The 55,171-nt window shown below is 70.0% G+C and carries 53 protein-coding genes; 26 read left to right on the top strand and 27 right to left on the bottom strand.

What is annotated here, in order from left to right; all coding sequences use genetic code 11:
• Positions 1–453 precede the first annotated feature (453 nt).
• Entirely contained in the window at positions 454–1,350 is an 897-nt protein-coding gene (locus Q9R47_RS19530) for a LysR substrate-binding domain-containing protein (protein WP_311234773.1), read from the bottom strand.
• A 116-nt stretch (positions 1,351–1,466) separates the two neighbouring features.
• On the opposite strand from Q9R47_RS19530, the gene Q9R47_RS19525 reads away from it, so the two are divergent.
• On the top strand, positions 1,467–2,669 hold the full coding sequence (locus Q9R47_RS19525) for an MFS transporter (RefSeq protein ID WP_311234772.1): 1,203 nt from the start codon (positions 1,467–1,469) through the stop codon (positions 2,667–2,669).
• A gap of 101 nt (positions 2,670–2,770) precedes the next feature.
• Entirely contained in the window at positions 2,771–3,613 is an 843-nt protein-coding gene (gene dkgB / locus Q9R47_RS19520; protein WP_311234771.1) for a 2,5-didehydrogluconate reductase DkgB, read from the top strand.
• Between the two features lie 25 nt (positions 3,614–3,638).
• Here dkgB and Q9R47_RS19515 read toward each other — a convergent pair whose 3' ends face one another.
• A complete protein-coding gene (locus Q9R47_RS19515) occupies positions 3,639–4,454 on the bottom strand; it encodes an exodeoxyribonuclease III (protein WP_311234770.1) in 816 nt (271 codons plus the stop codon).
• Here Q9R47_RS19515 and pyrE point away from each other — a divergent pair.
• Positions 4,453–5,172 carry an orotate phosphoribosyltransferase gene (gene pyrE / locus Q9R47_RS19510; protein ID WP_404977177.1) on the top strand — a complete coding sequence of 240 codons (720 nt, stop codon included), beginning with the start codon at positions 4,453–4,455 and terminating at the stop codon, positions 5,170–5,172. The two genes, Q9R47_RS19515 and pyrE, sit on opposite strands and share 2 nt — an antisense overlap.
• Positions 5,173–5,212: 40 nt before the next feature.
• Positions 5,213–5,908 (top strand): DUF4124 domain-containing protein, encoded by a 696-nt coding sequence (locus Q9R47_RS19505; RefSeq protein WP_311234769.1) that lies wholly within the window; start codon positions 5,213–5,215, stop codon positions 5,906–5,908.
• A 48-nt stretch (positions 5,909–5,956) separates the two neighbouring features.
• Here Q9R47_RS19505 and gatB read toward each other — a convergent pair whose 3' ends face one another.
• From gatB to gatC, 3 genes are read right to left on the bottom strand one after another with little or no spacing between them, the layout of a single operon-like run.
• Positions 5,957–7,408: an Asp-tRNA(Asn)/Glu-tRNA(Gln) amidotransferase subunit GatB gene (gene gatB / locus Q9R47_RS19500; protein WP_311234768.1), complete on the bottom strand. Its 1,452-nt coding sequence runs from the start codon at positions 7,406–7,408 to the stop codon at positions 5,957–5,959.
• A gap of 1 nt (position 7,409) precedes the next feature.
• A complete protein-coding gene (gatA, locus tag Q9R47_RS19495; protein WP_311234767.1) occupies positions 7,410–8,933 on the bottom strand; it encodes an Asp-tRNA(Asn)/Glu-tRNA(Gln) amidotransferase subunit GatA in 1,524 nt (507 codons plus the stop codon).
• Positions 8,934–8,963: 30 nt separating this feature from the next.
• The gene (gene gatC, locus Q9R47_RS19490) at positions 8,964–9,263 is read right to left on the bottom strand and encodes an Asp-tRNA(Asn)/Glu-tRNA(Gln) amidotransferase subunit GatC (protein ID WP_311234766.1); all 300 of its coding nucleotides are present in this window, start codon (positions 9,261–9,263) and stop codon (positions 8,964–8,966) included.
• 205 nt (positions 9,264–9,468) lie between these two features.
• Between gatC and Q9R47_RS19485 the strand changes: the two genes are divergently transcribed.
• The 4 genes from Q9R47_RS19485 to mrdA all read left to right on the top strand — a co-directional run bounded on the left by Q9R47_RS19485 (position 9,469) and on the right by mrdA (position 14,021).
• Entirely contained in the window at positions 9,469–10,512 is a 1,044-nt protein-coding gene (locus Q9R47_RS19485) for a rod shape-determining protein (protein ID WP_092835531.1), read from the top strand.
• A 95-nt stretch (positions 10,513–10,607) separates the two neighbouring features.
• Positions 10,608–11,528 (top strand): rod shape-determining protein MreC, encoded by a 921-nt coding sequence (mreC, locus tag Q9R47_RS19480; protein WP_311234765.1) that lies wholly within the window; start codon positions 10,608–10,610, stop codon positions 11,526–11,528.
• Complete coding sequence (mreD, locus tag Q9R47_RS19475; protein WP_311234764.1) at positions 11,525–12,043, top strand: rod shape-determining protein MreD; 519 nt, start codon at positions 11,525–11,527, stop codon at positions 12,041–12,043. The genes mreC and mreD overlap by 4 nt, the downstream gene beginning before the upstream one ends.
• Positions 12,044–12,074: 31 nt before the next feature.
• Entirely contained in the window at positions 12,075–14,021 is a 1,947-nt protein-coding gene (gene mrdA, locus Q9R47_RS19470; protein WP_311234763.1) for a penicillin-binding protein 2, read from the top strand.
• Positions 14,022–14,041: 20 nt separating this feature from the next.
• Here the strand turns inward: mrdA and Q9R47_RS19465 are convergent, their stop codons facing one another.
• From Q9R47_RS19465 to Q9R47_RS19445, 5 genes are all read right to left on the bottom strand, one after another.
• Positions 14,042–14,935 carry a DMT family transporter gene (locus Q9R47_RS19465; protein ID WP_311234762.1) on the bottom strand — a complete coding sequence of 298 codons (894 nt, stop codon included), beginning with the start codon at positions 14,933–14,935 and terminating at the stop codon, positions 14,042–14,044.
• A gap of 38 nt (positions 14,936–14,973) precedes the next feature.
• Positions 14,974–15,744 carry an amino acid ABC transporter ATP-binding protein gene (locus Q9R47_RS19460; RefSeq protein ID WP_311234761.1) on the bottom strand — a complete coding sequence of 257 codons (771 nt, stop codon included), beginning with the start codon at positions 15,742–15,744 and terminating at the stop codon, positions 14,974–14,976.
• Positions 15,741–16,523 carry an amino acid ABC transporter permease gene (locus Q9R47_RS19455; protein ID WP_311234760.1) on the bottom strand — a complete coding sequence of 261 codons (783 nt, stop codon included), beginning with the start codon at positions 16,521–16,523 and terminating at the stop codon, positions 15,741–15,743. The genes Q9R47_RS19460 and Q9R47_RS19455 overlap by 4 nt, the downstream gene beginning before the upstream one ends.
• Before the next feature lie 62 nt (positions 16,524–16,585).
• Entirely contained in the window at positions 16,586–17,353 is a 768-nt protein-coding gene (locus Q9R47_RS19450; protein ID WP_311234759.1) for an ABC transporter substrate-binding protein, read from the bottom strand.
• A 159-nt stretch (positions 17,354–17,512) separates the two neighbouring features.
• The gene (locus Q9R47_RS19445) at positions 17,513–18,901 is read right to left on the bottom strand and encodes an L-serine ammonia-lyase (RefSeq protein ID WP_311234758.1); all 1,389 of its coding nucleotides are present in this window, start codon (positions 18,899–18,901) and stop codon (positions 17,513–17,515) included.
• 171 nt (positions 18,902–19,072) lie between these two features.
• Between Q9R47_RS19445 and Q9R47_RS19440 the strand changes: the two genes are divergently transcribed.
• Entirely contained in the window at positions 19,073–19,987 is a 915-nt protein-coding gene (locus Q9R47_RS19440; RefSeq protein WP_311234757.1) for a LysR substrate-binding domain-containing protein, read from the top strand.
• Positions 19,988–20,022: 35 nt separating this feature from the next.
• Here Q9R47_RS19440 and Q9R47_RS19435 read toward each other — a convergent pair whose 3' ends face one another.
• Both Q9R47_RS19435 and Q9R47_RS19430 read right to left on the bottom strand, forming a co-directional pair.
• Complete coding sequence (locus tag Q9R47_RS19435) at positions 20,023–20,781, bottom strand: TSUP family transporter (protein ID WP_311234756.1); 759 nt, start codon at positions 20,779–20,781, stop codon at positions 20,023–20,025.
• 369 nt (positions 20,782–21,150) lie between these two features.
• Positions 21,151–22,860, bottom strand: a complete 1,710-nt coding sequence (locus Q9R47_RS19430; RefSeq protein WP_311234755.1) for a GMC family oxidoreductase N-terminal domain-containing protein — start codon at positions 22,858–22,860, stop codon at positions 21,151–21,153.
• A 319-nt stretch (positions 22,861–23,179) separates the two neighbouring features.
• On the opposite strand from Q9R47_RS19430, the gene Q9R47_RS19425 reads away from it, so the two are divergent.
• The 4 genes from Q9R47_RS19425 (at position 23,180) to Q9R47_RS19410 (ending at position 26,941) form a co-directional block, all read left to right on the top strand.
• On the top strand, positions 23,180–24,307 hold the full coding sequence (locus tag Q9R47_RS19425; RefSeq protein WP_311234754.1) for an ABC transporter permease: 1,128 nt from the start codon (positions 23,180–23,182) through the stop codon (positions 24,305–24,307).
• 2 nt (positions 24,308–24,309) lie between these two features.
• A complete protein-coding gene (locus Q9R47_RS19420; protein WP_311234753.1) occupies positions 24,310–25,197 on the top strand; it encodes an ATP-binding cassette domain-containing protein in 888 nt (295 codons plus the stop codon).
• On the top strand, positions 25,197–26,180 hold the full coding sequence (locus Q9R47_RS19415) for an MlaD family protein (protein ID WP_311234752.1): 984 nt from the start codon (positions 25,197–25,199) through the stop codon (positions 26,178–26,180). The genes Q9R47_RS19420 and Q9R47_RS19415 overlap by 1 nt, the downstream gene beginning before the upstream one ends.
• A 77-nt stretch (positions 26,181–26,257) precedes the next feature.
• Positions 26,258–26,941: an ABC-type transport auxiliary lipoprotein family protein gene (locus tag Q9R47_RS19410; protein WP_311234751.1), complete on the top strand. Its 684-nt coding sequence runs from the start codon at positions 26,258–26,260 to the stop codon at positions 26,939–26,941.
• A gap of 1 nt (position 26,942) precedes the next feature.
• Here Q9R47_RS19410 and Q9R47_RS19405 read toward each other — a convergent pair whose 3' ends face one another.
• From Q9R47_RS19405 to Q9R47_RS19395, 3 genes are all read right to left on the bottom strand, one after another.
• Positions 26,943–27,623: a hypothetical protein gene (locus Q9R47_RS19405; RefSeq protein WP_311234750.1), complete on the bottom strand. Its 681-nt coding sequence runs from the start codon at positions 27,621–27,623 to the stop codon at positions 26,943–26,945.
• 20 nt (positions 27,624–27,643) lie between these two features.
• Positions 27,644–28,306: a hypothetical protein gene (locus tag Q9R47_RS19400; RefSeq protein WP_311234749.1), complete on the bottom strand. Its 663-nt coding sequence runs from the start codon at positions 28,304–28,306 to the stop codon at positions 27,644–27,646.
• A 304-nt stretch (positions 28,307–28,610) separates the two neighbouring features.
• A complete protein-coding gene (locus Q9R47_RS19395; protein WP_404977176.1) occupies positions 28,611–30,242 on the bottom strand; it encodes an S-layer protein in 1,632 nt (543 codons plus the stop codon).
• A gap of 254 nt (positions 30,243–30,496) precedes the next feature.
• Between Q9R47_RS19395 and Q9R47_RS19390 the strand changes: the two genes are divergently transcribed.
• From Q9R47_RS19390 to Q9R47_RS19375, 4 genes are all read left to right on the top strand, one after another.
• Positions 30,497–31,120, top strand: a complete 624-nt coding sequence (locus Q9R47_RS19390; protein ID WP_311234747.1) for a phosphoadenosine phosphosulfate reductase family protein — start codon at positions 30,497–30,499, stop codon at positions 31,118–31,120.
• Positions 31,121–31,344: 224 nt separating this feature from the next.
• Positions 31,345–31,563 carry a CsbD family protein gene (locus tag Q9R47_RS19385; protein ID WP_311234746.1) on the top strand — a complete coding sequence of 73 codons (219 nt, stop codon included), beginning with the start codon at positions 31,345–31,347 and terminating at the stop codon, positions 31,561–31,563.
• 107 nt (positions 31,564–31,670) lie between these two features.
• Positions 31,671–32,249, top strand: a complete 579-nt coding sequence (locus Q9R47_RS19380) for a hypothetical protein (protein WP_311234745.1) — start codon at positions 31,671–31,673, stop codon at positions 32,247–32,249.
• Positions 32,250–32,479: 230 nt separating this feature from the next.
• Complete coding sequence (locus Q9R47_RS19375) at positions 32,480–32,995, top strand: hemerythrin domain-containing protein (RefSeq protein WP_311234744.1); 516 nt, start codon at positions 32,480–32,482, stop codon at positions 32,993–32,995.
• Positions 32,996–33,052: 57 nt separating this feature from the next.
• Here Q9R47_RS19375 and Q9R47_RS19370 read toward each other — a convergent pair whose 3' ends face one another.
• The 6 genes from Q9R47_RS19370 to Q9R47_RS19345 form a co-directional block, all read right to left on the bottom strand.
• A complete protein-coding gene (locus tag Q9R47_RS19370) occupies positions 33,053–33,388 on the bottom strand; it encodes a hypothetical protein (protein WP_311234743.1) in 336 nt (111 codons plus the stop codon).
• The gene (gene creD, locus Q9R47_RS19365) at positions 33,385–34,794 is read right to left on the bottom strand and encodes a cell envelope integrity protein CreD (RefSeq protein ID WP_311234742.1); all 1,410 of its coding nucleotides are present in this window, start codon (positions 34,792–34,794) and stop codon (positions 33,385–33,387) included. The genes Q9R47_RS19370 and creD overlap by 4 nt, the downstream gene beginning before the upstream one ends.
• Positions 34,795–34,951: 157 nt before the next feature.
• Positions 34,952–36,400, bottom strand: coding sequence for a two-component system sensor histidine kinase CreC (creC, locus tag Q9R47_RS19360; protein ID WP_311234741.1), 1,449 nt, complete (start codon positions 36,398–36,400; stop codon positions 34,952–34,954).
• A gap of 199 nt (positions 36,401–36,599) precedes the next feature.
• Positions 36,600–37,295: a response regulator gene (locus Q9R47_RS19355; RefSeq protein WP_311234740.1), complete on the bottom strand. Its 696-nt coding sequence runs from the start codon at positions 37,293–37,295 to the stop codon at positions 36,600–36,602.
• 2 nt (positions 37,296–37,297) lie between these two features.
• A complete protein-coding gene (locus tag Q9R47_RS19350; RefSeq protein ID WP_311234739.1) occupies positions 37,298–37,933 on the bottom strand; it encodes a MarC family protein in 636 nt (211 codons plus the stop codon).
• Between the two features lie 14 nt (positions 37,934–37,947).
• The gene (locus tag Q9R47_RS19345) at positions 37,948–38,697 is read right to left on the bottom strand and encodes an SDR family oxidoreductase (RefSeq protein WP_311234738.1); all 750 of its coding nucleotides are present in this window, start codon (positions 38,695–38,697) and stop codon (positions 37,948–37,950) included.
• A gap of 136 nt (positions 38,698–38,833) precedes the next feature.
• Here Q9R47_RS19345 and Q9R47_RS19340 point away from each other — a divergent pair, with 136 nt between their 5' ends.
• On the top strand, positions 38,834–39,523 hold the full coding sequence (locus Q9R47_RS19340; RefSeq protein ID WP_311234737.1) for a dienelactone hydrolase family protein: 690 nt from the start codon (positions 38,834–38,836) through the stop codon (positions 39,521–39,523).
• A gap of 358 nt (positions 39,524–39,881) precedes the next feature.
• Here the strand turns inward: Q9R47_RS19340 and Q9R47_RS19335 are convergent, their stop codons facing one another.
• The 6 genes from Q9R47_RS19335 to hemB form a co-directional block, all read right to left on the bottom strand.
• Positions 39,882–41,450 (bottom strand): DHA2 family efflux MFS transporter permease subunit, encoded by a 1,569-nt coding sequence (locus tag Q9R47_RS19335; protein ID WP_311234736.1) that lies wholly within the window; start codon positions 41,448–41,450, stop codon positions 39,882–39,884.
• Between the two features lie 34 nt (positions 41,451–41,484).
• Positions 41,485–42,831: an efflux RND transporter periplasmic adaptor subunit gene (locus Q9R47_RS19330; RefSeq protein WP_311234735.1), complete on the bottom strand. Its 1,347-nt coding sequence runs from the start codon at positions 42,829–42,831 to the stop codon at positions 41,485–41,487.
• Positions 42,832–42,920: 89 nt separating this feature from the next.
• Complete coding sequence (locus Q9R47_RS19325) at positions 42,921–44,480, bottom strand: efflux transporter outer membrane subunit (RefSeq protein WP_311234734.1); 1,560 nt, start codon at positions 44,478–44,480, stop codon at positions 42,921–42,923.
• Positions 44,481–44,517: 37 nt separating this feature from the next.
• Complete coding sequence (locus tag Q9R47_RS19320; RefSeq protein ID WP_311234733.1) at positions 44,518–45,006, bottom strand: MarR family transcriptional regulator; 489 nt, start codon at positions 45,004–45,006, stop codon at positions 44,518–44,520.
• 186 nt (positions 45,007–45,192) lie between these two features.
• Positions 45,193–46,410, bottom strand: a complete 1,218-nt coding sequence (locus Q9R47_RS19315; RefSeq protein ID WP_404977175.1) for a magnesium transporter CorA family protein — start codon at positions 46,408–46,410, stop codon at positions 45,193–45,195.
• Positions 46,411–46,475: 65 nt separating this feature from the next.
• Positions 46,476–47,483: a porphobilinogen synthase gene (gene hemB, locus Q9R47_RS19310; protein ID WP_311234732.1), complete on the bottom strand. Its 1,008-nt coding sequence runs from the start codon at positions 47,481–47,483 to the stop codon at positions 46,476–46,478.
• Between the two features lie 72 nt (positions 47,484–47,555).
• On the opposite strand from hemB, the gene Q9R47_RS19305 reads away from it, so the two are divergent.
• The 8 genes from Q9R47_RS19305 (at position 47,556) to fusA (ending at position 54,922) form a co-directional block, all read left to right on the top strand.
• A complete protein-coding gene (locus Q9R47_RS19305; RefSeq protein ID WP_311234731.1) occupies positions 47,556–47,984 on the top strand; it encodes a CopD family protein in 429 nt (142 codons plus the stop codon).
• Between the two features lie 17 nt (positions 47,985–48,001).
• On the top strand, positions 48,002–49,147 hold the full coding sequence (locus Q9R47_RS19300; protein ID WP_311234730.1) for a VanZ family protein: 1,146 nt from the start codon (positions 48,002–48,004) through the stop codon (positions 49,145–49,147).
• 9 nt (positions 49,148–49,156) lie between these two features.
• Complete coding sequence (locus Q9R47_RS19295; protein WP_311234729.1) at positions 49,157–49,507, top strand: NAD(P)H-dependent oxidoreductase subunit E; 351 nt, start codon at positions 49,157–49,159, stop codon at positions 49,505–49,507.
• Between the two features lie 114 nt (positions 49,508–49,621).
• On the top strand, positions 49,622–50,263 hold the full coding sequence (locus Q9R47_RS19290) for a serine aminopeptidase domain-containing protein (RefSeq protein WP_311234728.1): 642 nt from the start codon (positions 49,622–49,624) through the stop codon (positions 50,261–50,263).
• 102 nt (positions 50,264–50,365) lie between these two features.
• Positions 50,366–51,547: a D-alanyl-D-alanine carboxypeptidase family protein gene (locus Q9R47_RS19285; protein ID WP_311234727.1), complete on the top strand. Its 1,182-nt coding sequence runs from the start codon at positions 50,366–50,368 to the stop codon at positions 51,545–51,547.
• A gap of 155 nt (positions 51,548–51,702) precedes the next feature.
• Positions 51,703–52,080 carry a 30S ribosomal protein S12 gene (gene rpsL, locus Q9R47_RS19280; RefSeq protein WP_026432380.1) on the top strand — a complete coding sequence of 126 codons (378 nt, stop codon included), beginning with the start codon at positions 51,703–51,705 and terminating at the stop codon, positions 52,078–52,080.
• A gap of 170 nt (positions 52,081–52,250) precedes the next feature.
• Positions 52,251–52,724, top strand: a complete 474-nt coding sequence (rpsG, locus tag Q9R47_RS19275; protein WP_311234726.1) for a 30S ribosomal protein S7 — start codon at positions 52,251–52,253, stop codon at positions 52,722–52,724.
• Positions 52,725–52,819: 95 nt separating this feature from the next.
• Positions 52,820–54,922 (top strand): elongation factor G, encoded by a 2,103-nt coding sequence (gene fusA, locus Q9R47_RS19270; protein ID WP_311234725.1) that lies wholly within the window; start codon positions 52,820–52,822, stop codon positions 54,920–54,922.
• Positions 54,923–55,171 lie beyond the last annotated feature (249 nt).

Here is a 55,171-nt window from a genome sequence, read left to right as displayed (position 1 = left end):
CATCATGGGCTCGGCGCCGATCTTCCCTGCGGCCGATGGATTTGCCATCCAGTCTCTGTGGGGTTTTCGTCAAGAGACGCCTGCGCTGCGTGCGCGGGACGGCGGGCCCGTCGCCAGATCCCCGGGCGCGGCCACTTGCCGAAACGCCGCTCGATCCACCCTCGACGCTTTCCCCACAGTTCGTGGAGGAAGCGCCCGCATCGATGCTCCCGGTTCCGTCGTCCTTCCTCCGCCGCCGCTGGTGGTCTATCCGGCCGCTCCCGTCTACGTGATTCCCCCGCCCGGCTATCCGCTGGCCTCTCTGCCGTCGTGCTCCCGGCGATCCAGCCGCCCCCGGTGGCACTGCGCATCGAGCACGGCCACGGCCGCTACGACCCCCGCGACGATGATTGCGACGACGACTGGAATCGGCCGCATGGATGAACCGCGGCCGGTGCCGGTGCCCGCACGTGCTCAGGAGGGCGCGGTGGCCATGCGGGCGGCCAGGAAATCCAGGAAGCAGGCGATGCGCGATGCCAGCTGCGTGTTGCGGTAGTACACGGCGCTGATGGGCTGGCGCACGTCGGCCGTGTGGCGGGCGAGCACCTGCACGAGGTCGCCGCGCTCCCGGTCGCGCTCCGTCATGAAGTCCGCCAGGCAGGCGATGCCCGCGGCCCGCAGCGCGAGCTGGCGCAGGGTCTCGCCGCTCGATGCCGCGATGTCCGGCGTGGCCGCCCACGCGTCGCCGTGCGGGCCGCGCAGGGGCCAGAGGTTGAGCGCCTCGGGCTGGGTGAACCCCAGCAGGGTGTGCTGCGCCAGGGCCGCCACCGACTTGGGCCGTCCGTGCGCCGCGAGGTATGCAGGGTTCGCCAGCACCCGCAGGCGGCTGGAGCCCAGCGGGCGCGCATGCAGCGTGGAGTCGCGCAGCGCGCCGATGCGGATCGCGACGTCCGTGCGCCGCTCCAGCAGGTCGATGTTGCGCTCGTCGGTGTCCAGCTCCAGCGCGATCTGCGGATGGGCGCGGCGGAACGCCGGCACCAGCGGCGCCACCACGTGCAGCATGAAGGGCGTGGCCGCGTTCACGCGCAGGCGCCCCGCGGGCTGCCCCCTGCGCGCGGCCATGTGCTCTTCCGCTTCGTCGAGCGCCGCCAGGATGGCGCGGGCGCGCGTGAGGAAGGCCTGGCCCTCTTCCGTGAGTTCGATGCGGCGCGTGGTGCGGCGCAGCAGCGTGGTGTCGAGCTTCTTTTCCAGCCGCGCGAGCGCCCGGCTGATGCCCGATGCCGTCTGCCCCAGCTGCGCGGCGGCGGCGGTGACGGAGCCCGCGTCCACCACGGCGGCGAAGGCCTGCAGTTCTTCCAGGGTGGTTTTCATGGAGCTTGGATTGTTGACTCTGGGGCAAATATATTCTGCCGATCATGGGCTTTTTCCGCAAAGGTGAAGCGCCCACACTCCTGCCATCGATCTGTGATCCCAAGGAGTGTTTCCCCATGCCCATCGCCCTGTTCGCGCTGACGCTCGGCGCGTTCGCCATCGGCACGACCGAGTTCGTCATCGTCGGCCTGCTGCCCACCGTGGCGGCGGACCTCGGCATCGGCCTGCCGCCGGCCGGCCTGCTCGTCAGCCTGTATGCGCTCGGCGTGGCCGTCGGCGCGCCGGTGCTCACCGCGCTCACCGGCCGGCTGCCGCGCAAGGCCCTGCTGCTGGCGCTCATGGCGCTGTTCACCGCCGGCAACCTGCTGGCCTGGCAGGCCCCGGGCTACGGCACGCTGGTGGCCGCGCGCGTGCTCACCGGCCTCGCGCACGGCGTGTTCTTCTCGATCGGCTCGACCATCGCCACCGGCCTGGTGCCGCGCGAGAAGGCCGCCAGCGCGATCGCCACGCTGTTCTCGGGGCTCACGGTGGCGCTGGTCACCGGCGTGCCGCTGGGCACCTTCATCGGCCAGCACTTCGGCTGGCGCGACACCTTCCTCGCCGTGGCGGGGCTCGGCATGCTGGCCTTCGCGGGCAGCGCGCTTTTCGTGCCGCGGCGCATCGCGCACGTGCCGCCGGCCTCGCTCCTGCAGCAGGCCCGCGTGCTGGCCGAGCCGCGGCTGCTGCTGGTGTATGCCAAGACGGCCGTCGGCTACGGCGGCACCTTCATCCCGTTCACCTTTCTCGCGCCCATCCTCACCGGCGTGTCGGGTTTCAGCGAAGGCGCGGTGGGCTGGGTGATGCTGGTGTACGGTGTCTCGGTGGCCGTGGGCAACTTCTGGGGCGGCCGGCTGGCCGACCGCCTGGGGCCGATCGCCGCGCTGCGCATCCTCTTCGCGCTGCTGGCCGCCGTGCTGCTGCTCCTGCAGTTCACCGCGCCGCACCCCTGGCTGGCCGTGGCGACCGTGCTGCTCTGGGGCGCCGTGGCCTTCGGCAACGTGCCGGGCCTGCAGCTGTACGTGGTGCGCCAGGCCGAGCGCGTCGCGCCGCAGGCCGTGGACGTGGCCTCGGGCCTGAACATCGCCGCGTTCAACCTCGGCATCGCGGGCGCCGCCTGGGCCGGGGGGCTGATCGTGACGCACATGGGCCTGATGCACACCCCGTGGATCGGCGCGGTGGTGGTGCTGGTCGCGCTGGCGCTCACCCAGGTGAGCGGTGTGCTCGATGCCCGCGGCGGGGCTGCCGTGCGCGGGGGCCGTCCGGCTGCCGCCGGGCACTGAGGTGCTGCAGCGATCCGAGCGCGCTTTCCCTTTTCCACCATCCATCCATTCACCCGTCCATCCGCCCATCCGTCCATCCGTCCATCGACGAGGAGCTTTCCATGCAGACATCCGCTTCCCCTTCTTCCCTCTCTTCCCATGCACCCGTGCCGCCGTTCGGGCTGGGCACCTTCCGCCTGAAGGGCCAGGCCGCCATCGATTCGGTGGCGAACGCGCTCGACCTGGGCTACCGCCACGTGGACACCGCGCAGATCTACGGCAACGAAGCCGAGGTGGGCCAGGCCGTCGCCGCCAGCGGCGTGGCGCGCGGCGATCTCTACCTCACCACCAAGATCTGGACCGACCACCTTTCCGCCGGCCGGCTCGTCCCGAGCCTGCAGGAGAGCCTGGAAAAGCTGCGCACGGATTACGTGGATCTGGTGCTGATCCACTGGCCCTCCCCCGGCGGCGCTGTGCCGCTGGCCGAAAGCCTGGAGGCGCTGGCCGATGCGCAATCCCGCGGGCTTGCGCGGCGCATCGGCGTGTCGAACTTCACGGTGGCGCTCCTGCGCGAGGCCGTGGCCGCCGTGGGGGCGGACATGATCGCCACGAACCAGATCGAACTGCATCCGTACCTGCAGAACCGGGCGGTGGTGGATTTCGCGCGCGGCCAGGGCGTCCACGTCACCTCGTACATGACGCTGGGCTACGGCCAGATGCTGCAGGATGCGGAGATCCAGGCGATCGCGCAGGAATGCGATGCCACGCCGGCCCAGGTCGCGCTGGCCTGGGCGATGCAGTCGGGCTTCGCCGTGATCCCTTCGTCCACGCGCCGCGAGCACCTCGAATCGAACCTGCGCGCCACGCAACTGCGGCTGGACGATGCCCACATGCGGCGCATCGCCGCGCTCGACCGCGGCGGCCGGCTGGTGGACCCGGAAGGGCTGGCCCCGGCCTGGGACTGATCCGCCGGGCGCCTGGAGCCTGGGATCAGATCGCCAGTTCGTAGCCCACGGTGATCGGCGCGTGGTCCGAGAACTTCTGTTGCTTGTAGATGGCCTCGGCGCGCGCCAGCGCCGCGATCGCCGGCGTGGCGAGGTGGTAGTCGAGCCGCCACCCCACGTTGTTCGCATACGCCTGTCCGCGGTTGCTCCACCAGGTGTAGGCGGCCTCGGTGGTGCCCGGCTGCAGCAGGCGGTACACGTCCACCAGGCCGCCGCCCAGGTCGGTGGGGTGCAGCAGCTTCGTCATCCACTCGCGTTCCTCGGGCAGGAAGCCGCTGTTCTTCTGGTTGCTGCGCCAGTTCTTCAGGTCGATCTGCTGGTGGGCGATGTTGACGTCGCCGCAGAGGATGAATTCGCGCTCTTCCTTCACGCGCATCAGGTGCACGTGGAACTCCGCCAGGAAGCGGAACTTCGCCAACTGGCGCTCGGGGCCGGATGAGCCGCTCGGGAAATACGCGCTGATGATCGAGAGCTTGCGCGCGGGCGTGTCGAAGCGCGCCTCCACGTAGCGGCCCTCGGCGTCGAATTCGCTGGAGCCGTAGCCCACGCGCACGTCGGTCGGCTCGTGGCGGGTGTAGATGCCCACGCCCGAATAGCCCTTCTTCACCGCGTAGTGGAAGTGCCCCTTGAGGCCCGCCAGGCTCTCGAAGCGGCCTTCCATGTCGGCGGACTGGGCCTTGATCTCCTGCACGCAAATACAATCCGGCCGCGTCTCGGCGATCCAGGCTTCCACCCCTTTCGAGGTGGCGGAACGGATGCCGTTGAGGTTCAGGCTGGTCAATTTGAAAAGGGAAGCATCCATGGTGGCAGACGGCGCGCAGCGGCAGGCGGGAACGGAAATGGCGGGAGAGGGCGGTTCGCCGGACCGCCTGGCGCAGGAATTCGTGCACTTCGCCGTGGAGGCGGGCGTGCTGCGGTTCGGTGAATTCAAGACCAAGGCGGGCCGCATGAGCCCGTATTTCTTCAACGCGGGGCTCTTCGACGACGGCGCCAAGATGGGCCGGCTCGCGGAATTCTATGCAAAAGCCCTGATCGCCAGCGGCATCGAATTCGACATGGTCTTCGGGCCCGCCTACAAGGGCATCCCACTCGCCGCCACGGTGGCGGTGGAGCTGGCCCGCCAGGGCCGCAACGTGCCCTTCGCCTACAACCGCAAGGAGGCCAAGGACCACGGCGAGGGCGGCACGCTGGTGGGCGCGCCGCTGCAGGGCCGTGTGCTGATCGTGGACGACGTGATGTCCGCCGGCACGGCCGCGCGCGAATCCATCGCCCTCATCCGGGCCGCCGGGGCCGTGCCCCATGCGATGGCGATCGCCCTCGACCGCCAGGAAAAGGCCACCGAGAACGGCCGGGACGTGGACCACAGCGCCGTGCAGTACGTGCGCGGCCAGTTGGGCATGCAGGTGTGCACCATCGCCAAGCTGGCCGATTTGCTGCACTATCTGCAGGAGCGCGGGGGTTCCGACATGGGCGCCCACCACGAGCGCGTGCTGGCCTACCGCCAGCGCTACGGCGTCTGACCCGGGCCGCGCGCGGCCCATCTTCCGCACCTCGAACCCCATGGCAGTCCTTCCGCTGAAGCCACCGACCCTCTGGCGCCTGGGCGCCGGGGCGGCGCTGGCCGCCCTGTGCGGGCCGGCCGCACAGGCGCAGCAGCCGGGCCAGCCCGGGGCCGGCGGCATCTACACCTGCGTGGACGCCAAGGGCCGGCGCCTCACGGCGGACCGCCCGATCCCCGAATGCACCGACCGCGAGCAGCGCGTGCTCGGGCCGTCCGGCACCGAGCGCGGCCGCGTCGGTCCGCTGCTCTCCGACCAGGAGCGCTCGGCCCAGGACGCCCAGCGCCGCAAGGAAGCCGAAGACCGGGCCCGCGCCGCCGAGGAGCGCCGCCGGGAGCGCGTGCTGGTCGCGCGCTATCCGGACCAGGCCGCGCACGATGCCGAGCGCGCGGCGGCGATCGCGAAGGTGGACGAGGTGACGGCCGTGGCCGCGGCGCGCGTGGCCGAACTGCGCAGCCAGCGCAGGAAGCTCGATGCGGAGATGGAGTTCTACCGCCGCGATTCTTCCAAGGCCCCCATGGCCCTGCGCCGCCAGATCGCCGAGCAGGACGATGCGATCGCGCTGCAGCAGCGCTTCATCGCTTCGCAGGAAGACGAGAAGCGCCGCGTGCACCAGCGCTTCGATGCCGAACTGGCCCAGCTGCGCCCGCTCTGGGCCGCGCAGCACTCCGCGCCGGCGGTGCCGGCGCCGCAGTAGCGCGGGAACCGGCCGGGCGTCCGGCACAGCCCGGCTGCCGCTGCGCGGTCAGGACGCCGCGAGCCGCGCGCGCAGCAGGTCGTTCACCTGCTGCGGGTTCGCCTTGCCGCGGCTCGCCTTCATCGCCTGGCCGACCAGCGCGTTGAACGCCTTGTCCTTGCCGGCCTTGAACTGGGCCACGTTGTCGGGGTTGGCGGCGATCACCTCGTCGATGATCTTCTCCAGCGCGCCGGTGTCGTTCATCTGCTTGAGGCCCTTGGCCTCGATGACCGCGTCCACGTCGCTGCCCTCGCCGCTCCAGAGCGCCTCGAACACCTGGCGGCCGGCGGCGTTGGAGATGGTGCCGTCGGCGATGCGCGCGATCAGCTTCGCCAGCAGCGCGGCCGTGACCGGCGCGGCGGCGATGTCGGTCTCGCCCGCATTCACGCGGCGCGACACTTCGCCCATGATCCAGTTGCTCGCGAGCTTCGGTTGCCCGCTGGCCTTCGCGGCCTCTTCGAAGTAGGCCGCCATGGCCTTCGACTGCGTGAGCGTGGTGGCGTCGTACTCGGGCAGGCCGTAGTCGGCCACGAAGCGCGCCGCCATCGCGCGCGGCAGCTCGGGCATGCGGCTGCGTTCCTGGTCGATCCATTCCTGCGACACCCGCAGCGGCGGCAGGTCCGGGTCGGGGAAGTAGCGGTAGTCGGCCGCGTCTTCCTTGGTGCGCATCGCGCGCGTCTCGCCCGTGTCGGGGTTGAACAGCACGGTCGCCTGCTGGATCGCGTGGCCGTCCTCGATCTGCTCGATCTGCCAGCGGATCTCGTAGTCGATCGCCTGCTGCATGAACTTGAAGCTGTTCAGGTTCTTGATCTCGCGGCGCGTGCCCAGCGGCGCCCCGGGCTTGCGCACCGAGACGTTGGCGTCGCAGCGGAACGAGCCTTCCTGCATATTGCCGTCGCAGATGCCGATCCAGGTGACGATCTTGTGCAGCTCGCGCGCATACGCCACGGCCTCTTCGCTGCTGCGGATGTCGGGCTCGGTCACGATCTCCAGGAGCGGCGTGCCGGCGCGGTTCAGGTCGATGCCGGACTGGCCGATGAAGTCCTCGTGCAGCGACTTGCCCGCGTCCTCTTCGAGGTGGGCGCGCACCAGGCGCACGGTCTTCTTCTCTTCGCCCAGGTAGAACGACACCTCGCCGCCCTGCACCACCGGGATCTCGAACTGGCTGATCTGGTAGCCCTTGGGCAGGTCGGGGTAGAAGTAATTCTTGCGCGCGAAGATGCTCTCCGGCGCGACGGTGGAGCCCAGCGCCAGGCCCAGGCGGATGGCGCAGGCCACGGCCTCGCGGTTCATCACCGGCAGCGTGCCGGGCAGGGCCAGGTCCACCGCGCAGGCCTGCGTGTTGGGCTCGGCGCCGAACGCCGTCGAGGCGCGGCTGAAGATCTTGCTGTGCGTGGCGAGCTGGGTATGGGTCTCGAAGCCGATGACGACTTCGTAGCCGTGGATGAGTTTCGCGGTCATGTCAGAAGCTCCCCCCGGACTGTGCAGACAGCCCCGTGGGCGTGCGGAGGTGGAAGTCGGTCGCCTGCTGCAGGCGGTGCGCGGCGTTCAGCAGCCGGCCTTCCTGGAAGTAGTTGCCGATGAGCTGCAGTCCCACGGGCATGCCGCCTTCGCCGAAGCCCGCGGGCACGCTCATGCCGGGCAGGCCGGCGAGCGAAGCGGGCAGCGTGAAGATGTCGGCCAGGTAGTCGGCCAGCGGGTCGTTGCCGTGCTCGCCGAGCTTCCAGGCCACCGTGGGCGCCACGGGGCCGGCGATCACGTCGCATGCCTTGAAGGCGTTCTGGAAATCATCCGCGATCATGCGGCGGATCTTCTGCGCCTGCAGGTAGTAGGCGTCGTAGTAGCCGTGCGAGAGCACGTAGGTGCCGATCATGATGCGGCGCTTGACCTCGTCGCCGAAACCCTCGGCGCGGGTCTTCTTGTACATGTCCACCAGATCGGTGTAGTCCTTGGCGCGGTGGCCGAACTTCACGCCGTCGAAGCGGCTCAGGTTGGACGAGGCCTCTGCCGGCGCGATCACGTAGTACACCGGGATCGACAGCTCCGTGCGCGGCAGCGTGATCGGCACGAGCTTCGCGCCGAGCTTCTCGTATTCCTTGAGCGCGCCGTCCACCGCGGCGCGCACGTCGGGCGCCAGGCCCTCGCCGAAGAACTCGGCGGGGATGCCGATGCGCAGGCCGCCGATCGATTCATTCAGCTGCGTGCTGAAGTCCTCGGCCGGCACGTCCAGGCTGGTGGAGTCGCGGTCCGGGTCGGGGCCGCAGATCGCCGAGAGCAGCAGGGCACAGTCTTCGGCGCTGCGGGCCATCGGGCCGGCCTGGTCGAGGCTGGAGGCGAAGGCGATCATGCCGTAGCGGCTGGCGCGGCCATAGGTGGGCTTGATGCCGGTGATGCCGCAGAACGAGGCCGGCTGGCGGATGGAGCCGCCGGTGTCGGTGCCGGTCACGGCCGGTGCCAGGCGCGCGGCCACGGCCACGGCGCTGCCGCCGGAGGAGCCGCCCGGCACGCGGTCGGCGGCCCAGGGGTTGCGCACCGGCGCGGGAGCCTCGCAGCCCAGCGGGGGCACGGCCGAGTTCTCGTTGGCCGAACCCATGGCGAACTCGTCGCAGTTGAGCTTGCCGAGCGTCACCGCGCCGGCCTCGGCCAGGCGCGCGACCACGGTCGCGTCGAAAGGCGACCGGTAGCCGGCCAGCATCTTCGAGCCGGCCGTGCTGGGGAAGTCGCGCGTGACGAAGATGTCCTTGTGGGCGATGGGCACGCCCGCCAGCGGGCCGGCGGTGCCGGCGGCGATGGCGTCGTCCTGGGCGCGGGCCTGGGCCAGGGTGGCGTCCTCGTCGACGGCCACGAAGGCGCCGAGGCCGGTGTGCTGCCGGATGCGGCCGAGGAAGTGCTGGGCCGCCTCGACGGCGGAGACGCGCTTGCCGCGCAGCGCCGCGGCCAGTTCGGCCACGCCCAGGGTGTGCAGGGAAGGGGAGGTGTCGCTCATGGAATGACGTGGCTCGCGTGTTCTATTTATTTATTCGATCACCTTGGGCACGAGGAACAGGCCCCGTTCCACGGCCGGCGCGCTGCGCTGGTTGGCCTCGCGCTGGTCGGGCTCGCCCACGGCGTCCTCGCGCAGGCGCAGGGCGATGTCCTGGATCGCCGCGACCGGGTGCGACAGGGGCTGCACGCCGGTGGTATCCACAGCCCGCATCTTCTCCACCGTGCCAAAGAAATCGTTGAGTTGAGTGAGCATGCGCTCACTTTCGGCGGGGCTCAGGTCGAGCCGCGCCAGGTTGGCGATGCGGCCAATGTCCTGGGGTGTCAGTGCCATGGGAAAAACGGGTGCGGAAACGGGATGTAAAGCTGCGCCGGCGAAGGGCCGGGCAGAAGTTATTCACAGGGGATGCGGTATTATCCCGGCTTTGCCGCAATACCCTCCCAACCGCCGGTCATTGTGCGAAAAAAGCCCACAAACACCCCCTAACACCCGGCGACGGCAGGCCGACGCGCATGCCGTGCCCCAGAGGAATTCCTGAATGTTCGGAGCTTTCCGTCGGTACTTTTCCACCGACCTTGCCATCGATCTTGGCACAGCCAACACCCTGATCTTCGCCCGCGACAAGGGCATCGTGCTCGACGAACCCTCCGTCGTCGCCATCCGCCACGAAGGCGGACCCCACGGCAAGAAAGTCATCCAGGCGGTCGGCCACGAGGCCAAGGCCATGCTCGGCAAGGTGCCCGGCAACATCGAAGCCATCCGCCCGATGAAGGATGGCGTGATCGCCGATTTCGTGATCACCGAGCAGATGATCAAGCAGTTCATCAAGATGGTGCACCCGCGCACGCTGCTCACGCCGAGCCCGCGCATCATCATCTGCGTGCCCTGCGGCTCCACCCAGGTCGAGCGCCGCGCCATCAAGGACGCGGCCGAGGCCGCCGGCGCCACCGCCGTCTACCTCATCGAGGAACCCATGGCCGCCGGCATCGGCGCGGGCCTGCCGGTCTCCGAAGCCTCCGGCTCCATGGTCGTCGACATCGGCGGCGGCACGACGGAAGTCGGCGTGATCTCGCTGGGCGGCATGGTCTACAAGGGCAGCGTCCGCGTGGGCGGCGACAAGTTCGACGAGGCCATCATCAGCTACATCCGCCGCAACTACGGCATGCTGATCGGCGAGCCCACGGCCGAATCCATCAAGAAGCACATCGGCTCGGCCTTCCCGGGCTCCGAAGTGCGCGAGATGGAGGTCAAGGGCCGCAACCTCTCCGAAGGCGTGCCGCGCAGCTTCACCATCTCCAGCAACGAAGTGCTGGAAGCCCTGACCGATCCGCTCAACCAGATCGTCTCGTCCGTCAAGAACGCGCTCGAGCAGACCCCGCCCGAGCTGGGCGCCGACATCGCCGAGCGCGGCATGATGCTCACGGGCGGCGGCGCGCTGCTGCGCGACCTCGACCGCCTGCTCGCCGAGGAAACCGGCCTGCCCGTGCTGGTGGCGGAAGACCCGCTCACCTGCGTGGTCCGCGGCTGCGGCATCGCGCTCGAGCGCATGGACCGCCAGGGCAGCATCTTCACGAGCGAGTGACATGACCATGCCGCGGGGCGGGGGCTGCGGGTCCGGCCGGGCATCTGCGCGGCACCTTCCTTCCTGACCCTCTCCAGCGGCTGTTTCCTACCGCCATGCCCATCGGTACCCTCGAGCGGTCCGCGCCGTCGTTCTTCAAGCAGGGCCCGTCGCCGCGCGCGCGGTTCGCGCTCTGCGGCGCGCTGGCGCTGTTCCTCATGGTGGCGGACGCCCGCTTCCACGTCACCGAACCCCTGCGCAAGGCCATCGCCGTGGCGCTCTATCCGGTGCAGTGGGTGATGCTGCAGCCCGTGCAGTTCGTGGGCGGCGGCACGGCCTATCTGCGCACGATGGAGGCCGCCCAGGCCGAGGTCGACACCGCGCGCCGCGAGATGGTGGCCATGGCCCAGCGCGCCAACCAGGCCGACCAGCTCCTGCAGGAGAACGAGCGCCTGCGCAAGCTGCTGCAGCTGCGCGACCGGCTGCAGACGCCGGCGAAGGCCGCGCAGGTGATCTACGACGCCGCCGATCCCTACACCCGCCGCGTGATGATCGACCAGGGCCAGGTGGCCGGCATCGCGCTCGGCGCGCCGGTCATGGACGAGTCCGGCATGCTCGGCCAGGTGACGCGGGTGCATCCGCTGCTGAGCGAGGTGACCCTGCTCATCGACCGCGACCAGGCCATTCCCGTCATGAACGTGCGCACCGGCGCGCGCGGCGTGGCCTACGGCGATCCCGTCATCGCGCACGGCGGCGGCATGGAGCTGCGCTTCATGCCCAGCAACGCCGACGTGCAGGAGGGCGACCTGCTCACCACCAGCGGCGTCGATGGCCTCTACCCGCCGGGCCTGCCCGTGGCCCGCGTCGTGCGCGTGGAACGCCGTGCCGACTCCGCGTTCGCCCGCATCTACTGCGCGCCGCTCGCTCAGGCGCAGGGCGCGCGCCACGTCATGGTGCTGCAGCCGCTCGACCCGGGCCTGCCCGAGCGCCCGCCCGCCGCCGAGGCCGCACCGGCCCGCAAGGGAGGCCGCCGATGATCATGCCCCGCGGCGAGCAGCTGCTGATGCCCGTGCGGCCCTCGTTCATCGCGGCCAGCCTGCTGGTGGCGCTGGCGTTCAACATGCTGCCCCTCGGGCGCGTGGTCTGGACGCCCGACCTCGTCATGGTGCTGCTCGTCTTCTGGGGCGTGCACCAGCCCCAGCGCGTGGGCATGACCGTCGCCTTCGCCCTGGGCCTGTGCATGGACGTCTACCAGACCGCGCTGCTCGGCCAGCATGCGCTGGCCTACTGCGCCATGATGTTCGGCGCCATCTACCTGCACCGGCGCCTGCTGTGGTTCAGCCCGTTCTCGCAGGCGCTGCAGGTGCTGCCGCTCTTCCTGGGCGCGCATGCCATCGAACTGCTCGTGCGCATGGTCTCGGGCGGCATCCTGCCCGGGCTGCCGGGGCTGATCGCGCCGGTGATCGAGGCGCTGCTCTGGCCGCTCGCGACCTGGGTGCTGCTCGCGCCCCAGCGCCGCCCGCCCGACCGCGACGAGAACCGGCCGCTCTGAGGCGCCTTCCGTTGTCCTCCGTCCCGCCGACATGACCGAGCTGCGCAATACCGAGGCCGATCTCTCGCGCTTTCGCCTGCGCGTGTTCGTCGTCGGCCTCGTGGTGCTGCTGGCCATGTGCCTCATCGTGGCGCGCCTGCTGGTGCTGCAGGTGGTGCGGCACGAAGACCTCGCCGACCAGGCCGAGAGCAACCGCACGGCGGTCGTGCCCATCGTGCCCAACCGGGGCCTCATCCAGGACCGCAACGGCGTTGTGCTGGCCACCAACTACTCGGCCTATACGCTGGAGATCACGCCCTCGAAGGTGGATGGCCTGGAGGACACGATCGACGCGCTCTCCAAGGTGGTGGAGATCCATGCGCGCGACCGGCGCCGCTTCAAGCGGCTCATGGAGGAGTCGCGCAGCTTCGAGTCGCTGCCGATCCGCACGCGCCTGTCGGACCAGGAGGTCGCGCGCTTCACCGCGCAGCGCTACCGCTTCCCGGGCGTGGACATCAAGGCCCGGCTCTTCCGCAACTACCCGCTGGGCGACGTCGGCAGCCATGCGATCGGCTACATCGGCCGCATCAACCAGCGCGAGAAGGAACGCATCGAGGATTCCGAGGACGCGGCCAACTACCGCGGCACCGACCACATCGGCAAGCTCGGCATCGAGCAGAGCCAGGAGACCACGCTGCACGGCCAGACCGGCGTGGAGCGCATGGAGACCTCCGCCGGCGGCCATGCGGTGCGGCGCCTCGCCAGCCATCCGGCCACGCCGGGCAACACGGTGATGCTGTCGCTCGACATCAAGCTGCAGAAGCTCGTGGAGGACATGTTCGGCGACCGCCGCGGCGCGCTGGTGGCGATCGACCCGCGCAACGGCGAGGTGCTCGCGCTGGTCTCGAAGCCCACCTTCGATCCGAACCTGTTCGTGGAAGGCATCGATTCGGAGAACTGGCAGGCGCTCAACGAATCGATCGACAAGCCGCTGCTCAACCGCGCGCTGCGCGGCACCTACCCGCCCGGCTCCACCTACAAGCCCTTCATGGCGCTCGGCGCGCTGCAGCTGAACAAGCGCTCGCCCACGCAGGTCTACAACGATCCGGGCTTCTACACCTACGGCGGCCACACCTTCCGCAGCCACGAAGGCGGCCTGGGCGGCGTGGACATGGTGCGCGCCATCCAGTTCTCCAGCAACACCTACTTCTACTCGCTCGCCGTGGACATGGGCGTGGACACCATCCACGACTTCATGAAGCCGCTGGGCTTCGGCCAGATCACCGGCATCGACCTCAACGGCGAAGTGCGCGGCGTGCTGCCCAGCACCGAGTGGAAGCGCAACACCTACAAGCGCCCGGAGATGAAGCGCTGGTATTCGGGCGAGACCGTGTCGCTCGGCATCGGGCAGGGCTACAACAGCTTCACCATGCTGCAGCTGGCCTCGGCCGAGGCCACGCTCGCCAACGGCGGCATCCGCTACCGCCCGCACCTCGTGAAGGCCGTGCGCGACACCGTCACCGGCGCGGTCACGGAAGTGCAGCAGCCGCCGGGCGAGAACCTCGGCTATTCGGCGAAGAACCTGGAGATCGTGCGCAACGGCCTCACGGCGGTGATCAAGGCCGGCACGGGCACGCGCGTGTTCGCCGGGGCGGCGTACACCGCGGCCGGCAAGACCGGCACCGCGCAGGCCGTGAGCCTGGGCCAGAACGTGAAATACAACGCCAAGGCGTTGGAAGAGCACCAGCGCGACCACTCGCTGTTCGCCGCCTTCGCGCCGGCCGAGAGCCCGCGCATCGCCGTGGCGGTGATCGTCGAGAACGCCGGCTTTGGCGCGGCCGCCGCGGCGCCCATCGTGCGCCGGGTGTTCGACTACTGGCTGCAGGGCGACTACCCCAACGAGCAGGACCTCGCGGCCGTCGCCAAGGGCCAGGCCGGCGCGCCCATGGGCACCCCGCGGCGCGCGGCCGACGTGCAGGTCGCGCCGCCCGCGCCCTGACGGGCGCCGGCGGCGGTGCGTCAGCCCGCGGCCTGCGGTGCGCGCGGCGGCTGCAGCTGGCTCGCGATCAGCGCGGCGACGATGAGCGCCGCACCGCACGCGCCGGCCCAGCCCAGGCGCTCGCCGATCAGCAGCCACGCCGTGAGCGCCGCGAACACCGGCTCCAGGCCGAAGACGATGGCGCTGCGCATGGCGTCCACGCGCTGCTGGCCCCAGGCCTGCAGCGTCACCACCAGCACGCTGGCCACCATGCCCAGGTAGGCGACGGCGCCCCACACGCCCGCCGGCAGCTCCGCGATCTGCGCCAGCGTGCCCGCATAACCACCATGGCGCACGCCCACCAGCACCGTGGCGGCGGCGCACATCACCAGCGCCTGCATGGCCGCCATGCGCGTGGCGCGCAGCGGGGCCGCGGCGGTGCGGCGCGCGCACTCCTCCAGCGCGAGGATGTAGATGGCGTAGAACACCGTGCTGGCGAGCGTCAGCGAATCGCCCAGGTTCCAGGGCTCGTTCTCGTGGAACATCAGCGCCATGCCAGCGAGCGCCATGCCGCAGGCGGCCCACAGCGTCCAGCCGTAGCGGCGGCCCAGCACGGCCATGGCCAGGAGCGGCACGACCAGCACGTTCAGCCCGGTGACGAAGGCATTGCGGTTGCTGCTGGTGCGCGCCAGCCCCTCGATCTGCAGCCAGAACGCGAGGAACAGCAGGGCGCCCAGCAGCAGGCCCCAGCGGCGCTCCGCGCGGCGCATGCCGCGCCACAGGGGGCTGAGCACGGCGAGCGCGATCGCGAAGCGCAGCCAGATGATCTGCAGCGCATCCAGGTGCGCGGACAGCATCTTCATCGCGGGGAAGGTCGTTCCCCAGACCACGGTGACCAGGAGGAGGGCCAGCAGGCCTTGGCGTTCGGAGCGCATGGGTTGGAAAGGAGGCAGGGGCCGCCGCGGCGGCGCCCTCAGCTGCCCATGCGGCCGATGAACGCGCGGATGCGGTCGTTGGCGGGGTTGGCGAAGAACTCGGCCGGCGGCGCGTCGTGCGCGATGCGCCCCTGGTCGAAGAACATCACGCGGTCGGCCACTTCACGGGCGAAGCCCATTTCGTGCGTGACCACGATCATGGTCATGCCGCCGCGTGCGAGCTCGCGCATCACGTCCAGCACTTCCTGCACCATTTCCGGATCGAGGGCGGAGGTGGGCTCGTCGAACAGCATCACCTTGGGACGCATCGCGAGCGCGCGGGCGATCGCCACGCGCTGCTGCTGGCCGCCCGAGAGCTGCCACGGGTACTTGTGCGCATGCTCGCGCAGGCCCACGCGGCGCAGCAGCTGCAGCGCCTGCTCGTTCGCCTCGGCGCGCGGCGTGCGGTGGATGCGGCGCGGCGCGAGCGTCACGTTGTCGAGCACGCTCAGGTGGCCGAACAGGTTGAACTGCTGGAACACCATGCCGACTTCGCTGCGCTGCTGCTGCAGCGTGCGCTGGTCGTCGGTGACCTCCACGCCGCCGATGGCGATGCGGCCGCTGTCGTGCGGCTCCAGCCGGTTGATCGCGCGCAGCAGCGTGGACTTGCCCGAGCCGGAGGCGCCGATGATCACGGTGACCTCGCCCGTGTTGAACACGGTGGAAACGTTCTTGAGCACCTGGTGCGTGCCGAACGCCTTGCAGACGTTCTCGGCCACGATGTAGGGCGTGGCGGGTGCCGTGGTGGGCGTGGCCTGGGGATGCGTCATTGGGCGCGGCCCTCCACGTCGAAGCGGTGCTCGATGGCGTTCGAGACCTGGGTCACCAGCGTCGTCAGCAGCAGGTAGGTGATGGCCACCGTGGAGAGCGTGGCGATCGGCTGGAAGGTGGCCGACTGGATGCGGTTGCCCACGTTGGTCAGCTCCACCACGCCGATGGCGTACGCCAGGGACGAGTCCTTGAGCAGCGCCACGAAGTTGCTCACGAGCGGCGGCAGCGAGATCTTGAAGGCCTGCGGGAACACCACGTCGAAGAAGACGTGCGTGCGCGAGAGCCCGAGGGCGCGCGCGGCCTCGGTCTGCCCGCGCGGCACGGCCAGCAGGCCCGCGCGGATGGCCTCGGAGTTGTAGGCGCCGACGTTCAGGCCCAGGGCCACCACGGCGGCGGCGAAGTCGGGCAGGTTCAGCCCCGGCACGAGCACCGGCAGCGCGAAGTACACGAAGAGGATCTGCACCAGCAGCGGCGTGCCGCGGATCACCCAGATGTAGAAGCGGGCCGCCCAGCGCAGCGGCGTCCAGCGCGCGGTGCGGGCCAGGGCCGCGCCGGTGCCGAGCAGCAGGCCGCAGAAGCCGCTCACGAGCGTGAGCCAGAGCGTGGTGCGCGCGCCTTCGGCGAAAGCCTGGGCGTTGGGGCCGATGGGGTCGGGGAGGAAGGAGAGGGCCTGGCCCAGCAGGGCGAGGGCCAGCACCATCAGCACCAGGGCCGAGACCAGCGTCGCATTGCTGCGCTGCTGGCGGCTCCAGTGCCGGGGCCAAAGGGCGGTGAGCATGGAGAAAGCGTCCGGAAGGCCGGCCGCGGCGCCGCGTCAGGACGCCGGCCGGCGGTCAGGGATCAGGGGGCGCAGCGGACGTCTTCGTTGAAGTACTTCTTGGAGACGGCGGCGTAGCTGCCGTCGGCCAGGACCTCGGCGAAGGCCTTGTTCCAGGCGTCGGCCAGGCTGGTGTTGCCCTTGGCCACGGCCGGGGCGATCTTCTCGATGAAGAGCATGTCGCCGAGCTTCAGGCCGGCCTTGGGGTTCTTGGCGGCGACTTCCTTGGCGACGAACTTGTCGGTCACCCAGGCATCGACGCGCTTGGAGGTGAGGGCGCTGCGGGCGTCCACGTCGGTCGGGAAGTTCTTCACGTCCTTCACGCCGGGCACCTTCTTCACGTTCTCGAGGTAGCTCGTTCCGGTCTGCACGGCCACCACCTTGCCGGCGAGGTCCTTGCCCGCGCGGATGGCCGGGTCCATGGCGATGATCATGCCGCCCGAGCAGTAGTGGGGCGTGGCGAAGGTGACGGCCTTGGAGCGCTCTTCCGTCACGCCGTGCGAGGCGATGGCGACGTCCCAGCGGTCCTGCGCGAGGCCGGTCAGCAGCGCGTCGAAGCCCAGCGTCTTCCACTCCACCTTCAGGTTCATCTTCTTGGCCACCAGGTTGGCCACGTCGACCTCGAAGCCCGTGAGCTGCGTGCCGTTGAAGTAGTTGAAGGGCGCGAACTGCCCCTCCGTCGCGATGATGATCTTGCCGTCCTTCTGGATGGCGTCGATCGGGCGGGCCTGGGCGGAGAAGGCCGCGCACAGCGCCACGGCAGCGGTGGCCATCGTCTTGAGAATCTTCATCAGCGGTTCCTGTGGGGTAGGCAGGGTACAAAAAATCCGGCTTGGCGGGTGGCGAAGCCGGACATGTGGGGGCCGCGGCCCGGCGGCGGGCGTCACGGAGCGGACACATTATAAAGAAGGGGTATGGAGCCATGCCCCCTCGGAAATGCGGATGGCCCGTCAGCACTCCACGATGTTCACCGCCAGGCCGCCGCGGGCCGTTTCCTTGTACTTGGTGAGCATGTCGGCCCCGGTTTCGCGCATGGTCTTGATGACCTGGTCCAGGCTCACGAAGTGCGTGCCGTCGCCGTGCAGCGCCATGCGCGCCGCGTTGATCGCCTTGACGGACGCGATGGCATTGCGCTCGATGCACGGGATCTGCACCAGCCCGCCGACCGGGTCGCAGGTGAGGCCCAGGTGGTGCTCCATGCCGATCTCCGCCGCGTTCTCCGCCTGGGCCGGCGTGCCGCCCAGCGCCGCGCAGAGCGCGCCCGCCGCCATCGAGCAGGCGACGCCGACCTCGCCCTGGCAGCCGACCTCCGCCCCGCTGATGGAGGCGTTCTGCTTGTAGAGGATGCCGATGGCCCCGGCCGTGAGCAGAAAGTCCACCACGCCGCGCTCGCTCGCCCCGGGCGCCGTGCGCACGTAGTAGTGCAGCACGGCCGGCACGATGCCCGCGGCGCCGTTGGTCGGCGCGGTGACCACGCGGCCGCCCGCGGCGTTCTCCTCGTTGACGGCCAGCGCCCAGAGGTTCACCCAGTCGAGCACGCGCAGCGGGTCTTCCGGGCGCGGGTCGAACGTGCCCAGCCGCTGCACGAGCGCCGCCGCGCGCCGCTTCACCTTGAAGCCGCCGGGCAGCAGGCCCTCGGTGCGGCAGCCGCGTTCCACGCAGGCCTGCATGGTGCGCCAGATGGCGAGCAGGCCGGCGTCGATCTCCGCATCGGTGCGCCAGTGCCGTTCGTTGGCACGCATCACGCCGGCGATGTCCAGGCCGTGCGTGGCCGTGAGGCGCAGCAGGTCGGCCGCGTCGCCGAAGGGCAGCGGCAGCACCGACGGATCGGGCGCCACCACTTTGTGCCGGGACCCGTCCGCGGCCACGGCCTCGCTCACCACGAAGCCGCCGCCCACCGAATAGTAGGTGGCCTCGTGCAGCAGCTCTCCCGAGGCGCCATGCGCGGCGAACCGCAGCCCGTTGGCATGGAAGGGCAGGGTCTTCAGGGCGTAGAAGCGCAGGTCGCGCCGTTCGTCGAAGGCCACCGGATGGTGCCCCGCCAGCCGCAGGTGGCCACCGGCGCGGATGTCGGCCACGTAGCCGGCGATGCGGTCCACGTCCACGGTGTCGGGCTCGTGACCCGAGAGGCCCAGCAGCACGGCGGTATCGCTGCCGTGGCCCTTGCCCGTGGCGCCCAGCGAACCGTAGAGCTCCGCCTCCACGTGTGCCGTGTCCGCCAGCAGGCCCTGGTGCTCCAGGGCGTGGGTGAACAGCCGGGCGGCGCGCATCGGCCCCACCGTGTGGGAGCTGGACGGGCCGATGCCGATCTTGAAGAGGTCGAAGACGCTGATGGCCATGGAAGGTGGGTGGTGGGCGGTGGGCGAAGGGAAGGGGCGGTGTGCCGGGCAGGCCAGCCGGCCCGCAAAGACAACCCGAGCGTAGAACGCCGGTTTCGACAGGTCCACTGATCTTTCGTGAAGGGATACATTAGAAAAATCACCGATTTCCCGTCGATCCGGAAGCCCCCCATGGACATGAACCGCCTGCGCGCGCTGCGCGAACTGGCCCGCTGCGGCACCATGGCCGCCGCGGCCGAGGCGCTGGCGCTCACGCCCTCGGCCGTGTCGCAGCAGATCGCGCAGCTCGAAGACGAAGCGGGCCTGGCCCTCACCGAGCGGCAGGGCCGCGGCGTGCGCCTCACGCCCGGGGGCGAGGCGCTGGTGCGGCATGCGGAGCGCCTGATGGCGGTGCTGGACGAGGCCAAGTCGGAACTGGCGCTGCTGCGCCGGGAGCTGGCGGGGGAGCTGCGCGTGGCCGCCTTCCCCTCGATCGCGTCGGCCCTGCTGCCGGAAACCATCCAGGCGCTGCGCGCCGCCTACCCGCGCCTGCGCCTGGCGGTGGAGGAGATGGAGCCGGCCGACGGCCTGGCGGCGCTCGGCTCCTGGCGGGCCGACATCGCGCTCATCGACCACCTCGCGCTGCGCCGCGACCGGCGGCAGGACGGCTGCGGCTTCGTGGCGCTCGCACGCGATTCGCTGCACGTGCTGCTGCCGGAGTCCCATCCGCTGGCGGGCCGCCCCTGGCTGGGCGTGGCGGACCTGCGGAACGAGCCCTGGGCCATGGACGCGGCCTCCAGCAGCTTCGGGGAATTCGTGCGCCATCTCTGCCTGGAGGCCGGCTTCGAGCCGCGCATGGACGTGCGCGCGCTGGGCTTCGAGGTGGTGTCCGCCATGGTGGGCGCCGGCTGCGCGGTGACCGTGGTGCCCGGGCTGCGCCTGCTGCGCCCCCTGCCGGGCACCCGCGCCGTGCCCCTGCGGCCGGCCGCCACCCGGGAGATCTCCGTCGCCTTCCGGCGCGGCGAGCGCGATCACCCCGCGGTGAAGGTGTTCATCGACGAGATCGTGCGCGCGGCGGAGCGGCTGCGTCCGGCCGCGGCCCTTTGAGCCTTCTTACGCGCCGCCGCCGGGCGCCGGCGGCCTCAGCGCAGGAACCCGTCGTAGCCCGTTTTGAGGATCAGCGCCCCGACCACGAAGATGAAGATGCCGCGCACGAAACCCGTGCCGTGCTTCATCGCCATGTGCGTGCCCAGCACGCTGCCCAGCACGTTGGCCACCGCCAGCGGCAGCGCGAAGTGCCACCACACCTGGCCCTTGGCCGTGAACAGGATCAGCGCGGCGACGTTGGTCGCGAGGTTGAGCAGCTTGGCCGACGCGGATGCGTTCAGGAAGTCATAGCCCAGCAGCCGCACGAACAGGAACACGAAGAAGCTGCCCGTTCCGGGGCCGAAGAAGCCGTCGTAGAACCCGATGGTGAGCCCGATCAGGCAGGCGACGCGGGTTTCCATGCCGCCTTCGAAGCGCGGCGCATGGTGCTTGCCGAGGTCCTTGCGCGCCAGGGTGTAGAGCAGCACGGCCAGCAGGATGAAGGGCAGCAGCCGGCGCAGGAAGTCCACCGGCACCACCGTGACCGTCCAGGCCCCGGCGAACGCCCCCGCGAAGCCCGCGGCGGCGGCCGGCAGCAGCGACTGCCAGCGCATCTCCACGCGGCGGCTGTACTGCCAGGTGGCGATGGCGGTGCCCCAGATCGAGCCGCTCTTGTTGGTGCCCAGCATCGTGGCCGGCGGCGCGGTGGGGAAGGTGGCGAACAGCGCGGGCACGAGGATGAGCCCGCCGCCGCCCACGATGGCGTCCACGAAGCCGGCCAGCAGCGAGGCCAGCGAAACAATGATCCATTCCATCCCCCGATTGTCGCACCTGCTATCGTTTCAGGAGCTTCGGCGGTGCGGCGTGCGATGCCGGATGCCTGCGGCGGCCGGGCCTGGAAGAGATTGCGGGCAAAAAAAAGCGCCGGGATCGCCGGCGCTTCGAAGTAAGGCATCTTTTATAGGGGATGCTTTGGATTGGTGTTTTCGAGTTCGAGTTTGTCTCCTCGGTCCCCTCGTTGCACGACGTTGCGTGCGATCGAGTAACCGCAATGTAACTGCCGCACCCCGCTGGTGCATTGGGGGTTTCCCGCAGGTCGGCCGTATGCACCGTCGTTGGGAGGCCGGCTGCCACCGCCGGGCGCACCTGCCGCCAACGGGGCCGCCATGCGGCCCACCCAGGGCTCAGCGGCCGCCGCCCAGGGCGGCGGCCGCCGCTTCCGCGCGCAGCCACTCGGCGGCCTTCTCCGCAATCATCAGCGTGGGCGAGTTGGTATTGCCGCTGGTGATGGTGGGCATCGCACCCGCATCGACCACGCGCAGCCCCGCGATGGTGCCACCACGCCCGTCGCGCACCCGCAGACGCGCGTCGAGCACCGCGCCCGGGTCGCCGTCGGCCCCCATGCGCGTCGTGCCCACGGGATGGAAAATGGTGGTGGCGATGTCGCCCGCGAGCCGGGCCAGGTCCTCGTCGGTCTCGTACTGCGGGCCGGGCTTCCACTCCTCGGGCCGGTAGGGCGCGAGCGCGGGCTGCGCCACGATGCGGCGCGTGACGCGCAGCGAGTCGGACGCCACCTGCCGGTCCTCGGGCGTGCTGAGGTAGCGCGGCGCGATGGCCGGCGCGTCCTGGAAGCGGGCGCTCTTGATGCGCACCGTGCCCCGGCTGGTCGGGTTCAGGTTGCAGACGCTGGCGGTGAAGGCCGGGAAGGTGTGCAGCGGCTCGCCGAAGGCGTCGAGCGACAGCGGCTGCACGTGGTACTGGATGTTCGGGTGCGGCTGGCCGGGGGCGCTGCGCGTGAACGCGCCCAGCTGCGAGGGCGCCATGCTCATCGGGCCGCTGCGCTTGAGGGCGTATTCCAGCCCGATGCGCGCACGGCCCCACAGGTTGCCCGCCAGCGTGTTGAGCGTGGGCACGCCGTTCACCTTGAACACCGCGCGGATCTGCAGGTGGTCCTGCAGGTTGGAACCCACGCCGGGCAGTTCGTGCGCCACCGGGATGCCGTGCTGCTGCAGCAGCGCTCCCGGGCCGATGCCCGAGAGCTGCAGCAACTGCGGCGAGTTGACGGCCCCCGCGCTCAGCACCACGCTGCGGGCGGCGTGCGCGGTGACCATTTCGCTGCCGTTCCAGACCTCCACGCCGGTGCAGCGGCTGGAGCCGTCCGGCAGCGTTTCCAGCAGCAGCCGGCTGGCCTGCGCGCCGGTCCACATCTCGAAATTCGGCCGGCCGTAGCAGGTGGGCCGCAGGAAGGCCTTGGCGGTGTTCCAGCGCCAGCCCTTCTTCTGGTTGACCTCGAAATAGCCCACGCCCTCGTTGGTGCCGCCGTTGAAGTCGTCCGTGGCCGGAATGCCGGCCTCCTGCGCGGCGCGCGCGAAGGCGTCCAGCACGTCCCAGCGCAGGCGCTGGCGCTCCACCCGCCATTCGCCGCTGCCGCCGGTAGTCTTGCTGCCGTGCAGCTGCCGGAAGGCCTCGCTCGCCGTATCCGGGCGGTCCAGGCGCCAGTGGTCCTCGTGGCGGCGGAAGGCGGGCAGCACGTTCTCCCAGCGCCAGGTGTCGTCGCCCGTGGCGGCCGCCCACTGGTCGTAGTCGCGCGCCTGGCCGCGCATGTAGATCATGCCGTTGATGCTGCTGCAGCCGCCCAGCGTCTTGCCACGCGGGTAGCGCAGCGTGCGGCCGTTCAGGCCCTCGTCGGGTTCGGTCTGGTAGAGCCAGTCGGTGCGCGGATTGCCGATGCAATAGAGATAGCCGACGGGAATGTGGATCCAGTGGTAGTCGTCCTTGCGGCCGGCTTCCACGAGCAGGACGCGGTGGCGCGGATCGGCGCTCAGGCGGTTGCAGAGCAGGGCGCCGGCCGTGCCGCCGCCGATGACGATGAAGTCGAAAGTGGTGTCGCTCATGGAAGAAAGGCAGGAACGCGAGCCCTGGGGCGGCAGGCCCGGCCCATTGTGCGCGGCGTTGCCCGGCTGTCGATAGGGAAACACCTGCCGCTCCCCGATCGATAGCAAAAAATAACGACAGGGCCAGGGCGCAATGCGGTTTTGAGGAAATTTCATGTATGGCTTCCGCCATGCGGACGGGCTCTGCGCTGACGTGTCCGCCCGGCCGCGCTCCGCTAACATCCCGTTGCCGTTCGTGCGGCGCTCTTCCGTACGCCCCGCCCCTTCGCCACTTTTCCAGCGCCACCGCTTCCGTCCTGCCTCCGTCCCGCCTCCGTCCATGAGCGACAGCCCGCCCCGCATCGAACGCATCGACACGCCCGAAGGGCCGGTCGCCGTTCTGCACGGGCGCTGGGGCGCCGCGGACCTGGGCACGCGGCGCACCTGGCGCGAGGTGTCCGCGCAGCTCGCGCAGCACGCGCCCGACGCCGGCCTCGGCTGGGACCTGCGCAGCGTGGACTGGCTGGACCACGTCGGGGCGCAACTGCTCTGGAACCACTGGCAGCGCCAGTGGCCCGAGCGGGTCGCGCTCGACGACGCGCAGCGCGACATGCTCGACCGCGTGGCCGAATTCACCGTCACCGACCGTCTCCCCGATCCGCACTGGAGCCTCGCCGAGGAGGTGGACCGCCTCGGCGTGAAGGTGCTGCACGCGCTCGGCCACGGCAGGCACCTGCTGGAGCTGGTGGGCCAGCTCGTCATCGATCTCGCCAGCGTCGTGCGGGCGCCGCGCCGCGCGCCCTGGCGCGACATCTCCGGCCACCTCTACCGCATGGGCGCCACGGCCATGCCGATCACGGCCATCGTGGGCTTCCTGATCGGCGTGGTGCTGGCCTACCTCATGAGCCTGCAGTTGCGGCAGTTCGGCGCCGAATCGTTCATCGTCAACATCCTGGGCATCTCGCTGATCCGGGAACTGGGCCCGATGCTCGCGGCCATCCTGGTGGCGGGCCGCTCCGGCTCGGCCATCACGGCGCAGATCGGCGTCATGCGGGTGACCGAGGAGCTCGACGCGATGCGCGTGATGGGCATTCCGCACGGCTTCCGGCTCGTGATGCCGCGCGCCGTGGCCCTGGCCATCGCCATGCCGCTCATCGCCGTCTGGACGACGCTCTGCGCGCTGGCGGGCGGCATGCTCGCGGCCGACATCGCCATGGACGTCTCGCCCGCCTACTTCGTGCAGGCGCTGCCCAACGCGGTGAGCTTCTCCAACCTCGGGCTCGCGATGGCCAAGTCGGTGGTGTTCGGCGTGGGCATCGCGCTCATCGGCTGCCACTGGGGCCTGCGCGTGAAGCCCAACACGCAGAGCCTGGGCGAAGGCACGACGGCATCGGTGGTGAACGCCATCACCATGGTCATCATCGTGGACGCGCTCTTCGCGATCGCGTTCAAGAACCTCGGGATCTAGGCATGACGCGCGACGCAGCAGAAGACGCCATCGCCACCGGCCCCGCCGCCGCCCCCGAGCCGCCGCCTCAGGACGCGCCGCCCGTGGTCGAGATCCGCGGCCTCTCCACCGTGTTCGGCAAGGGCGACGAGGCGTTCGCCGTGCACGAGAACCTCGACCTCACCGTGCGGCGCGGCGAGATCCTCGCGCTGGTGGGCGGATCGGGCACCGGCAAGACGGTGCTGCTGCGCCAGATGCTGGGGCTCACCCACCCCGCCAAGGGCAGCGTCACCGTGCTGGGCCGCCCCGCCGCCGAAATGGGCCGCGCGGGCGCCGCGAGCCGCGTGGGCATGCTGTTCCAGCACGGCGCGCTGTTCTCGGCCTTCAGCGTGCTCGACAACGTGGCCTTCGCGCTGCGCGAGCAGGGCACCCTGCCCAAGGACCTCATCGCCGATGCCGCCATGGTCAAGCTGCGCATGGTCGGCCTGAAGCCCGAGCACGCCACGCGCAGCCCCTCGGACCTCTCCGGGGGCATGATCAAGCGCGTGGCGCTCGCGCGCGCGCTCATCATGGACCCGCCGCTGCTGCTGCTCGACGAGCCCACCGCGGGCCTCGACCCGAACAGCTCCGACGAATTCTGCGAGCTGCTGCGCGAACTCCATGCGGCGCTGGGCCTCACCGTGGTGATGGTCACGCACGATCTGGACACCCTCTTCGCGCTCAGCACGCGCGTCGCCGTCCTCGCCGAAAAACGTGTCATCACCAGCGGCCCGCCGCAGGAAGTGACGCGCTTCGAGCATCCGTTCATTCAACAATTTTTCCTCGGGGAGCGCGGCCGCCGCGCGATGGCGCCCGCGCCCTCGGCGCCGTCCGCGCCGCCGGCCGCCGCCGCCCCGGGACAGGAGGCCTGATGGAAAACAAGTCCCATGCCCTCGCCGCGGGCATCTTCGTGGTGGTGGTGGCGGCGCTGCTCGCCGGCCTGGGCCTGTGGCTCACGCGCGACCGGGCGAGCTACCAGCTCTACGAACTCTCCACGCGCGAGAGCGTCGGCGGCCTGCAGCCGCAGGCGGCCGTGCGCTACAAGGGCGTCGCCGTGGGCAAGGTCACGCGCATCGGCTTCGATCCCGACGTGCCCGGCAACGTCCTGATCCGCATCGCCGTGAACGAGCAGGCGCCCGTCACCCCCGCCACCTTCGCCGTGCTGGGCTACCAGGGCGTCACGGGCCTGGCCCACGTGCTGCTCGACGACGGCACGGCCCCGCAGCCGGAGGTGCCCCGCGGCTCCAGCGGCCTGCCGCGCCTGCCGCTCAAGAGTTCGCCGTTCAGCCAGCTCGCGGAGCAGGGCCCCGCCATCCTCGCGCAGGTGCAGCAGGCCACCGACCGCATCAACGACCTGCTGGGCGACGAGAACCAGAAGCGCGTCAGCCTGGCGCTGGACAACCTCGCACAGGCCGCCGGCAGCGCCAACACGCTCATGAAGCGGCTCGACGCCACCGTGGAGCAGCGCCTCGATCCCGCCCTGGCCGCCGTGCCGGCGGTGGCGAGCGACGCGCGCGAAACGCTCAAGGCCCTGCGGCAGGCCGGCACCAACGCCGGCGACGCCGCCAACGAGGTCAAGATCGCCGTGCGCAAGCTCAGCGTCGAGGGCGGGCCGATCGACAAGATCGCCGACAGCTCGGAATCGCTGTCGCTGGCCGCCGACCGCTTCGGCCGCGTGACCCTGCCGCGCCTGAACCATGCGGCGGACGAAACCTCGCGCGCCGTGCGCCGCCTGGGCCGCGCGGCCAGCAACCTCAGCGACAACCCGCAATCGCTCATCTACGGCCCCGGCCGCGCCGCGGGCGGCCCGGGCGAGCCCGGATTCGAAGCGCCGGCGGCCGCGTCGGCACCGTGAATCCGCGGCCTTCCCGCCGCCACGCGCACGCATCCGCAGGACCTTTTTCCGCATCCCTGGACATGACGAGGAAAGACATGGCACACCACGCAGCCACCCCCCGCGCCCGCGGCCTCTGTGCCGCCGCCGCAACCTTCGCGACCGCCGCGTTGATGGCGGGCTGCTCGGCGCTGCCGGCACCACCCGTCCGGGCCGACGTCTACGACTTCGGTCCCGGCCTCCTGGCGCAGTCGCCATCGCCATCGTCCGCCGAGCGCGGTGCGCCGCTGCCGCCCATCGCATTGCCGGAGGTGGCCGTCGCCGGGCCGGTCGAAGGCAGCACCGCCGTGCTCTACCGCCTGGCCTACGACGATCCGCGCCACCTGCGTCCCTACGGCCAGGCGCGCTGGAGCCAGCCTCCCGCGCAACTCGTGCAGCAGGCCCTGCGCGACCAGCTCGGACTGCGCCGCGCCGTGCTCATGGGCGACGAGGGCGCATCGCAGCTCGTCGACACCGGCAAGCCGCCCGTGGTGCTGCGCGTGGAAATCGAGGAGTTCAGCCAGGTCTTCCAGTCGCCCAAGGCCAGCACCGGCGTGCTGCGCTTGCGCGCCTCGCTGGCCGACTCCACCCAGGCGGGCGAAAAGCTCATGGCCCAGCGCGTCTTCGTCGTCCAGCGGCCGGCCCCCACGGCCGACGCGCGCGGCGGCACGCTCGCCATGGCCGAGGCAGCGGCCCAGGCGGCGCAGGACGTGGCGCAGTGGGTGGAGCGGATGGGGCGGTGAATCAGCGCGACGCCGCCTCGAGGCGGCGCCGCAGTGCTTCCACGTCCTTGCGGCGGACAGGCATGAATTCCTGCACGGTGGTGTCCGGTGGTGCATGCCCCGCCAGTTCCTGTTCGCAGAGCGCCAGGTTGGCGCGGATGGCCGTTCGGGTGTCCGCCGGGATGTGGTAGTTGGCACTTGCAGCACGCTCCAGGTAGTCTTCGAGCGTCAGATGCGCGCATTGCGTCAGCAGGGGAATCTGCGCACTGGCCTTATCGAGGTCGAAGGCACCGCAGCCGGGATGGATGTAGAGTTGCAGCAAACGAAGATGGGCGTCGGGGCTGGTCGGCGCCACGCGCAGCATGATGGCCTCCACCGTGCGCGCCTCGAAGCCCGGAATGCGGTCGCAGAAGACCTTCATCTCGCTGCGAAGGGCCAGCCCCACCTGTGCCCCATGCATGGCGCGTAATTGCCATTGGCGTGCTTCCGATTCCCTGCCTTCCGTTTCGAGGTAGGCGCCGTAGCCCCACTGTGCGGCGTTGTCGCCCTGCTCGGCCCGCTCCTGGATGCGCAGGAGGCAGATGCCGCGAAGGTTGTATTCGTCCTGGGTTTCGCAGGTGCGAGCGCTGTCGATCCACCACCATGCGGTGTAGCTGCCGATCAGGGCCGAGAAAAGCAAAAGTAGTCGCAGGCCGCAGCCCATCCGTTTCCAACAGCGCAAAATCATCGCTTTCTCAGCAGCTCGTTTGCCAATGGTCCTCTGACGGGTTCACCACCATCGCGCGGGGATGTGCGTGTAATGGCGATGGGCTCACCGTCCGGCCCCCAGGTTCGCCACTGTCCCGGGCGCAGGAAGTTTGGAATGGACAGCCTCTCCAATATGCCTGGAAGCTTGTCGAAGGCTCCTTGACCGATGGCAGAGCCACCTAAAGGATGATTCCATGTGGTCGTAGTAGGCGCCGTCACGTGGGTTTGCAAGGACCTCGCCAACACGCTGGCGACGCCGTCTACCATTGCGCCGGCATTGCAGGCATCTAGCAAGATCGGCTGTTTGTGCCAGATCCCGCTGAAGCGAAATAGCTTGACGATTTCTCCAAGATCTAGCACTCCCTGCAGGCGGGTTGCATTCGCATGGGCGAACAGATACAGGTATCCCGGTACCCCTGGTTCTCGCAAGCCTGAGACATAAAGGGCTTTCTCTCTAGGCTGGATCAGGATGATCTTCTTGCGCACCGGATCGACGGTGGCTATCTTCTCGACAAGTTTCTGTGAATTGTCCAACCCTTTGAAAACCAGCTTGGGCAACCCCTTTCCCGGTCCGTATTGAATTCTCCCATTCTCGATGGGCTCCGCAGGTTCCTCCCGGAACCAGTAGGCAAGCGACATTGCGCCCCGCACTGTGCCGCAACTGCCGTGTTTTTCGGTTCCCGCTGACCCTTGCATTTCGGCATGCAGGACATTCCCGCAGAGCCCCTGGACAGGGGCTGTGCGATGGTGCAGGGCTCCCCCGCAAGCAGCGGCGTGAAAGTGATCTGGTCCTGCACGTAGCGGCGCGCGTCAGGTAGCGGTTCAGCGTGCTGCCGGTCAGCGCGCCACCGCCGTTGAGCGGCGCCGCGGGACGCACCGGCGTGCTACGGTTGCGCGCCTCGCTGGCCGACTTCACCCAGGCGGGCGGCGAGGTGTGGCGCGATCAGCGCAGCGACACGAAGACCGGGTTCGAATAGAACCAGAGGCTGCCGTAGTTGCGGTCGTTGATCTGGTCGTGGCGGCTGGCGGGATCGGTCGTGGTGACCGGCTGGTCCGGCAGCGGCTCGCCCCCGGACGTCAGCCCGGCCACGTTCTCGCCCAGGTTGGTGCCGCGCAGCCGCAGGTACTGGTTCTTCGTGACCGTCATCGGGAACTCCACCACGTTGTAGCCTTCCTCGTCGGTGGTCCAGTCCGCGGCCGTGAAGCGGCGGACCACGCGGGTGCTCGGGTTGGTGGCTTGCCGGTAGGCGTCGGTGCCGGGAAGCGCCTTGGCGCCCACGTCCCCCACGATGAGGTCCACGTGGTCCACCTTGGGCGTCATGTTCCCCAGGTTGCCGCTCGCCACCGGGCGCTGGTAGTTGTTGACCGGCGGGCTCTTGAAGCGGATGCGCACCGTCACGCGTTCGCCGGAGGCTGCCTGGATCTCCTGGCCCATGGTCGCCCTGCCGGCCGCGCCGGACACCTGGAAGTCCAGGGCGTTGATCAGGTCGCCGAACACCCCGAAGCTGCGGCCCGCGCGCAGGCTGTCGACCAGCCCGCCGATGTGGCCGTCCGCCTTGGCGGCCTGCCAGACGTAGTTCTTGGCGTATTCGCCGGGGTAGTAGCCGCTGCTGTTGTTGTTCGAGTCGATCTCGAAGTGCGAATCGGAGTCGGCGATGTTCCAGATGCGGCGGCCCTCGCCCAGCAGCGCGTCCCACACGCCGCCCACCTGCGCCACGACGTAGTCCGTTCCGCCGTAGGTGCGGTTGGGCCGGTTGGCATCGACATAGGCGGAGGTGTAGCCGCCGCGGTCGGGTTCGAGCTGGTTGCCCACCATGCCCTCGATGGCGAACACGATCCGGGGCGCCAGATCGTTCATCTGGCGGAAGTCGGCGATCGTGTACTTGCCCGGGTTGCGCGAGGGATGGTTGATGAGCGCGTAGCTGGTGTCGGGGTACTTGTCCTTGAGCCAGGCGATGGCCTTGAGGGCGTCTTCGCCCGTCTGGTTGTAGCGCTGCGGGTACTGGGTCTTCCAGCGGGCCACGTCCGCCGGATCGAAGAGCGTTTCGGCGCCCGTCGTGAACAGGTACTGGAACTCCTTGGCGGCGCTCGGGGAGGTCTTCCAGCTGCCGCTGGCCCCCTGGAAGATGCCGACGCCGATGTGGTCGTGCGTGGGCATGTCCCATTCGAAGGCGGAGTAGATCAGCTTGCCCTTGTAGCTGCCGGCATCCTGCAGCGCCTTGATGCGCGGCATCTCGTACGCCTCCATGCCGTAGGCGAAGGCCCGGGGCGCGGGCAGCAGGTTCGCCGCATCGTCGTACTTGGACGAGCGCAGGTGGTTGGTGACCGCCATCCAGTCCAGCCCATAGGTGGTGAAGGCCTTGCCCAGCAGGAAGTCCAGGGTCTGGGTGGTGCGCGAGTCGTCGGATTGGACGGTGTGCGTGTGCAGGTCGCCAGTGGTCCAGCGTCCCTTCTCGAAGTTGTCGGACGTACCTCCGGAGCCGCCGCAGGCGCTCAGGAGAAGGACCAGCAGGGAGGAGGCGACTGCCACGGGATGGCGCACGGGTTGGCGTGCGCGGAGCGGGGAAATGGACATGGGACGCGGATGTTGTAGAGCGTTGTGGGCGTGCTCCGGCGCACGGCGGCCCCGGAGGCTGGCAATTTGTAACCATGTTGTGTGACTCGACAGTGACATATGGACATGTTTGTTGCGGGAAGGCGGAAGGCCCCTGCGCGCAGCGGGGGCGTCCGGCCGGGTCCGGCGTCCACGGCCGGGCGCGCGGCACAATCCCCACCCTGCCGCCGGTCCTCCATCTCCTTCCCGGCGGGTCACCGGAGCCACGCATTCCCATGAGCAGCATCGACCTCGCACAGATCAACGCCGAACTCGGCCGCAACGCGCAGGGCCTCGTGGACTGGGCCATCGGCCTGGGCCAGCCCGCCATCGTCACCACCAATTTCCGGCCGTTCGAGGCCGTGATCCTGCACATGTGCACGCAGGCCCGGCCGGACATCCCGGTGGTGTGGATGGACAACGGCTACAACACCGAGGCCACCTACCGCTATGCCGACGAGGTGGCGCGCCTGCTGAACCTCGACCTGCGCATCTACCTGCCCAGGCGCTCGCGCGCCCACCGCGAAGCCGTGGAAGGTCCCACGCCCGCGCTGGACGATCCGCGCCACGCCGCGTTCACGGAAGAGGTCAAGCTCGAACCCTTCGCGCGCGCCCTGCGCGAGACGGCGCCCAAGGTCTGGTTCACGGCGCTGCGCGCCACCGACACCGCCGTGCGCGCGCAGATGGATCCCGTGAGCGTCAACCCCGACGGCCTCATCAAGGTCGCGCCTCTGCTGCATTGGAGTTCCAAGGACCTGCACGAGTACTGCAAGGCGCATGGACTGCCGAACAACTTCGACTACGTCGATCCCACCAAGGGCGAGGACAACCGCGAGTGCGGGCTCCACCTGTCGCACTGATGCCTCCAGGCGCCGCTGCGCCATCGAAGACGAAGGGCATGCTCGCATGCCCTTTTTTTATGGCTGGGTGCCCACGTCGCCAGTAGTCCTGGGCTGACGCGGCCATATCCGGCGTACCTACGCGACGGTGACTGGGCGACTCTTACAGTCTCTTCCATCGCAGCCCGCAGGGTTCCACCCCACCGGAGTGGATGGGGCAGCGAGGTACCAAGAGAGGATCGTCCATGAACGAAGACACCATCAAGGGCAACTGGAAGCAATTCACCGGCAAGATCAAGGAGCAATGGGGCAAGCTGACCGACGACGACCTGGACGTCGTGGCCGGCAAGCGCGACCAGTTCCTGGGCAAGCTGCAGGAACGCCAGGGCCTGGCCCGCGACGCTGCCGAGAAGGAACTCAAGGACTGGCAGGACCGCCATCCGGATTTCCGCTTCGACAAGTGATCCCGGCTGTCCAAACTCTCCCCCTCACAACACATCGGCCGCCGGAGCCAACGCTCCGGAAGCCTTCGAAAAAACCAACCCCCCTTCACTGACTTGAGGAGAAAACAATGAAACACGCACGCAATCTGTTCGCCCTGGCCGTCGCCGGTCTGATCGCCACGTCCGGCATGGCCATGACCAAGGAAGAACACAAGGCCGCGGGCGACCGCATCTCCGCCGACTACAAGGCCGCCAAGGCCAAGTGCGACGGCATGACCGGCAATGCCAAGGACGTCTGCCAGAAGGAAGCCAAGGGCAACGAGAAGATCGCCAAGGCCGAACTGCAGGCGCAGTACAAGCCCAGCGACAAGAACACCTACAAGGTCGCCGAAGCCCGCGCCGACGCCGCCTACGACGTCGCCAAGGAAAAGTGCGACGACCTGCAGGGCGACGCCAAGAACGTGTGCCAGAAGGATGCCAAGGCAGCCCACGTGAAGGCCAAGGAAGACGCCAAGGTGGCACGCACCCAGGCCAAGCCCGCCGACTCGATGGCAGAGAAGAACGCCAATGTGGCGGAAGCCAAGAAGGACGCCGCCGAAGAGAAGCGCGAAGCCGACTACAAGGCCGCCAAGGAGCGCTGCGACACGATGAGCGGCGATGCCAAGGACAAGTGCGTCGCCGACGCCAAGCGCATGTACAACCAGTAAGCCACACTGGTGGGAACCATGGCACGCCACGCCATGGTCCTCTGTGGGCCGGATCCTTCCACCAGGGAGGCTCCGGCCTCTTTTTTTGCGTGTGCGGATTCGCTGCACGCCCGGCCTTCGCCACCGCCTGGCTGCCGCCGCGGGAGAAGGCTGACCTGCGTCAAATCCCCGCCGGGTGGCAGCGCCTAAGCTGCATCGCTCACCCGAAGCCCCAAGGATTGGAGAGACGCATGGCCGCATTGCAATGGTCGGAGGGCCTGGCCCTCGACCTGCCCCTCATGGATGAAACGCACGAGGAATTCGTCGCGCTGCTGGCCGCCGTCCAGGAGGCGGACGACGGGGCCCTGCTGCCCGCGTGGCGCGCGCTCGTGGCGCACACCACCGGGCATTTCGCGCGCGAAGACGCCTGGATGGCCGCCACCCGCTTCGCCTCCGGCAACTGCCACAGCCTGCAGCACAAGGTGGTGCTGCAGGTCATGGGCGAGGGCACGGCCCGCGCCGAAGCCGGCGAGCCCGCCGTGCTGCGCCACATGGCCAGCGAACTGGCGGTCTGGTTCCCGCAGCACACCCAGACCATGGATGCCGCGCTGGCCCTGCACCTGCGCCGCGTGGGCTACGACCCTGCCAGCGGCACCGTGCATGCGCCGGACGCGCTGCCGGCCGAGCCCATCCACGGCTGCGGCGGCGCATGCTCCAGCGATCCGGCCGGGGCGGAAGCCGAGAGCCGGGTCGCTGCCGCGGCCTGAGTCGGTCATCCAGGCGGCAGGCCGCAGGGCGGATACCGCGCAGCAGCGTTGCCACGCTCACACGCGCGACCGTCCCAGGCGCAGCGCCGCCATGCGCCACGACAGGACGCGGAGGGCCTGCGTGAAGACCGGGCTGCGCATCGGGCGCATGCAGACCGTCCGGAGCACGGCCTGCTTCGCGGTGCGCAGGGCGTCCTGGTCGCGGGCTTCCCACGCCGCCAGCAAACGGTCGCGGTAGCGTTCGAGCCGGGCAGTCTCCTCCGGGCCGAGAGGCGAAGGTGCCATGGCCGCTCCGGGCATCTGCCATGCCGAGAGATAGCCCGACCAGGCTGCGGTGCCGTGTGGTACGGCGGATGCCGCGATGGAGGGGGTGGAGGCGGTGTTCCCGGTCATCGGCCTGCCTCCGTCCGCGGGGCAGAGGGCAGCGCCCGCCCCCCGGAAGACAGCGCATACCAGTCCAGCCTGCGGGTGGCCACCATCACGAACGCCAGCACCGCGAACAGCGCCAGAGATCCCACCACCAGCGCCGTCTGCTCGAGCTGCAGCAGCAGGTAGAGCAGGCCGTAGAGCAGGGCGATGCCCGCGCCGAACGGCAGGCCGCGCCGCACGCTGCGCAGCATGTGGCAGGCGTAGTAGGCCAGCAGCAGCACGCATGCGCCGGCCGCCGCCGCGTAGGCCGTGCCGAACGGCAGGTGCTCGGACAGGCTCACCAGCAGCAGGAAGAAACTGCACAGGGCGCTGCCCACCAGCAGGTACTGCACCGGGTGCACCCGCAGCCGCTGCAGCAGCTCGAACAGGCCCACGGCCACGAAGGTGAGCGCGATGAACAGCACGCCGTACTTCGTGGCGCGGTCGGAGAGCGAATACGGGTTGACCGGATCGATGAACGACACGCCGAACGCGTCGGCGCAGCCCGCCTCGGCCGTGCCCGGCGGCTCGTAGGGCGCCGCATCGCCCCCGATGTCGCAGAGCCGCCGGCTGGCCGCCACGTCCTGCTGCGCGGTGGTGGCCAGCGCGGAGAGGTGCCAGCGCGCCGTGAACCCGTCGTCGCCGACCGTGCGCTCCGACGGCAGGAAACGGCCCCCGAACGACGGGTGCGGCCAGCTGCTCTGCAACTGCACGTCGGTCGTGCCGCCCAGGGGCACGACCGAGAGCCGCTCGGTCCCCACCAGTTCGAGATCCACCGAGGCACTCAGGGGCTCGCCGCGCCCGCGCAGCGACTCCGGCAGCGGCGTGTGCAGTCCGCGCGTGTAGGTGGGGTGGAAGGTGCCGGGCTTGAGTGCCAGCGGCTGCCCGTCGATCTCCACACGGGCGGCGCGGATGCCGCGGGCATCGCCCACGGCCAGCATGAGGATGGGCGCGCCGCACTGCATGCGCGACCCCTCCACGGTGGCGTGCGGCCGCAGGTCCGCGAGGGTGGCCCAGCGCGCGGTGACGTGCGCCTGGAGGGTATAGGCGTTGACCTGGTGCAGGCCGCGCGCCAGCTGCTGCATCGCGGCGCCCGAGCGCACCTGCAGCGATTCGGGCATGGCGGTGAGCAGGAACTCGCGCCGCTGCTCGGTCGTGCGGCGCTCCTCGCCCTTGCCGGTCACGACGTCCCAGGTTTCCACGCAGGCGCTGTGCAGCATCGGCCCGAGCAGCGTCTGCGGCCCGGCCAGGCTCTGGGCCACGCTGCGGGTGGCTTCGCTGCGGTAGTGCTGCCGGTCGCGCACGGTGTCTTCGACCATGCCCAGCCCGAACAGCAGCAGCAGGGTGACCGCGAACAGCGCGGCGGCTTTGGCGAGAAAGGGACGTTTCAAGGGAAGCTCCTCCGGCAAGTGGTGATGGAGGGGCAGTCTGGGTTCCGGGTGTGAGGGGGAAATGAGGTGTGTGAGGCGGGCGTGAAGTAGCGCGGCGCCGCCACGCGGCTTCCACGGGCCCGCGGGCTGGAGGGCTGGGTGCGTCCGTTTGGGGCCGTCAGCCGCCCAGCACCAGCGTCGCCCGCAGCCCCTGTGCGGTGCGGGCCACGTCGAGCCGGCCCCCGTGCAGTGCCATCACCCGCTTCACGATCGCCAGCCCCAGGCCCGAGCCGCTGCGCGTGCCGTCCGGCCGCGCGGTGGTGAAGAAGCGCTCGCCCAGCCGCGGCAGGGCGTAGTCCGGCACGCCCGGCCCTTCGTCCTGCACGGTGGCGGTGGCTCCGTCCAGCACCACGCGCACCGTGCCGCCCGCAGGCGAGAAGTCGATCGCGTTGTCGACGAGGTTGCCCAGTGCCAGGGTGATGAGTTCGGCCTCCCACGGGCCGCTGCCGCCTTCGCCCTCCAGCTGCAGCCGCACGCCGCGCTGGCGGGCGCGCGCGGCGCACTGGCGCAGGGCAGCCTCGGCGCAGGCGCGCAGGGCCACGGGCGCGGCGCCGGCCTCGGCATGCTGGCGCTGCTCCAGCTTGCTTAGCTCCAGCAGCCGGTCGACGAGGCGCTGCAGCCGCTCGCTCTGCTCCACCACCTGGGCCGCGAACTGCCGGCGGTCGTCCGCGGGCAGGTCGTCCTGCAGCAGCTCGCCCGCGCCGCGGATGGCCGCCACGGGGCTCTTGAGTTCATGGGTGAGGGCGCGCACGTAGCCCTCGATGTAGTCTCGGCCTGCGAGCCGCTCGCGCATGCGGTCCATGGCGCGCGCGAGGTCGCCCAGTTCCCCCGGCACGCGCGGCACCGGGGGCGGCGGGCCCGCGCCCTCGCCCGGTGCCTGCACGCTGCGGGCATAGTCGCGCAGGCGGCGCACGTGCCACACCGTCCAGACGGTGACGGCCACGCCCACGGCGGCCGACAGCGCGAGCAGCAGCAGCCCGCCCTGCAGCACCTTGCGTTCGGCGCGGTCGATGAAGCGCTGCACGGTCCGCGTCGGCTTGGCCACCGTGAGCACTCCGCCGATGCGCCGCTCGCCGCCAGCGCCGTCGATCCAGATGGGCGCGGCCACGTACATCACGCCGCTGGTGTCGTCCGTCTGCACGTCGCGCGTGGCGCGGGCGCCGTATTCGCCGCGCAGCGTGCGGGCCACGTCGCGCCACTGCGAGTAATCGTCGCCCACGGAGCGCCGCTCGGTGTCGAAGAGCACGCGCCCGCGGGCATCGGTCACGTAGATGCGGAAGTCCAGCGTCTGCTTCGACAGCCCCCAGATGGACGCATCGACCGGCCGGGCCGCGTAGCGGCGCACGTGGCGGGCGAAATCGCTGTCCTCCGCGCCGGCCGCCAGGCGCCCACTCGCGAGGTCGTCGCTCGCCAGCTCCGCCAGCAGGTTGGCGGTGTCCACCATCATGTCCTCCATCACCTCCCGCACGCTGGGCTTGATCTCGGCCGTGAACACCCGCAGCACGAAGAACGCCGCGATGCCGTTGATGAGGAAGAACGCGAACAGCAGCCGCAGTCCGAGGCGCATGGGTTCTAACCTCCTTTCCGTGCCAGCGGGGCACTCCAGGCGGGTAATGCCCGCCAGCAGATACCCGGCCGCTCTCCGGCCCACACCGTCAGAAGGCCGCGGAGCAGGCAATGCCAGCGGACGCCGTGGAACCGGCTTTGCCGGGCCACCGGCGGCGTCCGCCCTCGGGGGGATGGCGCGAAGCGCCTCAGGGCGGGCTTCATACCTCCAGGGAATAGCCCATGCCGCGGTGCGTGCGGATGTAATCACGCGCCGGATCGGCCTCGCGCAGCTTGGCCCGCAGGGTCTTGACGTGGGTGTCCACGGTGCGGTCGGTGCTCTCGCTGTCGCTGCCCCAGGCGGCGGCCAGCAAGGCGTCGCGCGTGTGGATGCGGCCCGCGCCGGCGAGCAGGACCGACAGCAGCCGGTATTCGCGCCGCGTGAGCTCCAGCGGCCGGCCGTGCAGGTGCACTCGCTGGCCGGCCAGGTCGTCGTGGAAGGCGCTGCCGGCCGATGGCGAACCCGCCGGAGCCGGCACGGCCGCGGGCCCGGCGGCGCGGCGCAGCAGCGCCTTGGCGCGCGCCGCCAGCTCGCGAGGGCTGAAGGGTTTGGGCAGGTAGTCGTCGGCGCCGAGTTCCAGCCCCAGCACGCGGTCGATCTCCTCCCCGTGCGCGCTCAGCATGAGCACCGGCAGGCCGTGGCCCTGCTGCCGCAGCTCCCGCAGCAGATCCAGGCCGCTGCCGTCGGGCAGGCCCACGTCCAGCACCAGCAGGTCGAAGCGGTGGGAGCGCAGCAGGCTGCGGGCATCGCTCAGCAGCAGGCTGTGGCTCACCGCCAAACCGTCGCGCTCCAGCGCGTAGGCCACCGTGCGCGCGATCGCCGGGTCGTCCTCCACGAGCAGCAGGCGGGCGGCCATGGTCAGCGCGCCACCAGCACGGGGAACAGCTTGCCCAGCCCGTCGGCCATCACCTCCACCGCGAGCGCGGCGAGGATCAGCCCCATGAGCCGCGTCATCACGTTGATGCCGGTCTTGCCCAGCACGCGCGCGATCGGGTCGGCGAGCGCGAAGCACACCGCCGTGGCCAGCGCGATCACCACGCCATAGCCCACCAGCGCGAGGTGCTGCCAGACGGTCTGCGCCCGGTCGGCGTAGATCACCACGGTGGACATGCTCGCCGGCCCGGTGAGCAGCGGGATGGTGAGCGGCACCACGGCGATGCTGTCGCCCTGGGCGGCCTTCTCGGCGCCTTCCTCCAGTTCGTGGGTGTGGGGCTTGGCCTCGGCGGGCTGGGCGTTGAGCATGTTCATCGCGCTGATGAGCAGCAGCATGCCGCCGCCCACCTGGAAGCTCTGCAGCGAGATGTTGAAGAACGCCAGGATCTGCAGGCCCAGCAGCGCGCAGGCCGCGATGACGCAGAACGCGCTGAAGGCCGCCACCTGGATGGTGCGCCGCCGCTGGCGCGGCGAGAACCCGTCGGTGTAGTGGATGAAGAAGGGGACGATGGCCAGCGGGTTCACGATGGCCAGCAGGGTGATGAGCGGCTTGAGGTCCATGGGGGCTTTCCGTGTCAGCGGCCGCCGGAGACTTCCAGCAGGCTCATGGTGGTGTAGCTCGCGGCGTCCGACATCAGCCAGACGATGGATTCGGCCACCTCCTCGGCCGTGCCGCCGCGGCCCATGGGCACCTGGTGGGCGAGGTCGCGCACGCGGTCGGGCAGCCCGCCGCTGGCGTGGATCTCCGTGTCGATCAGGCCGGGCCGCACCGCATTCACGCGGATGCCCTCGGCCGCCACTTCGCGCGCGAGGCCCACCGTCATCGCGTCGATCGCCCCCTTGGCGGCCGCATAGTCCACGTACTGGTGGGCCGCGCCCAGGCGGGCCGCGGCGCTGGAGACATTGACGATGCTCCCGCCGCTGCCGCCTTCGCGGGTGCTCATGCGCCGCACGGCCTCGCGGGCGCAGAAGAAGCTGCCCAGCACGTTGATGCCGAACATGCGCCGCAGCCGCTCGCCGCCCATCTCCGCCACGCGCGAGGGCACGTCCACCACGCCGGCGTTGTTCACCAGGGCCGAAAGCCGGCCCAGCTGCGCATCCACCGCCGCGAAGAGGGCCACGACCTGCGCTTCGTCGGCCACGTCCCCCTGCAGCGCGACGGCCTCTCCGCCCTCCGAGAGGATGCCGTCCACCACGCGCGCCGCCGCGGCCGCGTCGCGGGCGTAGTTCACGGCCACGGCCCAGCCGCGCCGGGCCGCCAGCCGGGCGGTGGCCGCGCCGATGCCGCGGCTGCCGCCCGTCACCAAAACCACTTTTTTGTCCATGGGAGCGTCTCCTGCAAGAATGCCGTGGCGCGATTACAGCACCGCCGGCCCCGGGCGGGCGTGCGCTGCGATCGGTTCTTTTCGCCGCTCCCCGTGCGGGGGGCGCTCACACAGTCAACATCGAAGGAGTGACGACATGGGCAGTTTCGTGGATCTGGCCTCGGCCGACGGTTTCAAGGTACCCGCCTGGGTGGCGAAGCCCGAAGGCCCGGCGCGCGGCGCCGTGGTGGTGCTGCAGGAAATCTTCGGCGTGAATTCGCACATCCGCGCCGTGGCCGACCGCTATGCGGCGGCCGGCTACCTGGCGGTGGCGCCCGCCACCTTCGCGCGCGTGCAGCCGGACGTTGAACTGGGCTACGGCGACGACGACATGAAGGAGGGCTTCGGCCTCAAGCAGCAGGTCGAGGCGCTGCCGGGCGCCGGCGTGCTGCCCGACATCCAGGCGGCCATCGACCATGCGGCGCAGCAGAGCGGCGGCAAGGTCGGCATCGTGGGCTACTGCTGGGGCGGCCTGCTGTCCTGGCGGGCGGCCTGCGAGCTGCAGGGCCTGTCGGCGGCCGCGGTCTACTACGGCGGCGGCATCACGGGCGAACAGGAAGTGGCCCGCACGCCCCGCTGCCCCGTGATCGCGCACTTCGGAAAGCGCGACCACTACATCCCGCTCGACGGCGTGGAGGCCTTCCGCAAGGCGCATCCGGAGGTGGAGGCCCACATCTACGAAGCCGACCACGGCTTCAACTGCGACCAGCGCGGCTCCTACGACGCGCCCTCGGCGGACCTGGCACGCGAACGCACGCTGGCGTTCTTCGCGAAGCATCTGGGCTGAGCTGCCGTCGAAGGGCGCTTCAGAGGCCCGCCCTCGGGCCTTTGAAACCGGCGCAGCGTCACCCGTCAGAAGGCCGCGGAGCAGGCCAAGCCAGCAGACGCCGTGGAACCGGCTCTGCCGGGCCACCGGCGTCCAGCCCCTCGCCAGAGCCGAGGGGCGTTCGTCCCGTCCATGCCCGCGCAGGCGGGCATGGAGCCGCGGTCCTCACTCCGCCCTGCCCGCCATGCGCAGCATGGCGAGAGCGGGGGCTGAGTGCCGCGGCTCCAAGCCTGCCTGCGCAGGCTTGGACGTGCACGAAGGGCAGCCGACTCTGGCGGCAGCACCGAGCGGCGCAGCCGCTCAGGGGGGTGTTCCCCCGTCAATGCGCGCCTGCGGCCGCATCGGCGCTGCCCGCGCTCGCGCGCACCGGGTGGGACAGCCACACGAGCGGGATCAGCAGCAGGAACAGCACGGCCGACGCATAGAAGATGTCGTTGGCCGCCAGCATGAAGGCCTGCTGGTTCACCAGCCGCTCCACCTGCGCGAGCGCCTGCTCGGCGGTGAGTCCGCCGGCCTGCAGCCCCTGCAGCGTCTGGGTGACCGCGACGCCGCCCTGCTGCAGCCCTTCGGTGAGCTGCGCATGGTGCAGCGTGGCGCGCCGCTCCCACAGCGTGGTCGAGACGGAGGTGCCGATCGCTCCGGCCGTGATGCGCATGAAGTTCGACAGCCCCGAGGCCGAGGGAATGCGCGCGGGCGCGATCTCCGACAGCGTGATCGTCACCAGCGGGATGAAGAAGAACGCCATGGCGATGCCCTGGATGATGGTGGGCACCATGATCGTCATCAGGTCGGCCTGCGTATTGAAGCGCGACCGCATCCACAGCACCAGCGCGAACACCAGGAAGGCGAAGGTCGCGAAGCGGCGCGGGTCCACCTTGGCGATGTTCTTGCCCACCACCGGCGAGAGCACCAGCGCCAGCAGGCCCACCGGCGCCATCACCATGCCCGCCTGCGTGGCGGTGTAGCCCATGTACTGCTGCAGCCAGAGCGGCAGCAGCACCACGTTGCCGAAGAAGAGGCCGTAGCCCACCGACGTGGCGAGCGCGCCGGCCCAGAAGTTGCGGATCTTGAAGAGCGACAGGTCCACCACCGGGTGGTCCTCGCCGCGTTCCCAGACCATGAAGGCGACGAAGCCCACCACGGCCACCACGCCGCAGGCCACCACCCAGGGCGAGGCGAACCAGTCGTGCTCCTTGCCGATGTCCAGCATCACCTGCATCGCCGCCACCCAGATGACGAGCAGGGCCAGGCCGACGGAATCGATCGGCAGCGCGCGCCGCTCGGATTCGCGCTTGTGGAAGATGCCCCAGGTGACAAGCACCGCCACGATGCCCACGGGTACGTTGATGTAGAAGATCCAGGGCCAGGTCAGGTTGTCGGTGATCCAGCCGCCCAGCAGCGGCCCCATCACGGGCGCGATGAGCGTGGTCATCGACCACATCGCCATCGCCAGGCCCGCGAGCGCGCGCGGGTAGCTGGAGAGCAGCAGCGACTGCGACAGCGGGATCATCGGCCCCGCCACGAAGCCCTGCAGCGCGCGGAACGCGATCAGCGTGGCCATGTTGGGCGCGATGCCGCACAGCAGCGAGGCGATCACGAAGAGCGTCACGCTGGCCACGAACAGGCGCACCTGTCCGAAGCGCTGCGACAGCCAGCCGGTGAGCGGCACCGCGATGGCGTTGGCCACCGCGAAGCTGGTGATGACCCAGGTGCCCTGCGTGGGGCTCACGCCGAGGTCGCCCGCGATGGCGGGCAGGGACACGTTGGCGATCGACGTGTCCAGCACGTTCATGAACGTGGCCGCCGACAGGGCCAGCGTGCCCCACATGCGCGCGCTGCCTTCGAGCGGCGGCGGCGCCAGGGGCGGTGTGTGGGTGGGAGAGGACATGGAAGTTCCGGGAAGGGATCAGCGCCGCCGCGGATCAATGGGCCTGCGGCTGGCCGGAAGCGTGCGCGGCGGCGGCGGTGCGCACCGGCCGGGCCCTGGCGGCGGCCGCGTCGCCGCGGGTGGGCGTCTGCCGGGCATCGCCCGCGCGGGCGGCCGGCCCCGCGTTGGCCGCGATGATGCGGGCCACCTCGTCGTCGGCGCCCTTGTCGAGGTCCGAGTACACGGCGGTCTGCGCCACGGCCTGGGCGCGCGGGGCATCGGCCAGCAGGGCACCGCTGCGGTCCTGGGTGTTCACCGTCACGTCCATCGACAGGCCCACGCGCAGCGGATGGTCCTTGAGCTGCTCGGCGTCGAGCGCGATGCGCACGGGCACGCGCTGCACCACCTTGATCCAGTTGCCGGTGGCGTTCTGCGCCGGCAGCAGCGCGAACGCCGCTCCCGTGCCCACGCCCAGCCCGACCACCTTGCCCGTGTATTCCACCTTGCTGCCGTAGAGGTCGGCCGTGAGCTTGGCGGGCTGGCCCAGGCGCAGGTTGCGCAGCTGGTTTTCCTTGAAGTTCGCATCCACCCAGACATGGCTGAGCGGCACGATGGTCATGAGCGGCGCACCGGGCGCCACGCGCTGGCCGAGCTGCACGGTGCGCCTGGCGACGTAGCCGTCCACCGGCGCGGGCAGGGCGGTGCGACGCTCCGCGAGATACGCCTCGCGCACCTTGGCGGCGGCGGCCAGCACGTTGGGATTCTCCTGCACCGGAATCCCCTGCGTGAGCGACTGGTTGCTGGTCAACTGCTCGCGGGCGGCCTCCACGCCGGCCTGCGCGGCGGCCAGCGCCGAACGGGCCGCGTCCACCTGGTTCTGCGCGTGCTGCAGCTCTTCCTTCGAGACGGCGCCGTTGCCCGAGAGGGACTGCCGGCGCTGCAGGTCTTCCTGGGCGCGGGCCACGTCCGAGCGCGCCTTCGACACCTCGGCCTGGCGCAGCGTGATCTGCGCGTTCAGCGAGCCGTTGTTCACGTACACGGTGCGCGCCTGGCGCACGGCCTGGGCCAGGCCCGCCTCGGCCTGCGCGAGCGCCACGCGGGCATCGGCCGGGTCCAGCTGCACCAGCGGAGCACCGGCCTTCACGAAGTCGGTGTCGTCGGCCATGATGGACATCACCGTCCCGCCGGTCTGCGGCGTGATCTGGATGACGTTGCCCTGCACGTAGGCGTTGTCGGTGTCCTCGTAGTGGCTCAGCACGAGCCAGTCGTACAGGCCCCACCCGGCGCCCGCCACGACGACGACGGCGGCCAGGGCCACCAGGGTCTTGCGGCGGCGGGCCTTGGCGTCCGGGGCGGCGGCCGGAGCATTGGAGGAATCGGAAGCGTTCTGGGGTGCGTTCATGGAAGTGTCTCCCCGCGGGAAGCAGAAATGGAAATCCGCGCGGCAGGAATGGAGGGAATCGGAAGGGGGGGAAAGCGTCGGGTGGAGCGTCAGCGGGCGGCGCCCGCGGCCGCAGGTGCGGCGGCGAGGACCGGATCGGTGGCGGCATAGCCCCCGCCCAGTGCCCGCGCCAGCCGTGCCTGGGTGTCCAGGCGGCGCGCGGCGAGGTCCACCGCCTGGCGGCGCTGCTGCAGCACGCTGGTTTCGGCGGACAGCACGTTCAGGTAGTTGCCCAGGCCCGCCCGGTAGCGCTGCTGCGCGATGGCATACGCGCTCTCGGCCGCGGCCTGCGCCTCGCGCTGCTCGGCCATCTGCTGGTCGATGGAGCGTGCGGCGGCGATCTGGTCGGCCGTTTCGTGCAGCGCGTCCAGCAGCGTGGCGTTGTAGCTCTCCACCGCCGCATCCACGTCGGCGGCCTTGCCGCGCAGGTTGGCGCGCAGCCGGCCTGCCTCGAAGATCGGCAGGCGGATGGCCGGGCCCACGCCCCATTCACGGCTGCCGCCCTTGACGAAGTTGTCCAGCCCGAGCGATGCCAGGCCCACGAAGGCCGTGAGGTTCACGTTGGGATAGAACTGCGCACGGGCCACGGCCACCTCCTGCGAGGCGGCCTCCACGCGCCAGCGCGCGGCGGCGATGTCCGCGCGGCGGCCCAGCAGGTCCGCGGGCAGCGCGGCCGGCAGGGCGATGGGGCGCAGCGACGCCAGCGGGGCCGGCACCAGCGACTGCGCGGCGCCGGGCTGGCCGACGAGCGCATCCAGCGCGTTGCGGGCCATGGCGGCCTGCTCGCGCAGTACCTCGATCTGCTGGCGCGCCTCGGGCAGGCTGCCTTCGCTCTGGCGCTCCTCCAGGCGCGTATCCAGCCCGGCGCTCACGCGGTCGCGCACCAGCGAGAGCGTCTGGCTGCGCTGCTCCAGCGTGCGCTGCGCCACGCCGAGCTGGGCCTGCAGCCGCGCCAGTTCCACATACTGCCGCGCCACGTTCGATGCCAGCAGCACGCGCGCGGCCTGCGCGTCGGCGACGGCGGCGTTGGCGCTACCCACGGCGGCATCGATGGCCGCGCGGTTCTTGCCGAAGAAGTCCAGCTCCCAGCTGCCCGTCAGGCGGCCGGTGGCGCTGTTCTCGGTGGCGCCGCCCAGCGGCGGCGGGTAGATGGAGTTGGCGCTGTAGTGCTGGCGCGTGGCGTCGAGGCTGCCGTTCACCTGCGGGCGGTCGGCGGCGCGGGTCGCTTCCGTGTAGGCCCGGGCGCGGGCGATGCGGGCCTCGGCCAGCTTCAGGTTGGGGCTCTGCGCCAGGGCCTGGTCGATGAGCGCATCCAGCTGCGCATCGCCGAAGCCGCGCCACCAGTCGGAGGCCACGGCGGGGTCGGCGAAGGCGCGTGCCACGTCGGCCACGCCCTGGGCCTGCGCTGCGAGGCCCAGGGAGGCCGCGTCGCGCATCTTCGCCTGGGATGCGATGCCGGACATGTCGGCGCAGGCCGTCAGCCCGAGCAGCGCGAACGCCACCGTGCCGAAATACTGCGCCGCCGCATGCCAGCGCGGCACGGCGTGCACCGCCGGCGTGCCCGGCGGGCCGGAGGGGGCGGGAGGAAGGGGAGCCAGATGGTTGTTCATGTTGTGTCGTGCTCGAGGAAAAGGGGTGGGCGGTGCCTTAAGCGCCGTCCGGCGGCGTCAGCCGCGTGGTGACGTTCTCGTAGATGCGGGCCAGGTAGCTGCGGAACGCCGCCGTGTCCGCCTCGCTGAAGCCGTGCAGGGCCGTGTTCTGCAGGTCCAGCAGCAGCGCAGGCAGCTGGGCGGCGGCGGCATGGCCTTCCTCGGTCAGCGCGAGATGCACCACGCGGCGGTCTTCCTGCGAACGCTCGCGGCGGCACAGGCCCTTGGCCTCCAGCCGGTCCAGCAGCCGGGTCATGCCGCCCGCATCGAGCTGGCAGACACGGGCGAGGGCGGCGACGGTGCTTTCCTGCCCGGAGGCCAGGAAGATCCGCAGCAGCGGGCGCCACTGCGCATCGGTCAGGCCCAGCGGCTCCACGCGGCGGTCCACCTCGCTGCCCATCAGGCTGACGATGCGGCGCATCTGGTAGCCGATGCTCTGTTCGATGAGGCCGTGGGCGGGAGGGGACGCAACTGTCTGAGAATTCATGCCGCAACATTAATTGACTAGACAAATAATGTCAAGTCTTTGATTGCGGCGCAAGGGGTTCGACAAGGGGATGGCGCGGCCGCGACCAGCCCCGCCATGGCCGGGCGGGGCAAAGCGGATGGGGAGAGGGCCCGGCGCTGCGGCCGATCTCCGCTGTCGCCCGTCAGCCGGGACGGGCGGACATCGTCAATGCTGCCCGGTGCGGGCCAGGTAGCGCTTGCGCCAGAACAGCGCCACCAGCGCGATGGCGATCACCGTCATGGTCGCCATGGCCCACCAGAAGCCATCCTGCTTGTGGACCAGGGGAATGAATTCGAAATTCATGCCGAAGATGCCCGCGATCAGGTTGAGCGGCAGGAACACGGCCGTGAGGGCGGTGAGCGTGCGCATGATGTCGTTGGTGCGGTTGCTCTGCACGCTGAAGTGCATCTGCACGGCCGTCTCGGTGCTCTGCTCCAGCCGGCGCACATGGTGCACCACCCGTTCGATGTGCTCCAGCACGTCGCGGCTGCGCACCTTGAGCAGTTCCAGCTCGCGCAGCGCGGGCATGCCGTCGGGCAGGGCCCAGGTCTCCAGCGTGTCCACCCAGTCCTGCACGGCGGCGCGCTGGTCCTCGCAGATCTCGTCGAGCTGGTGCAGCGTGAGCCGCGCATCCAGCAGCGCGCTCCAGTTGGCGAAGCGCCCGCGGGGCCGCAGCAGTTCCGCCTGCCAGTGGTCCAGCTGGCGGGAGAGCTCGCGCCGCAGGTCCAGGTAGTTGTCCACGATGAGGTTCACCACGCGCAGCATCAGGTCCGCCGGGCTGGTCGGCAGGCGCGCACCCGGCGCCGGCGCGGTGCGCTGCTCGCGCGCCAGCGTTTCCGATGGGGGATGCTCGGGCGTGGCGATCTGCGCCGTCGGCTCCTGCGCCGGCGCGGGCTGGTGGGCGGTGAGCAGGCGCGCGGCGAAGGCGTCGCGCACGGTGCAGTCGTCCGGATGGACGGACAGCAGCACCTGGTCGAACACCGCGAAGCCGACCGGACTGGTGTTGATGCGGCGCAGCACCGGCGGCGCGGCCCGATTGGCGCCCGGTCCGGAGAGGCTCGCCAGGCTGGGCACCCCGCCGGTGTCGCACTGGGTGGCGCTCAGCCGGCGGAACACCAGCACGTCGTACTGCGAGGTGTAGTCGTAGTGCGACGGCAGCTGGGCGTTCAGCAGGTCGGAGACATGCAGGTCGACCAGCTGCTGGCCCGCCAGCGACTGCAGGGACGACTGGAGCGCTCCCAGCCGCGCCGAGAAGGTCGCGCGCGTGCAGGCGATCCACACGAAGCCCTGCGCGGGCATGCGCTGCGGGATGGCGTCCAGCTCGACCGCGCCCTGCGGCTGGATGTGGAAGACCCGGACCTTGCCGTCCGAATCCGCGGTCAAGGCCGCACCCCGAGCGGGTCTTCTGCTTTTTCCGGGCCCAGGCAGATCGGCGACATGGATGCCCCTTATTTCGCCAACAGCCGCGCGGCATCGCGCGCGAAGTACGTCAGGATGCCATCCGCGCCCGCGCGCTTGAACGCGAGCAGCGATTCCATCATCACCGCGTCGTGGTCGAGCCAGCCGTTCGCGGCCGCCGCCTTCAGCATGGCGTATTCGCCGCTCACCTGGTAGGCGAAGGTCGGCACGCGGAACTCGTCCTTCACGCGGCGCACCACGTCCAGGTAGGGCATGCCGGGCTTGACCATCACCATGTCCGCGCCCTCGGCGATGTCCAGCGCCACCTCGCGCAGCGCCTCGTCGGTGTTGCCCGGGTCCATCTGGTAGACGTTCTTGTCGGCCTTGCCGAGCGCGCCGCGCGTGCCCACGGCGTCGCGGAACGGGCCGTAGAAGGCGCTCGCGTACTTCGCGCTGTAGGCCATGATGCGCGTGTGGATGTGGCCCTGTGCCTCCAGCGCGTCCCGGATCGCGCCGATGCGGCCGTCCATCATGTCGCTGGGCGCCACGATGTCCACGCCCGCCTCGGCATGCGTGAGCACCTGGCCGACGAGAAGCTCCACCGTCTCGTCGTTCAGGATGTAGCCGGTCTCGTCGAGCATGCCGTCCTGGCCGTGGCTGGTGTAGGGGTCCAGCGCCACGTCGGTGAGCACGCCCAGCTCGGGGAATTCCTTCTTCAGCGCCCGCACCACGCGGGGGATCAGGCCGTCGGGGTTGAGCGCCTCCTTGCCGTCCGGCGTCTTGAGCGCCGCGTCGATCGAGGGGAACAGCGCCAGCACCGGGATGCCCAGGCGCACGCAGTCTTCCGCCACGGGCAGCAGCAGGTCCAGGCTCAGCCGGTCCACGCCGGGCATCGAGGGCACGGCCTGGCGGTGGTTCGTGCCTTCGTGCACGAACACCGGGTAGATGAAGTCGTGCGATGACAACCGATGCTCGCGCACGAGGTTGCGGGTGAACGCGTCGCGCCGCAGCCGGCGGGGACGGTGCTGGGGAAAGGGCGGGGGGCTGGAGAGATGCATCCTGAAATTGTGCTCCCGTTTCGGAAGTGCGTGCCGCCGGACGGGCGCCCGCCCCCACGTACACTGCCACCCATGCTCTGGGTCAAAGCCTTCCACATCGTCTTCGTGGCCAGCTGGTTCGCCGGCCTGTTCTACCTGCCGCGCATCTTCGTGAACCTCGCCATGGTGCCGCCCGATTCCACCGCCGAGCGCGAGCGCCTGCAGCTTATGGCGCGCAAGCTGCTGCGTTTCACCACGCTGCTGGCCGTGCCGGCGCTGGCGCTGGGCCTGTGCCTCTACCTGGGCTACGGCATCGGCCGCGGCCCCGGCAACGGCTGGATGCACGCCAAGCTCACCGTGGTGGTGCTGGCCGTGGGTTACCACCACGCCTGCGGCGTGCTGCTGCGCAAGTTCGTCGCCGGGCGCAACGGCCACAGCCACCGCTGGTACCGCTGGTTCAACGAGGTGCCGGTGCTGCTGCTGGTGGCAGCGGTGGTGCTGGTGGTCGTCAAGCCGTTCTGAGCCGGGCGCGCCCAGCCGTGCACAAGACGTCCGCCTGGCCGCTCGCGCTGATCTACATCGCGCTCATCGTTTTCGCGAGCCTGTTCCCCTTCGAAGGCTGGCGCGAGCAGGGCATCTCGCCCCTGGTCTTCCTCACGGCCCGCGTCCCGCCGCCGTACTGGACGTGGTTCGACGTCAACATCAACGTCGCGGGCTATGCCCCGCTGGGCTTCCTACTGGCCCTGGCCCTGCTGCGCACCGGCTGGCCGCGCGCCGCCGTGCCGGTCGCCGTGCTGTGCGGAGGCATGCTCTCCATGCTCATGGAGCTGCTGCAGATCTACCTGCCGCGCCGCGTGCCCTCCAACATGGACCTGCTCCTCAACACGGCCGGCACCCTGGTCGGTGCGCTCGTGGCCGCCCTGCTGGAGCGCCTGGGCGCCATCGCCCGCTGGAACCGCCTGCGCGCGCGCTGGTTCGTGCCGGATGCCAGCGGCGCGCTGGTGCTCATCGCGCTCTGGCCCGCCGCCCTGCTGTTTCCCGCCGCCGTACCGTTCGGGCTGGGGCAGATGTGGGAGCGCCTGGAGGCGGCACTCGCCGACACGCTGGCCGACACCCCGTTCCTCGAATGGCTGCCCGTGCGCGACACCCCGCTGGAGCCCCTGATGCCCGGCGCGGAACTGCTCGCCGTGCTGCTCGGGCTGCTCGTTCCCTGCCTGCTGGGCTACTGCGTCATCCGCCAGGTCGGCCGCCGGGCGGCCTACGCCTGCGGCACGGTCGCGGCCGGCGTGGCGGTGACGGCGCTCTCGGCCGCACTGAGCTATGGACCCGCACATGCCTGGGAGTGGCTGGGCCTGCCCGCGCGGGTGGGCATCTGCGCGGGGCTGGTCGCCGCCCTGCTGCTGGTGATGGTGCCGCGCCGCGCGGCCGGCGTGCTGCTGCTGCTCGTGCTGGTCTGGCACCTCAACCTGCTCAACCAGGCGCCGACCAGCGCCTACTTCGCCGAAACCCTGCTCGCCTGGGAGCAGGGCCGCTTCATCCGCTTCTACGGCCTAGGGCAGTGGCTCGGCTGGCTCTGGCCCTACGCCGCGCTGGTGTACGTGGTGCAGCAGGTCGCGCGCCGGCCGGTGCCGCAGGGGCCAGCGCCCGCGGCAGCGCCCGCAGCGCCTGAACCCCGGGTTCCCTAGAATCCGTCCATGACCGACGACACCTCCCAGCCCTCCGGCTACTACGCCCGCCACATCTTCTTCTGCCTCAACGAGCGCATCAACGGCGAAGACAGCTGCGCCCACCACGGCGCGAAAGAGGCGTTCGACCACTGCAAGTCGCGCGTGAAGGCCGAGAAGCTGGCCGGCCCCGGCAAGGTGCGCGTGAACAAGGCCGGCTGCCTGGACCGCTGCGCGGGCGGGCCCATCGCCGTCGTCTACCCCGAGGGCACCTGGTACACCTACGTGGACAAGAGCGACATCGACGACATCGTCGAGTCGCACCTCAAGAACGGCCAGGTGGTCGAGCGCCTGCTCACGCCGCCGGAACTCGGGCGCTGATCCAGGCTCAGAGCCCCGGTTTCCCGCGCCGCGGCGCACCCGCGGGCCCCGGCCACGGGCCGCCGGGCCCGCCGTGCGCGCGCCGCTTCTCCCCACTGCAGACGGACATCCGAAGTGAACGCCCAGACTGAACGCCTGACCTTCTCCGGCCCGGCCGGCGCCATCGAGGCGCTGCGCGACGCGGCCGCCCCGGCCGACGGCGCCGCCCCGCGCGGCGTGGCCGTGATCGCCCACCCCCATCCGCTGTTCGGCGGCACCATGGACAACAAGGTCGTGCAGACCCTCGCGCGGGCCTTCGTCGCCAGCGGCTGGACGGCCGTGCGCTTCAACTTCCGCGGCGTGGGCGCCACCGCCGGCACCTACGACGAGGGCCGCGGCGAACTCGAAGACCTGCTGGCCGTCGTCGGACAGGCGGCGCCCGAAGGCCCCCTGGCGCTGGCCGGGTTCTCGTTCGGCGCCTTCGTCACCAGCCATGCGCTGGCGCGGCTCTGGGAGCCGCGCGTCATCGAGCGCGCGGTGCTCGTGGGAACGGCCGCGAGCCGCTTCACCGTCGCCCCCGTGCCGGCCGAGGCCCACGGCCGCACCCTGGTCGTGCACGGCGAGCAGGACGACACCGTGCCGCTCGCCGCCGTGATGGACTGGGCCCGCCCGCAGACACTCCCTGTGACAGTCGTGCCCGGCGGCGGCCATTTCTTTCACGGACAATTGCCGCTGCTCAAGAGCCTCGTGGCGCGGCACCTCACCTCGCAGGCCTGACCGGGCCGCCGCCCGGGCCTGGCGCCGCGGCCCGCGCCCCTTGCGTCCCGTCCGCACCTTCCTTTCGCTTTTCCCTTTTTCTCTTTCCCCGGACCCCTCCGAATGCATGCCTCCCTGAAGTCCTTCGTGCCCCTGCTGCGCTCCTTCGCCCTGGCCGCCGCGCTCGCGCCCGCCGCGCTCTGGGCGCAGGTGCAGACGCCCCAGCCGCCCGAGATCGCCGCGCGCAACTACCTGCTGCTCGACGTGACCGCCGGGCAGGTGCTGGCCGCCAAGGACATCGACGCCCCCGTGGAGCAGGCCTCCCTGACCAAGCTCATGACCGGCTACCTGGTGTTCGACGCGCTGCGCGCCAAGAAGATCACGCTGGAGCAGAAGCTGCCCGTGAGCGAGCGCGCCTGGAAGATGCCGGGCTCGCGCATGTTCATCGACCCCAAGATGCAGGTGCCCGTGGAAGACCTCATCAAGGGCATGATCGTGCAGTCCGGCAACGACGCCACCATGGCCCTCGCCGAAGGCGTGGGCGGCACGGCCGAGAACTTCGTCAAGCTCATGAACGACCAGGCGCGTGCCCTGGGCATGAAGAACACGGCCTACAAGAACCCCGAAGGCCTCACCGAGCCCGGCCACACGACCACGGCGCGCGACCTGGGCGTGCTCGCCACGCGGCTCATGAAGGACTTCCCGGAGTACATGCACTACTACTCCACCAAGCACTATGCCTATCCGGGCACGCCGCCCTCCAACGGCACCAACCGCAATTCGCTGCTGTTCCGCGACCCGACGGTGGACGGCCTCAAGACCGGCCACACGTCGGCGGCCGGCTACTGCCTCGTGGCCACGTCCAAGCGCGAATTCCCGAACGTCGGCCAGCGCCGCCTGCTCTCGATCGTGCTCGGCACCTCCAGCGAAGGCGCGCGCGCCAACGAAAGCCAGAAGCTGCTGAACTGGGGCTACACCGCCTACGACGCGGTCAAGCTCTTCGACGGCGGTCAGCCCGCCGCCACGCCGGCCCTCTGGAAGGGCACGCAGAACACCCTCAAGATCGGCCGCCCCGATCCGATCGTCGTCACCGTGCCTTCGGGCTCGGCCGGCAAGATCGCGACGCAGATCGTGCGGCAGGACCCGCTCGTGGCCCCGTTCACCAAGGGCCAGTCCGTGGGCACGCTCAAGGTCTCGCTGGGCGACCAGCAGATCGCCGAAGTGCCGCTCGTGGCGCTCGAAACCGTCGAGCAGGCCGGCATCTTCGGCCGCGCCTGGGACGCGATCCGGCTCTGGATCAAGTGATGCCGGCGGGTGGGGCGGCAGGGGCTGCCGCGCCGCACCTTGCCTCGCCCGGGCCGAACTGATACATTAGAAGGCTTTTCGGAATTTCCGAAGGGAATCACGTCTTCGCCCGAACCGAATCCACCGGGCGGAGTTTTCACGTTTAGGGACGATTCATGCCAACCATCAACCAGCTCATTCGTCAGGGGCGCGAGGTCGAAACGACCAAGTCCAAGAGCCCTGCGATGCAAAACTCTCCCCAGCGCCGCGGCGTGTGCACCCGTGTGTACACCACGACGCCCAAGAAGCCGAACTCCGCTCTGCGCAAGGTCGCCAAGGTGCGCCTGACCAACGGTTTCGAAGTCATCTCCTACATCGGCGGTGAAGGCCACAACCTGCAGGAACACAGCGTGGTGCTGGTCCGCGGCGGCCGTGTGAAGGATCTGCCCGGTGTGCGTTACCACATCGTGCGCGGCTCCCTTGACCTGCAAGGCGTCAAGGACCGTAAGCAGGCCCGTTCCAAGTACGGCGCCAAGAAGCCCAAGGCCAAGTAAGCCCTGCGCTTTTTCGCAAAGAATTTTCGGTGCTGTTCCCGCGTGGCGCGGTGAAGCAGCGTAGTGGCCCCAAACGCAGGCGTTCTGCGCGGGTCGAGTAAGTGGGAGCCCCCGATGGGTTCTCGCGGTGCCTGGAAAGGCGCCAACTGAAGCAAAGATAGAGGTGAGAAATGCCACGTCGTCGCGAAGTCCCCAAACGTGAAATCCTGCCGGACCCGAAGTTCGGCAACGTCGAGCTGTCCAAATTCATGAACGTGATCATGGAAGGCGGCAAGAAGGCAGTTGCAGAGCGCATCATCTATGGCGCCCTGGAACTCATTCAGAAGAAGCACCCCGACAAGGACGCCCTGGAAGCGTTCACCGTGGCCATCAACAACGTGAAGCCCATGGTGGAAGTGAAGTCCCGCCGCGTGGGTGGTGCCAACTACCAGGTGCCCGTGGAAGTGCGCCCCGTGCGCCGCCTGGCCCTGTCGATGCGCTGGATCAAGGAAGCCGCCCGCAAGCGCGGCGAGAAGTCCATGGCCCAGCGCCTGGCCAACGAGCTGCTGGAAGCCACGGAAGGCCGTGGCGGCGCGATGAAGCGCCGTGACGAAGTGCACCGCATGGCCGAAGCCAACAAGGCTTTCAGCCACTTCCGCTTCTAAGTCCGGGTTTCGTCCCCACATCTCGAAGGCTGGGAGCCCGACCTGCCAACATCCATTGGCGGGCGGGCTCTTGGCCGTTAAACGAAAGAAACATCATGGCACGCAAGACTCCCATCGAGCGCTACCGCAACATCGGTATCTCGGCCCACATCGACGCCGGCAAGACGACCACCACCGAGCGCATCCTGTTCTACACGGGTGTGAACCACAAGATCGGTGAAGTGCACGACGGCGCCGCCACCATGGACTGGATGGAGCAGGAGCAGGAGCGCGGCATCACGATCACGTCCGCCGCCACGACCTGCTTCTGGAAGGGCATGGACATGTCCTACCCCGAGCACCGCTTCAACATCATCGACACCCCCGGCCACGTGGACTTCACCATCGAGGTGGAGCGTTCCATGCGCGTGCTGGACGGCGCCTGCATGGTGTATTGCGCCGTGGGTGGCGTGCAGCCCCAGTCGGAAACCGTCTGGCGCCAGGCCAACAAGTACAAGGTGCCCCGCCTCGCGTTCGTCAACAAGATGGACCGCACCGGCGCGAACTTCTTCAAGGTCTACGACCAGATGCGCCTGCGCCTGAAGGCCAACCCCGTGCCCGTCGTGATCCCGATCGGCGCGGAAGAAAACTTCACCGGCGTGGTCGACCTGCTCAAGATGAAGGCCATCATCTGGGACGAAGCTTCCCAGGGCATGAAGTTCACCTTCGAAGACATCCCGGCCGACCTGGTGGAATCCGCCAAGGAATGGCGCGAGAAGATGGTCGAGGCCGCTGCCGAAGCGTCCGAAGAGCTGATGAACAAGTACCTGGAAGAGGGCGACCTCTCCGAGGAAGAGATCAAGTCCGGCCTGCGCACGCGCACGATCGCGACCGAAATCCAGCCGATGCTCTGCGGTACCGCGTTCAAGAACAAGGGCGTGCAGCGCATGCTCGACGCCGTGATCGACTACCTGCCGGCCCCCACCGACATCGATGATGTGACGGGTACCGACGAGGACGAGAACCCCGTCACCCGCAAGGCCGACGACAACGAGAAGTTCTCGGCGCTGGCTTTCAAGCTGATGACCGACCCGTTCGTGGGCCAGCTGACCTTCGTGCGCGTGTACTCGGGCGTCCTGACCAAGGGCGACACCGTCTACAACCCGATCAAGGGCAAGAAGGAGCGTATCGGCCGTATCGTGCAGATGCACGCCAACGAACGCCTGGAAGTGGAAGAAATCCGCGCCGGCGACATCGCTGCCTGCGTGGGCCTGAAGGACGTGACGACCGGCGAAACGCTGAGCGACCTCGACTCCCAGATCATTCTGGAGCGCATGGTGTTCCCCGAGCCCGTGATCACGCAGGCCGTCGAACCCAAGACGAAGACCGACCAGGAAAAGATGGGCATCGCCCTGCAGCGCCTGGCCGCCGAAGATCCTTCGTTCCGCGTGAAGACCGATGAAGAGTCGGGCCAGACGCTGATCGCCGGCATGGGCGAGCTGCACCTGGAAATCATCGTGGACCGCATGAAGCGCGAGTTCGGCGTGGAAGCCAACGTGGGCAAGCCCCAGGTGGCCTACCGCGAAACCATCCGCAAGACGGTGGAAGAGGCCGAAGGCAAGTTCGTGCGCCAGTCCGGCGGCAAGGGCCAGTACGGCCACGTCGTGCTCAAGATCGAGCCGAACGAGCCGGGCAAGGGCAACGAGTTCGTCGACGCCATCAAGGGCGGTGTGGTTCCCCGTGAATTCATCCCGGCCGTCGAGAAGGGCTTCAACGAAGCCGTGACGCAGGGCGTGCTGGCCGGCTATCCGGTCGTGGACGTCAAGGTCACGCTGCACTTCGGCTCCTACCACGACGTGGACTCGAACGAACTGGCGTTCAAGATGGCCGCCATCTTCGGCTTCAAGGAAGGCTGCAAGAAGGCCGGCCCCGTCATCCTCGAGCCGATGATGGCCGTGGAAGTGGAAACGCCGGAAGACTACGCCGGTACCGTGATGGGCGACCTGTCGTCCCGCCGCGGCATGGTGCAGGGCATGGACGACATGGTCGGTGGCGGCAAGGCCATCAAGGCCGAGGTCCCGCTGTCGGAAATGTTCGGCTACTCGACCTCGCTGCGCTCCGCGACGCAAGGCCGCGCCACGTACACGATGGAGTTCAAGCACTACAGCGAAGCTCCGCGCAACGTGTCCGAAGCCATCATGGCCGCCCGGGCGAAGTAAAAGGCCCACCCCTGTGTCGCCTGCGGCGCCTCCCCCTCAAGGGGGCGCACGCAGCGGTCCGGCAAAGCCGGTCCCGCGCGTGCCGCTGGCATGGCCTGCTCCGCGGCCCTTCGATCAGGAAGGCCGTGGGCGGGGGTTAAATCAGTTCTGTCTGCGATCGCATGCCCTTCGTTGCCCGTGGCGAAGGAATCCGCAATGGGATGCAGACGTAAAACCAACACACGGGCATTGCTCTTTATTTGGAGTTGA

The organism is Acidovorax sp. PRC11, assembly GCF_031844105.1.
Taxonomy (GTDB): Bacteria; Pseudomonadota; Gammaproteobacteria; order Burkholderiales; family Burkholderiaceae_C; genus Paracidovorax.
This window is presented reverse-complemented; position numbering and strand designations above follow the sequence as displayed.

What these genes read in the sequence shown, in the direction of transcription:
- Q9R47_RS19420 (WP_311234753.1), top strand. Translation starts at nt 24,310, where the DNA reads ATGACGCGCGACGCAGCAGAAGACGCCATCGCCACCGGCCCCGCCGCC.
- Q9R47_RS19515 (WP_311234770.1), bottom strand. Translation starts at nt 4,454, where the DNA reads ATGGATGCTTCCCTTTTCAAATTGACCAGCCTGAACCTCAACGGCATC.
- mrdA (WP_311234763.1), top strand. Translation starts at nt 12,075, where the DNA reads ATGACCGAGCTGCGCAATACCGAGGCCGATCTCTCGCGCTTTCGCCTG.
- Q9R47_RS19435 (WP_311234756.1), bottom strand. Translation starts at nt 20,781, where the DNA reads ATGGAATGGATCATTGTTTCGCTGGCCTCGCTGCTGGCCGGCTTCGTG.
- Q9R47_RS19465 (WP_311234762.1), bottom strand. Translation starts at nt 14,935, where the DNA reads ATGCGCTCCGAACGCCAAGGCCTGCTGGCCCTCCTCCTGGTCACCGTG.
- Q9R47_RS19335 (WP_311234736.1), bottom strand. Translation starts at nt 41,450, where the DNA reads ATGTCCTCTCCCACCCACACACCGCCCCTGGCGCCGCCGCCGCTCGAA.
- Q9R47_RS19390 (WP_311234747.1), top strand. Translation starts at nt 30,497, where the DNA reads ATGAGCAGCATCGACCTCGCACAGATCAACGCCGAACTCGGCCGCAAC.
- mreD (WP_311234764.1), top strand. Translation starts at nt 11,525, where the DNA reads ATGATCATGCCCCGCGGCGAGCAGCTGCTGATGCCCGTGCGGCCCTCG.
- Q9R47_RS19410 (WP_311234751.1), top strand. Translation starts at nt 26,258, where the DNA reads ATGGCACACCACGCAGCCACCCCCCGCGCCCGCGGCCTCTGTGCCGCC.
- pyrE (WP_404977177.1), top strand. Translation starts at nt 4,453, where the DNA reads ATGGTGGCAGACGGCGCGCAGCGGCAGGCGGGAACGGAAATGGCGGGA.
- hemB (WP_311234732.1), bottom strand. Translation starts at nt 47,483, where the DNA reads ATGCATCTCTCCAGCCCCCCGCCCTTTCCCCAGCACCGTCCCCGCCGG.
- Q9R47_RS19460 (WP_311234761.1), bottom strand. Translation starts at nt 15,744, where the DNA reads ATGACGCATCCCCAGGCCACGCCCACCACGGCACCCGCCACGCCCTAC.
- fusA (WP_311234725.1), top strand. Translation starts at nt 52,820, where the DNA reads ATGGCACGCAAGACTCCCATCGAGCGCTACCGCAACATCGGTATCTCG.
- Q9R47_RS19405 (WP_311234750.1), bottom strand. Translation starts at nt 27,623, where the DNA reads ATGGGCTGCGGCCTGCGACTACTTTTGCTTTTCTCGGCCCTGATCGGC.
- dkgB (WP_311234771.1), top strand. Translation starts at nt 2,771, where the DNA reads ATGCAGACATCCGCTTCCCCTTCTTCCCTCTCTTCCCATGCACCCGTG.
- Q9R47_RS19400 (WP_311234749.1), bottom strand. Translation starts at nt 28,306, where the DNA reads ATGTCGCTTGCCTACTGGTTCCGGGAGGAACCTGCGGAGCCCATCGAG.
- Q9R47_RS19525 (WP_311234772.1), top strand. Translation starts at nt 1,467, where the DNA reads ATGCCCATCGCCCTGTTCGCGCTGACGCTCGGCGCGTTCGCCATCGGC.
- Q9R47_RS19350 (WP_311234739.1), bottom strand. Translation starts at nt 37,933, where the DNA reads ATGGACCTCAAGCCGCTCATCACCCTGCTGGCCATCGTGAACCCGCTG.
- Q9R47_RS19440 (WP_311234757.1), top strand. Translation starts at nt 19,073, where the DNA reads ATGGACATGAACCGCCTGCGCGCGCTGCGCGAACTGGCCCGCTGCGGC.
- Q9R47_RS19415 (WP_311234752.1), top strand. Translation starts at nt 25,197, where the DNA reads ATGGAAAACAAGTCCCATGCCCTCGCCGCGGGCATCTTCGTGGTGGTG.
- rpsL (WP_026432380.1), top strand. Translation starts at nt 51,703, where the DNA reads ATGCCAACCATCAACCAGCTCATTCGTCAGGGGCGCGAGGTCGAAACG.
- gatB (WP_311234768.1), bottom strand. Translation starts at nt 7,408, where the DNA reads ATGACCGCGAAACTCATCCACGGCTACGAAGTCGTCATCGGCTTCGAG.
- Q9R47_RS19355 (WP_311234740.1), bottom strand. Translation starts at nt 37,295, where the DNA reads ATGGCCGCCCGCCTGCTGCTCGTGGAGGACGACCCGGCGATCGCGCGC.
- Q9R47_RS19450 (WP_311234759.1), bottom strand. Translation starts at nt 17,353, where the DNA reads ATGAAGATTCTCAAGACGATGGCCACCGCTGCCGTGGCGCTGTGCGCG.
- Q9R47_RS19430 (WP_311234755.1), bottom strand. Translation starts at nt 22,860, where the DNA reads ATGAGCGACACCACTTTCGACTTCATCGTCATCGGCGGCGGCACGGCC.
- Q9R47_RS19325 (WP_311234734.1), bottom strand. Translation starts at nt 44,480, where the DNA reads ATGAACAACCATCTGGCTCCCCTTCCTCCCGCCCCCTCCGGCCCGCCG.
- Q9R47_RS19370 (WP_311234743.1), bottom strand. Translation starts at nt 33,388, where the DNA reads ATGACCGGGAACACCGCCTCCACCCCCTCCATCGCGGCATCCGCCGTA.
- rpsG (WP_311234726.1), top strand. Translation starts at nt 52,251, where the DNA reads ATGCCACGTCGTCGCGAAGTCCCCAAACGTGAAATCCTGCCGGACCCG.
- Q9R47_RS19380 (WP_311234745.1), top strand. Translation starts at nt 31,671, where the DNA reads ATGAAACACGCACGCAATCTGTTCGCCCTGGCCGTCGCCGGTCTGATC.
- Q9R47_RS19530 (WP_311234773.1), bottom strand. Translation starts at nt 1,350, where the DNA reads ATGAAAACCACCCTGGAAGAACTGCAGGCCTTCGCCGCCGTGGTGGAC.
- gatA (WP_311234767.1), bottom strand. Translation starts at nt 8,933, where the DNA reads ATGAGCGACACCTCCCCTTCCCTGCACACCCTGGGCGTGGCCGAACTG.
- Q9R47_RS19445 (WP_311234758.1), bottom strand. Translation starts at nt 18,901, where the DNA reads ATGGCCATCAGCGTCTTCGACCTCTTCAAGATCGGCATCGGCCCGTCC.
- Q9R47_RS19395 (WP_404977176.1), bottom strand. Translation starts at nt 30,242, where the DNA reads ATGTCCATTTCCCCGCTCCGCGCACGCCAACCCGTGCGCCATCCCGTG.
- Q9R47_RS19455 (WP_311234760.1), bottom strand. Translation starts at nt 16,523, where the DNA reads ATGCTCACCGCCCTTTGGCCCCGGCACTGGAGCCGCCAGCAGCGCAGC.
- Q9R47_RS19375 (WP_311234744.1), top strand. Translation starts at nt 32,480, where the DNA reads ATGGCCGCATTGCAATGGTCGGAGGGCCTGGCCCTCGACCTGCCCCTC.
- Q9R47_RS19295 (WP_311234729.1), top strand. Translation starts at nt 49,157, where the DNA reads ATGACCGACGACACCTCCCAGCCCTCCGGCTACTACGCCCGCCACATC.
- mreC (WP_311234765.1), top strand. Translation starts at nt 10,608, where the DNA reads ATGCCCATCGGTACCCTCGAGCGGTCCGCGCCGTCGTTCTTCAAGCAG.
- Q9R47_RS19425 (WP_311234754.1), top strand. Translation starts at nt 23,180, where the DNA reads ATGAGCGACAGCCCGCCCCGCATCGAACGCATCGACACGCCCGAAGGG.
- Q9R47_RS19305 (WP_311234731.1), top strand. Translation starts at nt 47,556, where the DNA reads ATGCTCTGGGTCAAAGCCTTCCACATCGTCTTCGTGGCCAGCTGGTTC.
- Q9R47_RS19320 (WP_311234733.1), bottom strand. Translation starts at nt 45,006, where the DNA reads ATGAATTCTCAGACAGTTGCGTCCCCTCCCGCCCACGGCCTCATCGAA.
- gatC (WP_311234766.1), bottom strand. Translation starts at nt 9,263, where the DNA reads ATGGCACTGACACCCCAGGACATTGGCCGCATCGCCAACCTGGCGCGG.
- Q9R47_RS19385 (WP_311234746.1), top strand. Translation starts at nt 31,345, where the DNA reads ATGAACGAAGACACCATCAAGGGCAACTGGAAGCAATTCACCGGCAAG.
- Q9R47_RS19330 (WP_311234735.1), bottom strand. Translation starts at nt 42,831, where the DNA reads ATGAACGCACCCCAGAACGCTTCCGATTCCTCCAATGCTCCGGCCGCC.
- Q9R47_RS19340 (WP_311234737.1), top strand. Translation starts at nt 38,834, where the DNA reads ATGGGCAGTTTCGTGGATCTGGCCTCGGCCGACGGTTTCAAGGTACCC.
- Q9R47_RS19345 (WP_311234738.1), bottom strand. Translation starts at nt 38,697, where the DNA reads ATGGACAAAAAAGTGGTTTTGGTGACGGGCGGCAGCCGCGGCATCGGC.
- Q9R47_RS19505 (WP_311234769.1), top strand. Translation starts at nt 5,213, where the DNA reads ATGGCAGTCCTTCCGCTGAAGCCACCGACCCTCTGGCGCCTGGGCGCC.
- Q9R47_RS19285 (WP_311234727.1), top strand. Translation starts at nt 50,366, where the DNA reads ATGCATGCCTCCCTGAAGTCCTTCGTGCCCCTGCTGCGCTCCTTCGCC.
- creC (WP_311234741.1), bottom strand. Translation starts at nt 36,400, where the DNA reads ATGCGCCTCGGACTGCGGCTGCTGTTCGCGTTCTTCCTCATCAACGGC.
- Q9R47_RS19485 (WP_092835531.1), top strand. Translation starts at nt 9,469, where the DNA reads ATGTTCGGAGCTTTCCGTCGGTACTTTTCCACCGACCTTGCCATCGAT.